The following is a 55679-nucleotide window of genomic DNA, read 5'->3' on the forward strand; positions in this document are numbered from 1 at the left end:
ATGACGGCGGCCGGCAGGGCGCCGGTCTCCAGGCCGTACAGCGGTGACAGGGCGCGCAGTACGGTGCCGTCGGGGCGGGTCTGGATCAGGTTCGCCCAGCCTCCCGGCTGTGCTCGCAGGGCGTTGAAGAAGCCGTTGTACCCGCCGGGCTTGAGCCGGCCGGTGCTCGCGGTGCTGCCGTCGGCCCGCTGCACTCCCACCGCGTAGGGGGCGGAGAACATGTCGACCTGTGTGCTGTTGATCCACAGGCCCGAGTCGTTGAGCGTGTACTCCGACCAGTTGAACAGGATGTTCCGGTTGGGGTCGGTCGGGTTCTGCACGGCGGGCTGGACCAGGCCGCCGGTGGTGAGCTTGAAGACCAGCTTCTGACCGTAGGAGAAGTACACGCGGCCGGAGAACTTCGGCATGCGGATCGTGGCCGACTGCCCTGCCGCCGGGCCCGGGATCGAGGCGTCCGGGGCGGGAGTCGGCGGGTTGCCGCCCGCCGGCCAGGGATGGAACGTGCCACTCGCGTCGGCCCAGCCCTGCCGTCCGGTCGAGAGTTCCGTGCCGAGGTTGTAGATGTACAACTGCTCGCCGCGGGCCGAATTGTTCGTGATCTTCAGTGGGATCGTCGTCGGCACGGCGGCGTGGGCCGGCGTACCCGTTCCGGTCGCCAGCAGTGAGCCGGCGAGGACCACGGTGAGGGCCGTGACGAGGGACAGCCCCGCGGCCGTGGCCCGGCGCCTGAGAGTTCGCAACACGCTCTTGCCTCCGTTCGACAGTTGGCCGAAATTCTGAGAGCGCTCTCAGAGTTGCGCCTTGGTCCGTACCTGTCAACAGAGCGGAAGGGTTCGGTCAGCTCGGGCGCCCGTCGCGCGGGGATCCGCGCAGGCAGGAGAGGACCACCACGAAGGGCCAGACCGACTGAAGGGTCGTCACCGCGCGCTCGGCCACACCGGCCGCGCCGTGGAGGTGCAGCTCGACCAGGAACCAGGCCGCGCCGATCGCCATGACCGCCGTGGCCGCCAGGGACGGGAACGGGCGCAGGGCCCACGGCACGGCGGTTCCGGCCCTGGCGGCCAGGACGGGCCATGCCGCGAGGACGGAGAAGCCCACGGCGGTCACGGAACCGTGGCTCAGTGAGCCACCGCTGCTCGGTGCCGGGACCACGGCCACGGCCCATGCCGATACACCTCCTGCCGCCAGCGCCATTCGCCCCGCGCTGGCGGCCGGGCGCAGGCCCCAGGCGGTCAGCAGATGGCAGAAGCCCAATGCGATGAACGCCGCCGTCATCACCCAGGACCCACTGTTTCCGGGGGCCGCCAGGACGCTGATCGTCTGGGCGGCGGGGTCGTAGGGGTGTCCCTGCAGCGATGCCGCCACCAGCCAGCCCATGATCAGGAAGACCGGCGCACACCCGGATGACACCAGCGCCCATGTAGGAACAGATCGCACCGGAACACCGTAAGACGGTGTATCTGCTCCTCCGGGTTCCTTCGGCCCCCCGCCCCGCGTGGCGTAGCCGCACGGCCCGATCCGCGCGTTGAGCGCACGATGGAACCGTGCGACCGCGCGTCGAAAGGTGATCAGGCATGGAGCTCGCCCTCGTGGTGCTGATCATCATCGTGGGGCTGACGTTCGACTTCACCAACGGCTTCCACGACGCGGCGAACGCGATCGCCACCTCGATCTCCACCAGGGCGCTGACACCGCGGGTGGCACTGGCCATGGCCGCGGTGATGAACTTCTGCGGCGCCTTCCTGGGGACCGGGGTCGCCCAGACCGTCGGCAGCGGCATCATCGAGGCGCCCGAGGCGACCTCGGGGCTGCTGCTCGTCCTGTGCGCGCTCCTCGGCGCGATCGGCTGGAACGTCTTCACCTGGTGGCGGGGGCTGCCCACCTCGTCCTCGCACGCCCTGATCGGCGGGCTGGTGGGTGCCGCGCTCGCCGCGTCCGCCACGGTGCAGTGGTCGGGCATCCTGGACAAGGTCGTCCTGCCGATGCTGCTGTCCCCGCTGGTCGGCGTGGTGCTCGGCTATCTGCTGCACACGGGCATCCTCTGGCTGTTCCGCCGTTCGACGCCCCGGCGCACCATGCGGCGGTTCCGCGTGGCGCAGACCGTCTCCGCCGCGGCCATGGGGCTGGGGCACGGGTTGCAGGACGCGCAGAAGACCATGGGGGTCATCGTGCTGGCGCTGGTCACGGCCGGCTGGCAGGACGGCTTCTCGGTGCCGGTGTGGGTGATCGCCGCCGTGGCCCTCGCCATGGCCGCCGGCACCTACACCGGCGGGCGTCGCATCATCACCACTCTGGGGCGGCGCATCGTGCACCTGGACCCGCCGCGCGGGTTCGCCGCCGAGACGGCTGCCGCGGCCGTCCTCTACACGACCGCGTTCCTGGTGAAGGCGCCGATCTCCACCACGCAGACGATCACCGCGGCCATTCTGGGTGCCGGTGCCACCCGGCGCTTCTCCGCCGTACGCTGGCAGGTGGCCCGTTCGATCGGTACCGCCTGGATCCTCACGTTCCCCGGCGCGGGAATCCCGGCGGCGGCGCTCTATCTGCTGCTGCACGCCATCACCGGTCTGTGATCACAGCCGGAGGTCGTCCATGACCGCTCTTCCCGGCCGCAGGGGGTCCGTCGAGACCCCCGCCGGAGTCCCGGACGGCCTTCCGGTGCCCGGGCGTTTCGCCCATCTGGACCCGGACGACGGTGCCTGCCTGATGGAGGCCGCCGCGGTGCTGTCCTCCGGCCGCTTCACCGACAGCCCTCCCGGGACGCATCCGGCGCTCGCGGCCCTGGCCCGGGTGGTCAACGACAGCGTCGACGACGACGCCCGGCATGCCTTGTGGCCGCTGGCCGCCGACCTCGCCGACGCCCGCCCCGCCGGCCGCGACTACGCGCCGCTGCTCGTCGGCGCGGTCGTGGACGCGGCACGTCTTGGGCGTCCCGCGTCCCGGCGGCTCGCGCGGCACGGCCGTGCGTGCCGCGCGAGGGCGGCGAGGCTCGCCCACGCGCCCGCGGCTGGTCCGGCGGCCCGGATCGCCGATCTGCTGTGGTGGCGCGGGCCGGGGCGCCGTCACCTCGAGCACGCGCTCGGCGTGGTGTGCGCCGCCCCGGACGCCGATCAGCGGCTGTCGGGGCTGTTGCGGCAGGCCGTGGCCCAGGCGCGGGAGTTCACCGGCGGCGGGGCTCCGAGCAGGGAGTTTCGCTGCAACCGTTGAGCCGACGGGCTCGTCCTACAGGGCACCATGATCCCTGCAAGCCCCACCGGCCCCCTGGCCACACCGGTCCGCCGGCTGCTCGCGTTCGCCTGGACGCAGACGCGGGCCTGCGCTTTCGCCATCGCCCTGCTGTCCGGCGTGGCCGTGTCCACGCTGCTGCCCGACCTGCCCGTGGCTCGTTACGACCTGCTGGTCGTCTACGGGGTGCTGCTCACGCTGGTGTTCTGGGCCCGCGGCTGGGAGAACGGGCGGGACGTGGCCGTCATCGCGGTCTGCCACGTCATCGGCCTGGCCTTCGAGCTGGTGAAGGTGTCGCTCGGTTCCTGGAGCTACCCGGAGCCGGCCGTGCTGAAGTTCGCCGGCGTCCCGTTGTACGGCGGGTTCCTGTACGCCGCCGTGGGCAGCTACGTCTGCCGGGCCTGGCACCTGTTCGATCTGGAGATCGTGCGCTATCGGCCGCGCGCGACCGCCTTGGCCGCCGCCGCCATATACGTCAACTTCTTCAGCCACCACTGGCTGCCCGATGCGCGCTGGGTGCTGGCCGGGCTGCTGGGGGCCGTCACGTTGGGGACGTCGGTGCGCTTCACGGTGCGAGGGGTGCGCCGGCGCATGCCGCTGGCGTTGTCGTTCGTGCTGATCGGGTTCTTCCTGTGGGTGGCGGAGAACCTGGCGACCCTGGTCGGTGCCTGGCGTTACCCGTATCAGGAGCACGGCTGGGAGCCGGTGGGCGTGGCGAAGTTCGGGGCCTGGGCGTTGCTGATCAGCGTGACGTTCGTGCTGGCGGCGGTGGGACGGCGCACCGATTCCGCGGCGGCGCGCGAGGGGGGCGAGAGCCCCCGGAGAGAGTGAAGTCGTCGCGGGGACGTTCGCCTGAGTATCATCCTATGGACGTAAATAGGGTGTTTTGACCTCTCGGGTCGCCACCCACCGTGGCCATCCTCGCCGGAGTGATCCATGTCCCGCACCGGCACGACGGACGACGGCGACGAGCTGCTGACCAGGCTCGGGGCCCTGACGGCTCAGGCGCGTGCGCAGGCCGAGATGCAGCGGTCCCGGGTCGAACTGGCGATCGCGCTGCAGCGCGGCATGCTCCCGCGGGACCTGCCCCTCGCCCGTCGACTGCACCTGGCCGTGCGGTACACACCCGCCTGCCACGGTCTCAACGTGGGCGGCGACTGGTACGACGCCTTCACGCTGGGCGACGGGCGAATCGGCCTGTCCATCGGCGACGTCCAGGGCCACAACATCGAGGCCGCCGCCTTCATGGGGCAGGTACGCGCCGGGATGCGGGCGCTGGCCTCGGTCACCAGCGAGCCGGGCGAGGTGCTGGCCCGGACCAACGACCTGTTGCTGTCGCTGGGCTCCGACCTGTTCGCCACCTGCACGTTCATGCGGCTCGACCCGTGTGCCGGCGTGCTGGAGAGCGCCCGGGCCGGGCATCTGCCCTGCGTCTGGGCCACGGCCGACGGGAAGTCCGCTCTCACCGAGGACGAGGGCGGGCCGCCCCTCGGCGTACAGGCGGGGATGCCCTACCCGGTCACCCGCTACGAGCTCACCACGGGCAGCATGTTCGTGCTGCTCACGGACGGTGTCGTGGAGGGGCCGTCGATGCGCCTGGAGGAGGGCCTCGACCAGGTGACGCGGCTCGCGGGCATCGCGGCGGTGGCGGGCATGGACGTCGACGCGCTCGCGGCCGCGGTGATCAAGGGGGCCGAGCGCGTCGGGCACGACGACGACGCGGCCGTCCTGGTGGTCGGCCTCGACGGACCGGACGCTCAGCCATAGGGCCGCACGAGGCCCGCTCCCGCCTCGCCGACGTGGCGGCCCCGGTGTCTCATGGCTGCTGTGGTGGGTAGCCAGGATCTGCGTACGCCGGCCGTCGTCGCTCTGCAGACGCTGGCCGTCGCCGCCTGCTACTACGGATCGGCGCAGCTGGGGCTGCTGCGGGAACTCGTCGTCGAGGGCGCCGTCGTCACCCCCATCTGGCCGCCGACCGGGGTCTCGGTCGCCAGCCTGCTGCTCTTAGGGCTGCGCTGCTGGCCCGGGATCGCCCTGGGCGCCTTCCTCGTCATCCTGTCCCTGACCACCCTGACGCCCTCGGCCCTGGTCGTGCTGGCGGGGAACACGGTCGCGCCCGTCGTCGGGTATCTGCTGCTGCGCCGGGCCGGTTTCCGCACCGACCTCGCGCGGCTGCGGGACGGTCTGGCCCTGGTGTTCCTGGGTGCGTTCACCGCCATGCTGATCAGCTCGACCACCGGCGCGGGAATCCTGATCGCCACGGACAGGATCGAATGGCCCGGCTTCTGGGCGGTGTGGCTCGCCTGGTGGGTCGGTGACGCGATGGGCGTGCTCATCGTCACGCCGGTGCTGCTCCTGCTGTCCCGCGTACGCCTGCCGCTGCGCATGTCGCGCTGGAAGGAGGCCGCGGGGCTCGCGGTCATCGCCTGCTGTCTGGTGCCGCTGGCCGCGCACAGCTCGATCAGTCTGCTGTTCCTCATCTACCCCCTGCTGATCTGGGCGGCCCTGCGGTTCCAGCTGGCCGGCAGCCTGACGTGCGCCCTGTTCGCCTCGGTCATGACCACGGTGGCGGCGACCGACCGGGTCGGGCCGTTCGAACGGCTCAGCCGCGTCGAGGTGATGATGAAGCTGCAGGCCTTCAACGGGGCGATGGCGCTCACCGCCCTGATCCTGTCCGCCGTGATCACCGAGCAGATCTACACGCGGCGGTCCGTGGAGCGTGCCTGCCAGGAACTGGTCGAGGTCCTGGAACACCTCACCGCGGGAGAGGCGGACGGCCGAGCCCCTGTGGAGGACGGCGGCTCGGGCGACGGCAGGAGGAGTGACGGCCGACCCCCGGCTACCGGGACGTAGGGTGGGCGTCATGACCGAGGTGGAGGTGCTGCAGCTGCTGGTGTCGCCCGCGCACCGGCTGGCCGGACGGCCGTCCGAGGGCCCCTCCCCCGGCCCGTCCGACGAGCGGGTCACCCGGGTGGAGGTACGGCGCGGGCTGGGACTGGTCGGCGACCGCTACTACGCCCGGCCGGCCCATCGGAACGCGGCGGTGACCATCATGGCCTCGGAGAACCTCCCGGCCGGCGCCGACCTGCGGCACACCCGCCGGAACATCCTGCTGCGAGGGGTCGACATCGATTCCCTCGTCGGGGCGACGATCTCGCTCGACTGCGGCGCCGGGCCGGTGGAGTTCGCCGTGAAGCGTCCCGCCCGGCCCTGCGCCTGGATGGACGTGACCATCGGCCCGGGTGCCCAGCGGGCCCTGCGCGGCCGGGGCGGTCTGCGGTGCACCCCGCTGAGCGACGGGGTGCTCACGCTCGGCCCGGCCACGTTCCAGGTCGTGACCGGGTCCGACGCCGCGTCGTGAGGCGCCCCGGGGCGGTCAGCCGCCCGACGGTGCCGTGCGGATGGCGGCGATGTCGAGCTGCAGCCGCACCTTCTCGCTCACCATCGCCCCGCCCTCGGCCAGCCTGCTGTTGTACGTCAGGCCCCAGTCCGAGCGGTTGATGGTGGTGGTGCCGTCGAAGCCGACCCGGTCATAGCCGAAGGGGTCGGTGACATATCCGATGTACGTCATGTCGAGCACCACGGGGCGGGAGACGCCTTTGATGGTCAGCTCGCCCGACATGCTGAACAGGTCGGCGCCCGTCTGCTGGACCGCCGTGCTGGTGAATCGCATACGCGGATAGGTGGCGGCGTCCAGGAAGTCGCGGCCCACCAAGTGCGCGTCGCGCTGTTCCACTCCGGTGTCGACGCTGGCGGTGAACAGAGTGATGTCGGCCCGTGACCGTGTGGGGTCGTACGCGTCGAAGTAGAGGCGGCTTTCGTACTCCAGGAAACAACCGCGCACGGTGGTCACCATGGCGTGCCGGACGGAGAAACCGATCCTGCTGTGCGCGGGGTCGACGACCCATTCACCGGACAGATCGGCCAGGTTGGGGTTCGGCAGCACGGCGGCGGAGGACGCCGGCGCGCCGGTGGGGCGCTGTGGGGGGAGCGGTGTCTGCCGGCGGGACGGCACCACGCGGTTGAACAGGTTCATGATTCATCTAGGTACTTGAGATTGGTTATGGCCGCAAGTCCCCTCCCGATTTGCGGCTGTTGAGAACGAGCCTGTGACCGCTTATGCCGTCGCTTTACACAAAATCCACACATCGCTGTCGGGGCGTACCACGAAACGACGATCCGAAACTCCCGGAATTTCATTTCGGGCATTTCGGGGAATCGGTCTTACGTCACCTCTATCGCGAGGTCGTTGTCGACGGTGTAGTAGGGGCGGAAAGCTGATCCGTCCGCCTCGATCGCCGGGTAGACGTGTACGTGCTTGCGGTCCGCCACGTCGTCGAGCAGCCGGGCGACCCTGATCGGCGGTGCGTCGGCGGCGGGCCGGACGAAGACGTCCCAGATCCGGCCCGCTCCCCCGCCGTCCGCCGTCAGATCCCCGGGGCCGGCCGTGAAGGAGAAGCCCTTGCCGTCGTCATCGGCCCGGGGACGGAGGGTTCGCACGGTGTCGGTGCCTCGCAGGCGCAGCCGCACGGTGGCGTCCTCGTGGAGCTCGGCTCCGTGCAGGCGGGCCGTGACCGTCAGGGCCCGGCCCTCGACACCGATGGCGCGGGCCTCGGCGTGGGCGGTGCGCCGCCATGCCCGCAGGGCGAGGAAACCGTCCTTGGTGACGTACGGGATCCTGACCGCGACCGGCGAGGGGCGGTCGCGCAGGTGGCCGTCGACGAGGGTGCGCAGGTCCCGCAGGCCGGGGCGCAGCCGACGGCGTTCGGCTCCGGGTTCCGGCAGCAGGTACACGTCCCAGCGGCCCTCGTCGAGGACCGGGTGCGGTTCCAGGACGGCGTGCCATCGGCCGTCTCCCCGGTCGGGGTCGGGCGCCAGGTCGAGGACGTGCAGGGTCGTCTCGGGACGGCCCTTCTGGGGGCGCAGCCGCAGGAGCAGCTGGGGGTGCGGGGTGGAGGCCGGCGGGAGGCGGAAGGTGATCCGGCCGTCCGGGTCGACCGCGCAGTGGGCGCGCGGGTGGATGTCGCGGGCGTCGTTCGGCGGGCTCGTCGCCGCGCCTTCCGGCACTCCGGCCGGGCTCTTGGGCGTCTCGGCGGCGTCTTCCGGTGCCCCGGCCGGGCTCTCCGGCCTTCCGGCGGCGCCTTCCGGTCCCCCGGCCGGGCTCTCCGGCCTTCCGGCGGCGTCTTCCGGTCCCCCGGCCGGGCTCTCCGGCCTTCCGGCGGCGCCTTCCGGTCCCCCGGCCGGGCTCTCCGGCGTTCCGGCCGCGCCTTCCGGTGCCCCGGCCGGGCCCTTCGGCCTTCCGGCCGCCGTGCGCTCGTGCGTGCTGGTCATCTCGTTCTCCGGCGTGCTCATCGGCGTCCCTTCCGTATCGATCGCAGTACGCCGGAGGCGGCGGCGTGGGCGGCGTCGCGGGCGGCGTGGACCCGGCCGGCCAGGGCGCTGCCGGTGCCGTGGCCCTGCGAGGTGGCGGCCCGGCGGGTGCCCCTGGCCCCGGCAGCCGTCTCCAGAAGGCGTTCGGCCTGGGCGACCACGGGCCCGGGGGCGAAGCGGCGCGCGTTGTCCAGGGCGGCCCGGCTCATGCGGCGGCGGCGCTCGTCGTCGCCGACGAGGTCCAGCAGGGCGGCGGCGAGTGCGTCACGGTCCCCGACCGGTACGAGCCGGCCGTCGGTCCCGTCCTGGATGATCTCGCCGGGGCCGTAGGGACAGTCGGTGCTGACGACGGGGAGCCCGCAGCGCATGGCCTCGACGATGGTCATGCCGAACGGTTCGAAGTTGGACGCGGCGGCACCGATCGAGCCCTTGGCCCACTCGGCCTCCATGGGGGTGGCGGCTCCCATCAGGAACACGTTGTTCCACAGCCCGAGCCGCTCGATGAGCTCGCGCAGCCTGGGCTGCTCCTCGCCCTTGCCGTAGATGCGCAGCTGCCAGTCCGGGTGCGCGGCGGCGACCGGCGCGAACGCCTCGATGAGGAGGTCGTAGCGCTTGACCGGGACCAGACGGCCCGCGGCGATCACCACCTTGGCGGTGCTGTCGGCGGGCGGCAGGGCGGGGTCGGGAACGCTGTTGGGGAGGGCCTCCACATGGACGCCGGGCAGCCACATCTTGCGCCGGTAGGCGGCGGCGTCCGCCTCCGTGACGGTGGTGATCACGTCGAGGCGGCGGTAGGCGCGGCGCAGGGCCGTGCGCAGCCGCGGCGAGTGGTTGTCGAGCGTGAGGTGCTCCTGGCCGACGCGCAGCACGTGCTGCGGGGCCTGGCGGGCGATGTGCACGTTGAGGCCCGGGCGGGTGCCGATGACGACGTCGGCGTCGAGCGCCGCGAGGCACTCTCCGATGCGCTGGTCGGTCAGCTCGCTGTACTGGTGGTGGCGGTACTCGGCGGGCGGGAACACCTTCGCCGGTCTCTGGTGAAGCGGATGATCCGCCTCTTTGCGCAGATCGACCAGGGCCCGCAGCCGCACCCGCGGATCGAGCACGAGATTGGGGTGCTCGCGGTGCCGTAAAGCGGAGACGACCTCCACGTCGTGCCGCTCGGCCAGGGCTCCGGCCAGGTTGAACGTGGTGGTGATCGTGCCTCCGATTCCGTAGGCGTTGTGAATCAGAAAAGAGATCTTCATGTTGGCCTAGACCGTGTCAACGCCCCCTTCGTTGTTCGCCGTTACCACTCTGTGGCCGGGTCGGGCGAGAGGCCCGGCTTTGCCGATTTCGGAATGATCTCGGGCATAAGTGGTCTGGGCCATATCGGTTTGCCCCCGATGTGTGGATAGCTGGATGTGTTTGCCCGCAGCAGCGTCGCGTCACGGGTGCACCCTCGATCGATCTTCAGGAGACCCATGCGCCCCCGTACAGCCTCCGTCCCGCGCATCACCTCCCTCCCGTCCCTCGCCCTGGCCGGCGGCGCGCTGGCCGTGGGGGTGGGCGGCCTGTATCTGGCCGGGCTGGTCCTCACGGGCGGCCACATCGACTCCGGCACCACCGTGCGCGGGGTGGAGATCGGGGGTCTGAGCCGCGCGGAAGCGGTGCGGAAGCTGGAACGCGAGCTCGGGGCGGCCGGCGCCCGGGAGCTGCCCGTGAAGGTCGGTGACCGCACCGGCAGCATCGCCCCGGAGCGCGCGGGCCTCTCCTACGACGTCCAGGAGACCGTCGACCGGGCGGCGCGCACCGGCGCAGATCCCCTCAGCGTGTTCGGCGGGCTCTTCCGCTCGGGCGGCGACATCGAGCCCGTCGTCGACCTCGATGAGGGCAAGGCCCGGGCGGCCCTGGGACAGCTGGCGAAGGGGCTCGACCAGAAGGTCGGGGACGGCGCCGTCTCGTTCGACGACGGGCACGTGAAGACCGTCGCACCGCGGACCGGGTACGCGCTGGACGTGAACGCCGCGGTCGGGTCCCTGCGCGACTCCTTCCTGCGCGGCCACACCGGGACCCCCACCCCCCTGCCCACCAGCGAGACCCGGCCGAAGGTCACCGCCGACGAGGTACGGCGGGCGGTGCGCGGCTTCGCGGAGCCGGCCATGTCGGGCCCCGTCACGCTCACCGCCGCGGGCAAGCGGTTCACGGTCGGCCAGGAGACACTGGGCGAGCATCTGACCATGCGGCCGGACAGCAGCGGCGCACTGAGACCGGAGCTCGACGCGAAGGGCCTGCGCACCGAAGCCGCCGTGGCCGGCCCTCTCGACGACATCACCAGGACCGCAGAGAACGCGAAGCTGCGGCCGGAGGGCGACAGGGCCGTGGTCACCGAGGACGCCACGGTGGGCCAGGCGGTCAGCGACAAGGCTCTCGGCAAGGCAGTACTGCCGCTGCTCACCAAGTCGGGCGCCGACCGCGGCGGCGAGGTGGAGGTGCTCCGGACCCAGCCGGAGGTGACCCGCGAGAACGCCGCGGAGCTGGGGCTGACGGAGAAGATGTCGTCCTTCACCGTCAACTTCGAGGCAGCCGAGTACCGCACGAAGAACATCGGCCGGGCGGTGGAACTCATCAACGGCTCCGTGGTCGATCCGGGCGAGACCTGGAGCTTCAACCGGACCGTCGGTGCGCGCACCGAGGCCAACGGCTTCATGGACGGCATCATCATCCTCGACGACAAGTTCCAGAAGGCGTCCGGCGGTGGCGTCTCGTCCGTGGCGACGACCCTGTACAACGCGCTGTTCTTCGCCGGGGTCAAGCCGGTGGAACACGGGGCGCACTCGTTCTACATCGAGCGCTACCCGGAGGGCCGCGAGGCGACGGTCGCCTGGGGCAGCCTGGACCTGCGGTTCACCAACGACTCCGGCAAGGCCATCTACATCCAGGCCGAGTCCACGGACACCTCCGTGACCGTCTCCTTCCTCGGCACCCGCACGTACGACGAGATCAAGTCGCTCACGGGTCCGCGCGAGAACGTGACGAAGCCGGAGAAGAAGGTGAGCGACGACAAGGAGTGCGTGCCGCAGACGCCGCTCGAAGGCTTCGACGTGACCGTGGAGCGGGTGTTCTACGACGACGGCCGGGAAGTGAAGCGGGAGTCGTACCGCACGCACTACACGCCGCGTGACGAGATCGTCTGCGAGTGACCCGGTCCCTGTCCGCCTCCCCCGGCAACTCTCCCTTCCGACCGAAGCGTTGACCCCGATCCGGAGCGCCAGCACAATGAGCGGCCACTGATTGAGAGCGCTCTCAAGGGAGATCCATGACTGGCAGACAAGGCCCGGCCCTCAGCCGGCGTTCGCTCATCGGTGCCGGACTCGGCATCAGTGCCGCGGGGCTCACCGCCGCGGGTACGGGCCAGGCCCTCGCGGCCGGCCCCGCCGGTGCGCGCCCCTCGTCGAGCCCCGCCCGGGGGCACGCCTTCATCGCCGCCGCCATGGACGCTTACCCCGACCACGGCCGCACCCGCCTGACCCAGAGCTACACCGACCAGGCGGGCCTGTTCAGCACCGCGTTCACCTACGACAACGCCCTCGCGATCCTCGCCCACCTCGCGTCCCGGACCCCGGCCGGCCTGACCAGGGCCAATACCCTGGGCGACGCCCTGCTCTACGCCCAGGACCACGACCCCGCTCACGAGGACGGCAGGCTCCGGCAGGCCTACAACACCGGGCCGTACACCTTCTACGACGGCTCGCTCCAGCCCGACGGCTTCGTACGGGCGGACGGCACGGCCAACGTCGGGACACAGTTCGGCTTCACCGGCACGGCCGTGGGCGACATGGCCTGGGCGGGCATCGCGCTGAGCGCCCTCGCCCGCCGCACCGGAGCGCGCCGCTTCCTCACAGGTGCCGTCCGGATCGGCGAGTGGATCGAGCGGACCGGCCGGACCGACGAGCCCCTGGGCGGCTACAAGTTCGGGGTCGACGGGGCGAACCAGAAGCTGCCGTTCACCTCGACCGAGCACAACACCGATCTGGTCTGCCTCTTCGGGCGGCTGGCCCTGCTCACCGGCGACCGGGTGTGGCGGGAGCGGCAGTCCCGGGCCGAGGCGTTCGTGCAGCGGATGTGGGAGCCGTCCGGGGGCTTCTTCTACACCGGCACGAACGACGGTGTGACGGTCAACAAGTCCCCGATCCCCGAGGACACGCAGACCTGGACGCATCTCGCGCTGGACTCACGCCGCCACTCCCGCTCCCTGGACTGGGCCGTGGCGGAGCTGGCCGTCCTGGATCACTCCGGTCGCACCAACAGCACGGTGCCCGCGGGGCAGTCGTACGAGGGCGTCACGTTCAGCTCGGCGAGCCTGCTCGCCAACGAGGGCGCACCGATCGCCGACGGCCAGCCCAAGCCCGACCGCAACGGCGTGTGGTTCGAGGGGACGGCGCATCTCGCGCTCGCCCTGCGCGACCGCGGGGCCCGTGGTGACGAGGCACGCGCACGGCGGCTGCTCGACTCGATCGAACAGGCCCAGGACCGTCTGGGCGGCACGCAGACCGTCGGGGGCAGAGCCCTGCCCGAGCGTGCCGGGGTGGTATCCGCGAGCAGTCCGCTGGACACGGGGTTCGGCTTTGGCTACTACCCGTACCGGCACACCGGGGCGACCGCCTGGTACCTGATGGCCGCGGCCCGCTTCAATCCGCTCCGGGTGTGACGGGGTGGCCCGGTCCGCCGCCGCGTGCGGCGGACCGGGCGGGCGTCTCAGGCGAGGCGGTTCACGGCCTGGGTCGTCAGTTCGTAGCGGGCGCCGACGATCGCCAGCCTGCCGGTGGCGATCCTGGCGGCGAGCTCGGGCTCGGCGGCCAGCCGGGAGCGTACGAGCCGGACGTTGGCGCTCACGGTCGCGTCGATCCTGGCGTCCCCCTCCTGACCGTGGTCTATGGCCGGGCGTATCTGGTCGGCCAAGTACTGCATGTGAGCCGGCAGGTGCTCCCCCGACTGCTCCGCCGCCACGGCGGCACGCACCGCGCCGCACGACTGGTGACCGAGGACGACGACCAGCGGTATGCCGAGTTCCAGGACGCCGAAGGCGACGCTGCCGAGCACGGCCTCGTCCAGCACCTCACCGGCGGTGCGCACGGTCATCAGGTCTCCCAGCCCTTGGTCGAAGACCAGCTCCGGGGGTACGCGCGAGTCGATGCAGCCGAGCACGACCGCGAAGGGGTGCTGGGAGGTGGTCAACGTCCGCCGGATGGCGGGGTTCTCGTGCGGGTGGCGTTCCCGGTAGGTGCGCCAGCGGCGGTTGCCCGCGGCCAGCTCCCTCAGGGCTTCGTCCGGGGTGCCGGGGCGCGGCGCTGACGTGCCGGGGTCGGCGGGGGCGGCGGTGGCCGCGCCGGTGGCACCGAGGCCCGTGCCGAGGGCCGCGGCCCCGGTCAGCGCGGTGCGCAGCAGGGTGCGGCGGGCGGTGCCGCCGGTGGTCGGCCGTGCACCGGCGAAGGGGTGCGGTTCGGGGCCGGTGCCTCTGTGGGAGGTGGCATGTGAGTTCACGGCCAGAACGTATGCCCGATCGCGCGGCCGGCCGGGATCCTTGCCGTTTCATGGTGAGAGTTGGGTGAGTGATGTTCTTGCCTTGAACGGCCTTTGACGGTCCCTCAGGAAAAGAACCCCTCAGGCAACGACGGAAACGCCCGGGCCGGCCGGCCCGGGCGTCCTGTGATGCGGGGGTGATCAGACCAGGTCGAACCGGTCCAGGTTCATGACCTTGACCCACGCCGCGACGAAGTCGTGGACGAACTTCTCCTTCGCGTCGTCGCTCGCGTAGACCTCGGCGAGGGCACGCAGCTCGGAGTTCGAGCCGAAGACCAGGTCGGCGCGGGAGCCGGCCCACTTGACCTCGCCCGTGGCGGCGTCGCGGCCCTCGAACGTGGTCTGGTCCTCGGACGTCGACTTCCACGTGATGCCCAGGTCGAGCAGGTTGACGAAGAAGTCGTTGGTCAGCGAGCCGGGCGTCTTGGTGAAGGCACCGAGCTGGGACTGCTGGTGGTTGGCGCCCAGCACGCGCAGGCCACCGACCAGGACGGTCAGCTCGGGGGCGCTCAGCGTCAGCAGGTTCGCGCGGTCCAGGAGCAGGAACTCGGCCGGCAGGCGGTTGCCCTTGCCGTGGTAGTTGCGGAACCCGTCGGCGGTCGGCTCGAGCGCCTCGAAGGACTCGGCGTCGGTGTGCTCCTCCGTCGCGTCCACGCGGCCCGCGGTGAAGGGGACCTGCACCTGGAAGCCGGCTTCCTTGGCGGCCTTCTCGACCGCGGCGGTGCCGCCGAGGACGATCAGGTCGGCCAGGGAGACCTTCTTGGCGCCGGAGCCGGAGTTGAACTCCTGCTGGATGCCCTCCAGCACCCGCAGGACCTGCGCCAGCTCGTCGGGCTCGTTGACCTCCCAGCCACGCTGCGGCTCGAGGCGGATACGGGCGCCGTTGGCGCCGCCGCGCTTGTCGCTGCCACGGAAGGTGGACGCCGAGGCCCACGCGGTGGACACCAGCTGCGAGACGGACAGACCCGACTCGAGGAGCTTGGTCTTGAGGGTCTCGATGTCACCGTCGTCGATGGGCTCGCCCTCGGCCTCGGGCAGCGGGTCCTGCCAGATCAGGGTCTCGGCCGGGACCTCCGGGCCGAGGTACAGCGACTTCGGGCCCATGTCACGGTGGGTCAGCTTGAACCAGGCGCGGGCGAAGGCGTCCGCGAACTCCTGGGGGTTCTCGTAGAACCGGCGGGAGATGGGCTCGTAGATCGGGTCGAAGCGAAGCGCCAGGTCCGTGGTGAGCATCTTCGGACGGTGCTTCTTCGAGGAGTCGTGCGCGTCCGGGACGATCTCCGGGGCGTCCTTGGCCACCCACTGGTTGGCGCCGGCCGGGCTCTGCTCGAGCTCGTACTCGAACTCGAAGAGGTTCTTGAAGAAGCCGTTGCTCCACTGGGTGGGCGTGCTGGTCCAGGTGACCTCGAGGCCGGAGGTGATGGCGTCGCCGCCCTTGCCCGTGCCGTAGGTGCTGCGCCAGCCCAGGCCCTGCTCCTCCATGGAGGCGGCCTCGGGGTCGGCGCCGACGTTGTCGGCCGGGCCCGCGCCGTGGGTCTTGCCGAAGGTGTGACCGCCGGCGATCAGGGCGACGGTCTCCTCGTCGTTCATCGCCATGCGGCGGAACGTCTCGCGGATGTCGCGGGCCGCGGCGATCGGGTCCGGGTTGCCGTTGGGGCCCTCGGGGTTGACGTAGATGAGGCCCATCTGGACGGCGCCGAGCGGGTTCTCCAGCTCGCGGTCACCCGTGTAACGCTTGTCGTCGAGCCAGGTGGTCTCGGGGCCCCAGTACACGTCCTCCTCGGGCTCCCAGACGTCCTCGCGACCGCCGGCGAAGCCGAAGGTCTCGAAGCCCATCTGCTCCAGGGCGACGTTGCCGGTGAGGATCATGAGGTCGGCCCAGGAGATGCTCTGGCCGTACTTCTTCTTCACGGGCCACAGCAGACGGCGGGCCTTGTCGAGGTTGCCGTTGTCCGGCCAGCTGTTGAGCGGGGCGAAGCGCTGCTGACCGGCGCCGGCGCCGCCGCGGCCGTCGCTGATGCGGTAGGTGCCCGCGCTGTGCCAGGCCATACGGACCATCAGCGGGCCGTAGTTGCCGAAGTCGGCCGGCCACCAGTCCTGCGAGGTGGTGAGCACCTCGGCGATGTCGCGTTTCACGGCCGCGAGGTCGAGGGCCTGGAACGCCGCGGCGTAGTCGAAGTCCCCGCCGAGGGGGTTGGCCACCTCGGGGTTCTTGGCGAGGATCTTCAGGTTGAGCCGCTCGGGCCACCACTGGCGGTTGCCGCCGCCCTGGGTCGGGTGCAGGGCGCGGCCGTGCGCCACGGGGCAACCGCCTCCCGCCTCCTCCGACTTGGAGTCGGTGACGATCGCGTCGTGGTTCTCAGTCATGGAAATCCTTCCGGACGGGGTGGATCACGGTGCTCGGGTGGATCACGTGCTCGGGAACGCTCGGGTGGATCAGAGGTGCTCGGGAACGCTCGGGTGGATCAGAGGTGCTCGGGAACGCTCGGGTGGATCAGAGGTGCTCCGGAACGCTCGGGGAGACCACGTGCTCAGTTGCTGCGGGCGGTGGAGCAGGCGGGGCACAGGCCCCAGTAGATGACCTCGGCCTCGTCGACGGCGAAACCGCGGTCGTCGGACGCCGTCAGGCAGGGGGCGTGACCGACCGCGCAGTCGACGTCGGCGACGGCTCCGCACGACCGGCACACGAGGTGGTGGTGGTTGTCGCCGACCCGCCCCTCGTAGAGGGCCGGGCTGCCGGGTGGGTCGAGGCGGCGTATGAGGCCCGCCGCGGTGAGTGCGTGCAGCCCCTCGTAGACGGCCTGGACGGAGATGTGGCCCACACGGCCGCGCACCTCGGAGGCGATCGCCTCGGCGCCGAGGTGGTCACCGTCCCGCACGGCCTCGAGCAGCGCGACGCGGGCGGCCGTCACTCTCAGGCCGGCACCACGCAGCTCCTCGGCTGTGGTCGGGTTCCCGGATGCGGTCATGCGTCCAACCTAGTCACACAAACACGAGTGGTTCAAGAAAACGAACGGTTCAATTTTGGTGTCGCGCGTGGAGCCTTTGCGGGGCGGCTTACTTGCAGCGTGTGAGCTCAGTCACAGTCGTCATGATGGCGCTCCGGCGGGCGCCGGGGGTCGCGCACCGCCGTGTCGGTCCGCCGGTCATGCGTCCGACGAGGGTGAGGTCAGGCGTTCGAGCCGGGCGGTGGCCGTCGCGGCCTTGCGGCCGGCCTCGCGGGCGCGGCGCTCGGCGGTGCGCGCCCGCTCCCGGGCCGCCCGTTCGGCGAAGCGGGCCTGCTGGTGTTCGCCCCTGACCCGTTCCAGTTCGCCGGTGAGCTCCTCGACGCGTCGCTGGAGGCCGTCCACCTGCTGTTTCGCGTCCGCCACCGCTTGGCCCGCGGTGTCCGCCTCGTCCTGGAGCTCCCGCAGCTCGCGTTCGGCGGCCGCGACCTCGTCCCGGGCCTGGGCGAGCTTGCGTCGGTGCTGCTCGCTCTTCTTCTTGCCGGGACGGGAGGGGGTCGGGGCGGGTGCGGGTGCGGGGCGCTGCGGCCGGGCGCCCTCGGCGGTGGCGGGGAAGCCGACGGTCGCGGCGAGCGGCTTGGCCAGGCGGCCGCCCGCCCAGGCCCGGGCGGCCTCGGGGTCGGCCAGGACGGCGTGCAGCGTGTTCTCGACCTCGCGCTGCACGCTCTCGCCGATCGGATGTCCGGCCTCCTTGGCGAGCTGCCGGGCCTGGAGGGACAGGGCGCGGACGAGCGCGTGCCGGCGGCGGCTCAGCTCGCGCAACTGCGTGCCGTCCAGGTCTTGGTGAGCCTGGCGCAGCCCCTCCCCCAGGCGCAGCAGCGGCTCGACCTCCCCGGGACTGCTGCGGACCAGGAGATTGCTGACCCAGGCGGCGAGGCTGGGCTTGCGCAACGTGCGGATCCGCTCGGCGAGTTCCCGGTCACCGGCGGTGCGGGCGGAGGCCATGGCGGAGGCCCGGGCGGCGGTGAACTCCTCCGGGCGCAGGGCGTACAGCTCATCGGCGACGGAGTCGTAGTCCATGGGCACCCCTTTCGCTCGGAAGATCCGCTTTCGATCGTCTCAAGCCCTGCCCTCAGGGGCGCGCGGAGCGCCCGCGGAACGGGGACCGGAGGCACCCCCTTCAAGATCGGGAAATCGACGGTTTAACATATGAGCGCCGCCTAGCTCGAAAGATGGACTCGTGACTGTCAACGACGACTCGTTCACCAACTGGAAGATCCGCGAGGAGATCGCGGAGTCGATGATCCCGATCATCGGGAAGCTGCACCGCGAGCAGGACGTGACCGTCCTGCTGCACAGCCGCTCCCTGGTGAACAAGTCGGTGGTGAGCATCCTCAAGACCCACCGTTTCGCCCGGCAGATCGCCGGCGTGGAGCTGTCGGTCACCGACACCCTGCCGTTCCTGCAGGCTCTCACCACGCTCGATCTCGGCCCCTCCCAGATCGACATCGGCCTGCTCGCCGAGGCCTACCAGGCCGACGACCGGGGCCTGTCGGTCGCCGAGTTCACCGCTGAGGCCGTCGCCGGTGCCACGGGCACCAACAAGATCGAGCGCCGTGAGGGCCGGGACGTCGTCCTCTACGGCTTCGGCCGCATCGGCCGGCTCGTGGCCCGTCTGCTCATCGAGAAGGCCGGCTCGGGCAACGGTCTGCGGCTGCGGGCCATCGTCGTGCGCGGAGGGGGCGAGCAGGACATCGTCAAGCGCGCCTCGCTGCTGCGCCGCGACTCGATCCACGGCCAGTTCCAGGGCACGATCACCGTCGACGAGGCGAACAGCACGATCGTCGCCAACGGCAACGCCATCAAGGTGATCTACGCCAACGACCCGTCCGAGGTCGACTACACGGCGTACGGCATCAAGGACGCCATCCTCATCGACAACACCGGCAAGTGGCGCGACCGCGAGGGCCTGTCCCAGCACCTGCGCCCCGGGATCGACAAGGTCGTGCTGACCGCGCCCGGCAAGGGTGACGTCCCCAACATCGTGCACGGCGTCAACCACGACACGATCAAGCCGGACGAGCAGATCCTGTCCTGCGCGTCCTGCACCACGAACGCGATCGTGCCGCCGCTGAAGGCGATGGACGACGAGTTCGGGGTCCAGCGCGGCCACGTCGAGACGGTTCACTCGTTCACCAACGACCAGAACCTGCTGGACAACTACCACAAGGCCGACCGTCGCGGCCGGTCCGCGCCGCTCAACATGGTCATCACCGAGACCGGTGCCGCCTCCGCCGTCGCCAAGGCGCTGCCCGACCTCAAGGCGCCGATCACCGGCAGCTCGATCCGCGTCCCGGTCCCGGACGTCTCGATCGCGATCCTCAGCCTGCGGCTCGGCCGCGAGACCACCCGCGAGGAGGTCCTCGACCACCTCCGCGACGTCTCCCTGACCTCGCCGCTCAAGCGCCAGATCGACTTCACCACGGCTCCCGACGCGGTCTCCAGCGACTTCATCGGCTCGCGCCACGCCTCGATCGTCGACGCCGGCGCCACCAAGGTCGACGGCGACAACGCGATCCTCTACCTGTGGTACGACAACGAGTTCGGCTACTCGTGCCAGGTCATCCGCGTCGTGCAGCACGTCTCCGGCGTGGAGTACCCGACGTACCCGGCCCCGGCGGTCTGACCCCGGGAAGACGAGAGCGCGGGGCGTGCGGGCCCCGCGCTTTCGTGTGTCACCGGCGGGTCGGCTCGATGCGGTACTCCCGCTCCTGTGAGCCGTCTTCGCTGGCCACGGAGACAATGTGGGCCTTGGTGCCGCCGGTCGCGTCCCGCCGCACCGTCACCTTCGTGTAGGGATCACGCGGTGTGGCGGGACGGCAATCAACACGTCAAGAGGTGGGGCGAGTTGGGAACCGGCAGCCGAAGCCGGTAGGCGTCGCGACTCCCCCGTGCCGCCAGGCGTGAGTACACGGGTCGCGGCCCTGCCGGGCGAGGCGGTATCCGTGTCTGAGGGTGGAGACGTGGAGCGGGAACTATCCGATCGACATGTCCATGTCCATGTCCATGCACATGTCCATGTGCTGCGCGATCAGCGCGCGGCCGGTCTGGGACTCACGGCGTGCGCGGAGCGGATCTCCCTCGAACCGTTGACCAGGACGGTGTGCCGCGTCCGTCACGGGGACGCGGCACCACCACGTGACCTCAGTGCTTGAAGACGTCCTTGGTCTTCTCCTTGGCCTGGCGAGCGTCGCCCTTCGACTGCTCGGCCCGGCCCTCGGCTGTCAGGCGCTCGTTGCCCACCGCACGCCCGATCGTCTCCTTGACCTTGCCCTTGGCCTGCTCGGCCTTGGCCTTGCCCTTCTGGTCTCCAGCCACGGTTCGTTCACTCCAAGTCGTGTCCGACTACGGGATCACCACACGAGTGACCCTGAAAGGGCAGCTCAAACGTGCCGGCGGACCACCACGGAGGCGGACGGCGGTCAGTGGCAGCACCCGTCGGCCTCCTGCGGGCCGGGTGTGGCGTCCAGGCGGCAGTAGCAGGACGCGTGGATCGGTACGTCGGCCAGCGCGGTCGCGAGCTTGAGCTGGTGGGCCACCAGGGCCGCCTCGCCGGTCTTGCCCGTCCGGAGCAGGCACTCGTGGAAGCCGTGCAGGGCCCATACGTTGTTCGGGTGCTGGAGCGGGCGGGGCAGGGTGTCGTCGAGGCCGAGGTCGGCACGGTAGACGGCTTCCGCCTCCGCCACGCGACCCTGTTCCAGCAGCAGCGCGCCGTAGGCGTGACGGGTCGGCTGCATCCAGCCCCAGGGCTCGTCGTAGGGCAGGTTGTCGTCCAGCTCGATGGAGCGCTCCAGGGCGGCGAAGGCGAGGTCGTGCCGACCCCCGCGGTACTCGAGTTCGCCGTCCAACATGGCGGAGGCGATGGCGAGGATGTCCTCGCAGGTGTTGTTGAACAGCATCCGCGTCGCGGGCACCCGGCCCACCGCCGCGCGGAACAGCTCGCGTTCGGCCTCCGCCCGGTCGACCTCGCCGGTCGCGGAGAGGGCGACGCCCCGGGCGTAGTGCCGCATGGCGACGGTCGTCGCGTAGAGCTCCGGGTCGGCGGGGGCGGGCAGTTCGAGGATCTCGGCCCAGCGGCCGAAGCGGATCAGGACGTGCACGCGCATGGCCAGGAAGGCCTCCAGCCAGTCGGCCATCGGGGGGCTCTGGACGCGAAGCAGGTCCTCGGGGATGGCGGCTTCCAGCCGAGCGGCGGTGTCGAGGGCAACCTGTGCCTGGCCGAGGAACATGGCGCCGTAGATCTTGAAGTGGTGGTTGTGCGCCCGGTACAGGGTGTAGAAGTTCATGGCGCCGGACCGCCGGTAGTACTTCTCGTCGGCGGCGATCGCGTCGCTGTTGGCGGAGACCACCTGGCGGTAGTCGCCGCACAGGACGTCCAGGTGCGAGGGCATGTGCAGCAGGTGCCCGGCATCGGGCACGAGGCGGCGCAGGCGGTCGGCGACGGTGAGGGCCTGCTCCGGGGTCGGGGACATCTCCATCAGGTGGACGTACAGGTGCAGGATCCCCGGGTGGCGCACGCCGGCCTCGGTGGCGAGGGCGCCTTCCAGCACGGTCCTGGCCTCGGTGGTCCGGGCACCCTCGGCCGGCTGCCCGGTCTTGAGGTTCCACAGCTGCCAGGGGGTGAGGTTCATCGCGGCGTCGGCGTGGAGGGTGGCGATGTCCGGGTCGCCGGGCGCCAGTTCGTAGACCACGCGCATCGCGTCCGCGTAGGGCTCGTTCCACACCGAGCAGTCCTCGACGGCCTGCGACTGCGGGTAGCGGGCCCGCAGTGCGCCGATGAGGGCCTTCTCGACCGGGGTGGAGCGGGCGGCCTTCTCATGGGCCTGTTCGACGGCGGCGTGCGTACGTTCGACGGTTTCCACCAGTTCCTCGCCGTCGAAGAATTCCCAGGGCTTGTTGTAGTTCGGACCGAGCGCGTAAGCGATGCCCCAATAGGCCATCGCGCACTCCGGATCGGCCACCGTCGCCTTTTCGAAGCAGGCGACCGCCTCCTCGTGATGGAAGGCGTACGTCCACATCAGGCCGCGATCGAACCAGAGTTGAGCCTCGGCGGAGGACGTGGTGACGGGACGGCTGTAGGTGCCGAGATCGTAGTAGTCGCCCATGAGTTTCTCCTGGGAAAAGCGGCCGGAGCCGTGAGAATAGTGGTTGCGGACACTCCCTCGAATTCCGATCGATTCTCGCATTTCCAGATTAGCGGTTCACGTAGCGGGCGCAGGGCGCCGGTGCCGCTCTCCGCGCGCCGCTCTCGATCGCCCCGGGCTATACCGTGGCTGCCTCTGGGCGTGGTTGAGGACATGACTGACTTCCCGAGTTTTCCGCCCGGCTTCGTGGCCGGCGCGGGTGGCGAACGGGGACACCGGTGACGTCATGGGCGACCGGGTACCGCGCTGGATCACCCTCAACGAGCCGTGGTGCAGTGCCTTCCCCGGCTACTCCGTCGGCCGGCACGCCCCCGGCGCCCGCGAGGGCCACGGGGCGCCGGCCGCCTCCCATCACCCGCTGGTCGGGCACGGCCTGGCCGTGCGGGCACTGAGGGCGGCCGGAGTGCGCGAGGTGGGCTGCGGTCGCTCCTGGATATTCCGAATGGGCGTTCGACTACGGCAAGCGCTTCGGCATCGTCCGCGTCGACTGCGCCACGCAGCAGCGGACACCCAAGGACAGCTACCACTGATACCGGTCCCTGATCTCCGCGCACCGACGGGGACCGTGAGGGCGACGACCCTGGCGACGGCGGCCGGGGCGAAGATGGCGGCCCCGGTCAGACACTGGCCAGGAGTTGCGGGGCCAGGATCTTGATCATCGTGTTGGTCCAGCGGAGCTGCCGCAGCGTCTGTGGATGACAGTCGCCGACGAGCACCAGGAGCCGCTCGTCCCGGACGGCCTGTGCCACCTGGGCGAGCATCTCCCAGTGCAGCGAGTTCCGTGCGGCCGCCAGGTGCAGGTCCCGCAGATCGTTCAGCAGGAGCAGTCCGGTCTCGGGGCGCCGGCCGAGGGCTTCCGAGGCCTTCTCCCGGAGTGCGGCCAGCCCCCCGGTCGACGGGTGGTCCCGGGGACCGGGCAGATCGAGGCCGTGGTCGCGCCCCGCGTCGGCGAGACGTGCGGCGTGTTCACGGGACCAGCGGGCGATGTCCAGGGCGACGGGGTGGAACTCGTGGTCGGCGCGGTGCCGTGCGGCGTTCGTGCCCGCCACGGGGGGGCCAGATGCACTTCGGCCCGCCGGGCGACGTGGGTGTAGCGCGGGTCCACGCACAGCAGGCGGGGCGGGTCGCCCCCCTCCAGGCGGTCCAGCAGGCGCATCCACAGCACCGTCTGCGTCTCCGCCATGTTGTGACCGAACAGGGCGACGGTGTCGGCGTGGTCGATGTCCTCGTAGGAGCCGGGCTGCCCGTCGCACCCGAAGGTCTCCTTCAGGGCCTCGGCGGCCGTCGCCGTGCAGAGCCGGGTGTTGCCGTCCAGGTGGTGGGTGCCGATGCCGGAGCGGGCGAGGACGGCCAGCATGTAGTACTCCTCCAGGAAAAGCTGCCCGGTGGTGTGGAAGCCGATCGAGCCCGGGCCCCTGTCGTCCAGCAGGTGCCGGGTCCTGGACGTGATCCGGTCCATGGCCGTGTCCCAGTCGCACTCCACCAGCCCGCCGTCCTCGCGGATCAGCGGCCTGGTGAGCCGGTCCGGGGAGGCGTTGGCCTGCCAGCCGTAGAGGTCCTTGGGGCCCAGGCGTCCGCGGTTCACCCGGTCCGCGGCCCGGCCCCGCACGCCCACGATGCGGCCCTCGCGCACCGCGATGTCCATCGCGTCGCCGTTGGAGTGCAGCAGCGAGGCGGCCTGCACCCACCGCTCCACGTCCTGCTCGCCGATCCCTTCCGCGAGGTGGGTGTCGGTCCGGGACGGCCAGGTGGTCCCGGGCTCGTACGGTGTGCGCGAGCCCCAGACGTCCGCGATCCGGTCAGCCGGAGTGCCCACGGTCCCACCTCCCACAGAGGACGACGCTGTCGTCTGCGGGTACCCGTCCGGATGCCGGTGACTCAAAGTTCGTATCCAGTCACATAAGGCACACGGGCGGCACGGTCGGCAATCATCTTGTCGTTCGATCGTTGGCACCTTCGCCAGTGGGCTGGCACCGCCCAACTCCCGCTCCCTAGGATGTACTTCCTGTCCAGCCAGTCCGTTGGCGCGGCACCTTGCAGGGGGAACGATGCACTCCGAGAAGCAGTTGTCCACCGAGATCGACGCGAACGTGCCGACGGCAGCGCGCATGTACGACCATTACCTGGGCGGCAAGGACAACTACGCGGCCGACCGCGCCGCGTGCGAGGAGCTCGACAAGGTCGTGCCCAGCACGCGCCGCCTGGCCCTGAACAACCGGCGCTTCCTCCAGCGGGTCGTGAAAACCCTCTCCGAGGAGTACGGCATCCGGCAGTACCTGGACCACGGATCCGGCCTGCCGACGCAGGACAACGTGCACCAGGTCGCCCAGCGCATCGACCCCACGACTCACGTGGTCTACGTGGACAACGACCCGATGGTGCTGGTCCACGGCCGTGCGCTCCTGGAGCAGGACGAGCGGACGACCGTCATTCACGCGGACATGCGCGAGACCGACCAGATCTTCGGGCACGCCGACACCAAGCGGCTCATCGACTTCTCCGAGCCGGTGTGCGTGCTCTTCAACTCGGTCTTCCACTGCATCCCGAACAGCGACACGGACGGGCCGCTGGCGGTGGCCCGCCGCGTGCGGGAACGACTGGCGCCCGGCAGCTTCATGGTGATGTGCCAGCTGGTCAGCGAGGACCCGGAGGTCCGCGCCTTCGTCACGGACTTCATGGACCAGGCGACCCACGGCAACTGGGGCCGCGTGCGCGAACCGAAGGACGTGGAGACGTACTTCGAGGGGCTGGAGATCCTGGAGCCGGGGCTCGTGGAGGTGTCCACCTGGCGACCGGACACCGAGGTCGCGCCCCGTCAGCTCACGCACGAGTGGATCGAGTTCGGCGGTGTCGGACGGATCCCGCTGGAGAAGTGACCAAGCGGATGCCTCGCGCGGGACGGCCTTCGTCCCGCGCGAGGCATCCGTGCGTCACGGGTAGCGCTGCTCCATCGTCTGCCGCAGCAGCTCCAGCGAGTCACGGGGCTTGAGCGCCTCGTCCGCGAGCCGGTCCAGCGCGATCCGGTACTCCTCGGTCTCGTCGCGGTCCTCAAGGAAGTTCGCGCTCTTGATGTGCTCCAGGTAGACCACGTCGGGGAGGTCGAGGCCGCCGAAGCGCAGATACGTGATCGGAATGGCCGGTGCCGAGGCGTTGGTGACGCTCAACGGCACGATCTGCAAGGTCACGTTGGAACGCTCAGCCATCTCGACCAGGTGCGCGAGCTGTTCCCGCATCACCTCGGTACTGCCGAGCACGCGCAGCAGCACGGACTCGTCGATGATCGCCCACAGCTGCGGGGCGTCGGGCCGCGACACCAACCGGGCGCGGTGCCTGCGCAGTTCGACGCGTCGCTCCACCTCGGCGGAGGGTGCGTTGGGCAGGCCGCGCTCCACCACAGCCCGGGTGTAGGCGGGTGTCTGCAGCAGGCCGGGCACGTACTGGATCTCGAAGGTACGGATGGTGGCGGCGGCCTCCTGCAGCCCGACCAGCCGGTCGAACCACTCGGGCATCAGCCTCTTGTCGTACCGCTGCCACCAGCCCGGCTCCCCCGCCCGCTGCAACAGCTTGAGCAGCACGGAGGCTTCGTAGTCGTCGGTGCCGTACAGCTCCAGCAGCGCGCGGACGTCGCTCTCCGTCGGCGGGCGGCGGCCCTTGCCCGACTCGATGCGGGACAACTTCGCGGCACTGAACCCGACAGCGCGCGCCGCCTGGTCCTGGGCGAGCCGGGCGTCCTCGCGGAAGCCGGCGAGCTGCACACCGACCAGCATCTTCAGCAGAGTCGGCGCGGGCTCGGGCCTGTCCAGATAGGGTTCCAGGCGGGAGATGCGATGCGACGCGGCGGACATCCTGACTCCCAGCAGACCGGCACAAGGGCGACTTACACTATCGCACTTCACCGGGCCTTCACGCATCCGCCCGCAGCACCCCCGCAGAAGTAGGGAGTTGGGCTCCGCTTCACCCCGAGGGCGTCGCGCCGCGGGCGGGTCGTCACCGCCCCCTCACAACAGGTGGTCGAACTCGCCGTCCTTGGCTCCGGCCAGGAAGGCCGCGATCTCCGCCGAGGTGTAGACGAGGGCGGGTCCGTCGGGGTCACGGGAGTTGCGCATCGCGATCCCGCCGTCGACGAGGGGAGCGACTTCGACGCAGTTGCCCTCGGCGTTGCTGTGCCGGCTCTTCACCCAGCAGGCTTCCAACGAGCTGGCCTGCACTCCGTTCCGCACTGGTGGCACCGCAGTCTCCTTGCTGTTCTCGTTCCCCGCCGCGCACGGTGTGCCGGCCGTTCGTCCGAGCGCGGCCGCGTCCCTTCGACCGCACTCGCCCCGGCTTGCGTACCCACAACGGCTGGATTCTCACGCAATTTCTCGTGCAATTGCACGCGAGCGCCTTCAGCGTGGATAATAGCTGCGGCGTCAACCCCCGGGCTGGCGTCGCGTCCTGACGTCGCATCGGGGAGATGCCGTGTCATCACCTGCGCAGCACGTGCTCCGGCCGCCGAGTGGGGCTGCGGCGCACGCGGGCGCTCCCGGGGCGGGCCAGTCCTCGCCGGCCGGCCCGTACACGGCCGCGTCGTACGGGAGCCCGTCCTCGGTGCCGGGGACACTGACCCGGTTCTCGGGGGCCCTGTCCGCCTCGACCGCCCTGCGTGTCGAGTGCAGCCGGGAGGGTTTCGCACGAGCCCGGTCCTTCACCCGCGACACCCTGCACAGCTGGTCCCTCGACCACCGCTGCGACGACGCGACGCTCGTCATCACCGAACTCACCGCCAATGCCGCGACGCACGCGGCGCGAAGATGCCCGGGTGTGCCGGAGATCCGGCTCGGATTCCTCCTGGATCCCACCCATCTGCTGGTCACGGTCGCCGACGCCGACGACCACCCGCCCGTGTACGCGCCGACCGGCACCTCGCTGGAGGAGCACGGCCGGGGGCTCCGCATCGTCGACGCCCTGTCCGAGGAGTGGGGCTGGGCCCCTACTCCGCCTGCGGGCAAGACGGTCTGGGCCCGGTTGTCGACCCGGCCGGCCACATCCTGTCCACCCATCTGACACGACTGCCGCGGAAAGGCCCCTCGCCATGCGCAGCGCTTCGACGGAACACCCGAGCAGCGAGCGCCCCCAGCGCCCCGACGCCCCGACCGGGGTGGCCCGGAAGACGCCGCTCACGGCACTGGACCGCGTGCCGTGGGGCGACATACAGGACTCCACCGGCTCGGCGGCGGCCATTCCCCACCTGCTCGACGGCATCGCCCGGGGCGATGCCGACACCGCCCGCTCCGCCCTCGACGACTTGCGGAAACGCATCTGCCAGTTCGGCTTCGTGGTCGAACAGGCGACCGCGGCCACGGTTCCGTTCCTGTGGGAGCTGGCGAAGCTGCCGCAGGTGACCTGCCGGGCCCAGATCATCGGGCTGCTCAAGAGCATCGCCGACGCCCGGCAGTGGGAGAGCACCGCGGCCGTCTATCCGAAGCTGCTCAACCACCGGGAGAATCCGGTGGTGTGGGAGCGTGCGGCGCGCCAGGCGGTGCGGGCCCGGCGCGACGAGCTCGGTCGGCTGATGGCGGACGAGGACCGCGAAATCGCCCGCGCCACGACCGAGCTGGCCCGTTCGCTGGGTGCCTGAGCCTGTTGCACCCTTCTGTCGTACCTTTTCGGTGGGCAGGGGGCCCGCGCACGCCCGCAGACGTGACGAAACGGTGAGGACCCCCTGCCACCACGGGTGATGCCCCTCGCCTCCCGGGGCCGGGCAGTGTAGACATGGCACATGGTCCGACTCTTGGGTCGATCCGGGACTCGATCGCCCCTGCGGCCCGGCGCTGCGCCGTCCACACGGCAGCGGCGGGAGGCGGGCTCGTCGCGGTGGCAACCGGCGGCGGGGCTGCGGTCGGTGCTGGGCGGACGCAGCGTCGCCGGACAGGTGTTCCTGCTCGTCGTGGTGATCGTGCTGCTGCTGGTCGTGGCGGCCGTGGTGGCCCTGGTGCTCCAGGTGCGGCACGACACGACGCAGGAGGCCCGCAACCGCTCGCTCGCCGTCGCGGAGACCTTCGCGAACGCGCCGGGCACCGTCGAGGCGCTGCAGAACCCCGACCCCACCGCCGTGCTCCAACCGCGCGCCGAGGCCGCCCGCGAGGCGTCGAAGGTCGACTTCGTCGTCGTGATGAACACCGACGGGATCCGCTACACCCACCCCAAACCGGACCGCATCGGCAAGAAGTTCGTCGGGACGATCGCCCCGGCGCTGGCCGGGAAGTCGGTCACCGAGGAGGTCGAGGGCACCATCGGCCCGCTCGTCCAGGCCGTGGTGCCGGTGAAGGACCCGGAGGGCCGGGTCGTGGGGCTGGTCTCGGCGGGGATCACGACCAAGAACGTCGGCGGCACCGCCGACCGTCAGCTGCCCCTCGTGCTCTCGGCCGCCGCCGTGGCGCTCGCCCTGGCGACGGCGGGTGCCGCGCTGGTGAGCCGGCGGCTGCTGCGCCAGACCCACGGTCTGGGGCCGCACGAGATGACCCGGATGTACGAACATCACGACGCCGTGCTGCACTCCGTCCGCGAGGGCGTGCTCATCGTCGACGACGGCGGCACCCTGCTGCTCGCCAACGACGAGGCACACCGCCTGCTCGGACTACCCGCCGACGCCGAGGGCCGGCACGTCCTCGACCTCGGTCTCGACCCGGGCATCGCCGACCTGCTGGCCTCCGGACGCGTCGCCACGGACGAGGTGCACCTGGTCGGGGACCGGCTCCTCGCCGTCAACCAGCGGACCACGGACCGTGCCGGCGTCCCGCCCGGCAGCGTCGCCACCCTGCGCGACTCCACGGAACTGCGGGCCCTGTCCGGGCGGGCCGAGACCGCGCGCGAGCGGCTCAACATGCTGTACGACGCCGGAGTGGGCATCGGGACCAGCCTGGACGTGACCCGCACGGCCGAGGAACTCACCGAGCTGGCCGTGCCCCGGTTCGCCGACTTCGTCACCGTGGACCTGTTCGACGCGGTGCTGGGCGGCGGGCAGCCGACCGCGGCGGCGGCGCTCAGCCGGACGGCGGTGAGCGGGATCCGCAAGGACGCGCCCCTCTACCCGGTCGGCGAGCGGATCAGGTTCGTCGAGTCCTCCCCGCAGGGCCGCAGCCTCGCCACGGGTGGCCCGGTGCTGGAGCCCCGGCTGGGAGAGGCCCCGGGCTGGCAGGCCCAGGACCTGGAGCGCTCCGCGCAGATCGTCGCGTACGGCATCCACTCGCTGATCACCGTGCCGCTGCGGGCCGGCGCCCTGGTGCTCGGCGTGGTCAGCTTCTGGCGCTGTGAGAAGCCGGAGCCCTTCGACACGGACGAACTGGCCCTGGCCGAGGAGCTGGTCGCGCGGGCCGCCGTCTCCATCGACAACGCCCGCCGCTACACGCGCGAACACAGCATGGCGGTGACCCTCCAGCGCAGCCTGCTTCCCCGCAACCTGCCCGAGCAGGGCGCCCTGGAGATCGCCTACCGCTACCTGCCCGCGCAGGCGGGGGTGGGCGGCGACTGGTTCGACGTGCTGCCGCTGTCGGGAGCCAGGGTCGCGCTCGTGGTCGGGGACGTCGTCGGCCACGGGCTGCACGCCGCGGCGACAATGGGCCGGCTGCGCACCGCCGTGCACAACTTCTCCGCGCTCGACCTGCCGCCCGACGAACTGATCGCCCTGCTGGACGAGTTGGTCGGCCGCATCGACCAGGACGAGACGGAGGACGAGGGCAGCGCCCCGGTCACCGGCGCGACCTGTCTGTACGCCGTCTACGACCCGGTCTCCCGGCGCTGCACCGTCGCGCGGGCCGGGCATCCCCCGCCGGCGCTGATCCACCCGGACGGCACGGTGGAGTTCCCCGACGTGCCCGCCGGTCCACCGCTGGGGCTCGGTGGTCTGCCGTTCGAGACGGCGGAGCTGGAGCTGGCGGAGGGCAGCCGGCTGGTCCTGTACACCGACGGGCTGGTCGAGGACCGGGAGCGGGACATCGACGTCGGCCTGGAGATGCTGCGCGAGGCGCTGGGCCGGGCCGACGAGTCGCCGGAGGACACCTGCCGGGTGGTGCTCGACTCGCAGCTCACGGCCCGTTCCAGCGACGACATCGCGCTGATCGTGGCGCGTACCCGGGCGCTGGCCGCCGACCAGGTCGCCGAGTGGCCGGTGCCGGCCGACCCCGCGGCAGTGGGCGAGGTGCGGGCGGCGGTCAGCCGGCATCTGGCCGAGTGGGGCCTGGAGGAGCTGACGTTCAGCACGGAGCTGATCCTGAGCGAGCTGGTCACCAACGCGCTGCGGTACGGCGGTGGCCCGATACGCGTGCGGGTGCTGCGCGACCGGAACCTGATCTGCGAGGTGTTCGACAGCAGCAGCACCTCACCACACCTGCGGTACGCGACCATGACGGACGAGGGCGGGCGGGGCCTGTTCCTCGTCGCGCAGCTCGCGGAACGCTGGGGGACGCGCTACCTGCCCGCGGGGAAGGTGATCTGGGCGGAGCAGCCCCTGCCCATAAGCACCTCTGGGGACTCCCCATAAAGTAGCCTTATGAGCTCATAGACTGGACCCTCGTACCGACTTAGGCATGCCTTAGTTTAGGCTTCCCGTCGAGATCGCTTGTCGCCGCTCGAAGGGAACCTGACCATGCCCCGCCCCCTGCGGGTAGCCATCGTCGGATCCGGCCCCGCCGGGATCTACGCCGCCGACGCCCTGCTCAAGTCCGAGGTGGCCGCCGAACCCGGTGTGTCCATCGACATCTTCGAGCGCATGCCGGCGCCGTTCGGACTGATCCGCTACGGCGTCGCCCCCGACCACCCGCGGATCAAGGGCATCATCACCGCCCTGCACCAGGTGCTCGACAAACCGCAGATCCGGCTCTTCGGCAACGTGGACTACGGCACCGACATCGGCCTGGACGACCTGCGCGCATTCTACGACGGTGTGATCTTCGCCACCGGCGCGACGGCCGACCGGGCGCTCTCCCTGCCGGGCATCGACCTCGACGGCTCGTACGGTGCCGCGGACTTCGTGTCCTGGTACGACGGCCACCCCGACGTGCCGCGCACCTGGCCGCTGGAGGCCGAGAAGGTCGCCGTGCTCGGAGTCGGCAACGTGGCGCTGGACGTCGCGCGCATCCTGGCCAAGACGGCGGACGAACTGCTGCCGACCGAGATCCCGGCGAACGTCCACGAGGGTCTGAAGGCCAACCGGGCCAAGGAGATCCACGTGTTCGGCCGCCGCGGCCCGGCGCAGGCGAAGTTCAGCCCGATGGAGCTGCGGGAGCTGGACCACTCCCCCAACATCGAGGTCATCGTCGACCCCGAGGACATCGACTACGACGAGGGCTCGATCACCACGCGGCGCGGCAACAAGCAGGCCGACATGGTGGCGAAGACCCTGGAGAACTGGGCGATCCGCGACATCGGCGACCGTCCCCACAAGCTCTTCCTGCACTTCTTCGAGTCCCCGGTCGAGCTCCTCGGCGAGGACGGCAAGGTCGTCGGCCTGCGCACCGAGCGCACGGAGCTGGACGGCACCGGCAACGTCAAGGGCACCGGCACGTTCCACACCTGGGACGTGGGCGCGGTGTACCGCGCGGTGGGCTACCTGTCCGACAAACTCCCCAAGCTCCCCTGGGACATCGACTCGGGCACCGTCCCGGACGAGGGCGGCCGGGTCATGCAGGAGTCGGGCGAGCACCTGCAGTCCACGTACGTCACCGGCTGGATCCGGCGCGGCCCCATCGGCCTCATCGGGCACACCAAGGGAGACGCCAACGAGACCGTGGCGAACCTGCTCGACGACTACCGCAACGACCGGCTGCAGACGCCCGCTACTCCCGCCCCGGAGGCCGTGGACGCGTTCCTCGCCGAGCGGGACATCCGCTTCACCACCTGGGACGGCTGGTACAAGCTGGACGCGGCGGAGAAGGCTCTGGGTGAGCCCGAGGGCCGCGAGCGCGTGAAGATCGTCGAGCGCGAGGACATGCTGCGGGCCAGCGGCGCCTGATGCTTCACGCCTGACGTCCTACACCCGCGGGGCGGGTTCGGTGGCAATGTCACCGGACCCGCCCTTCCGCGTACTTGAACCGTGTACGATCCGGATGCTTCACCGAACCATCACATCGCCTTCACTTGAAGGCCATGCAGGGGGGACGAACGTCCAATGCGTATACGCCTTGTCGCCACCACGGCCGTCGCCGCCGGGGTCCTGACCGCACTGTCCGCGGTTCCGGCCCAGGCCGCCGAGTACAACTCCGCGCTGAAGATCCGCGGTATCCAGTACGACGCTCCCGGGAGCGACTCCAACCGCTGCTCGGGCGGGAACACCGCCCAGGAGTACCTGACCATCAAGAACTACTCGCGCTCCACGACGGTGAACCTCAAGGGGTACGTCGTGAAGGACGCCACGGGGAACAAGTTCACCTTCACCGCGAGCCACACCCTTCAGCCGGGTGACTACGTGAAGCTGCGCGGCGGCAACGGGACCGACTCCGACACGAAGAACGTCGTCTACCGCGACAACTGCAACTTCATGTGGAACAACGACAAGGACACGATCTACGTGTACAAGCCGTCCGGCAGCCGTGCCGACGTGCACTCGTACACCAGGAGCGGCTCCGACGCGGACGGCAACGGGTACATCACGTACCACGGCTGATCCCTCACCGGACCGGCGCCGGCCCCCTGGCTCAGGGGGCCGGCAGCCAGTGGTCGAGGTAGGCGCGCAGGCCCGTGAGGTCGGTGCCGCGCGCCACGTAGCCCACGTAGCCGTCGGGTCGTACGAGGGCGTGCGTGATGCCCGGCCAAGGGCTCTGCGTGCCGATGCGGTGCACGCTCACCAGGTCGCGGCGTCCGCCCGGCGGCGGGTCTTCGGGCCAGGCGTCGCCGGGGCCGGTGAGCAGCAGGTGATAGCCGGGTCCGGCGACACGCCGTTGGAGTCCGGCCGGGGTGTCGGGCAGGCGATCTCCCGCGCGTGGCCCCTGTCTTGGGCGCTGCGGTCCGGTGGCGGTGGCGGGGCCGCGTCGGTAGTGGATGCCGAGTTCGGACACCGTACGGAACAGGCGTGCCCGGGCGGCGGTTGCTCGCAGGAGCAGCGGGGCCATGTGCGGGGCGAGACCCGTCCGTGCCAGCCGCAGGGCGGGGTTGCTGCTCGTCCCGACGGTGAACGCGCGGTCGGTGAGGCGGCGGACTCCGTGGCCGACCGGTGCGCGTTCCGCCTCGTACGTCTCCAGCAACTCCTCGGGTGCGGCGCCGCGGCACACGTGGGCGAGTTTCCAGCCCAGGTTGAGGGCGTCCTGGATGCCGGTGTTCATGCCCTGTCCCCCGGCCGGGCTGTGGATGTGCGCCGCGTCGCCGGCGAGGAAGAACGGGCCCTTGCGGTAGTGGGTGGCGCCGCGGTTGTGAATGCGGAAGCTCGTCATCCAGACCGGATCGCGCAGGGCCGGCTTGTCGGGTGTCCAGTCGTCGGCGATCCGCTGGAGGAGGTCCAGCGTCACCTCGCCGAGCGGTGTGCCCGGCGGGTGCATCGCGATCATCCGCCAGGTGGCCGGAGTGCCGAGCGGGAAGAAGAACAGCAGCCCGGCCGCGGTCATGTACGTGTGCGCGGCACCCGGCTCCAGGCCGTCGGCCTCCAGATCCGCCAGCAGGAACGTCTGCGGATAGGCGTACCCCTCGAAGGCGATGCCCGCCCGGGTGCGCACGGTGCTGTGTGCGCCGTCGCAGCCGACGACATAGCGGGCGCGTACGGTCTCCTCGGTGCCGTCCCGGTGACGCAGGCGGCAGGAGACGAGGTCGCCCTCCGGTTCGGCGGTCAGCAACTCCGTGCCCCGCTCGACCGTCACGTCCCGCGCGGCCAGATGAGCCGACAGCACTGCTTCCGTCTCCGACTGCGGGAGGAACAGCAGGTAGGGGTACGGCGTGTCGTCGCAGCCGACGTCGAACACCGGCACGCGCAGCACCCGTCGGGGCATGTGCAGGTGCAGTGCGACCGTCGTGTTGCCACGGTCGACGAGGTCGTCCGTGACGCCGAAGGGGGCCAGCATCTCCAGGGTGCGGGGCTGGATCGCCGGGGCGCGCGACTCACGGACCCGGTCCAGTGAGCGGTCCACGATCCGGAACCGGGTGGTGTAGGAGCGCAGTTGGGTCGCGAGTGCGAGTCCGGTGGGGCCCGCGCCCGCCACGAGCACATCCAGGGGTGCCGTCATGACACCCACCGTAGAGGCGGCCGGTCGCGCGCATGTCGTCGCCGTGCGGCATGCCGGGGCCCTCCGCGACGCGTGCGTGGCGGAGGGCTCCCGTCCGGTGTGCTGGTCTCAGACCTCCAGGTCGGCTTCGATCCGGCGCAGTTGGTGGCGTGCCATCGCGAGATTGGCCCGGCTTCCGTCGAGCACGAGGTAGAGGAAGAGTCCGCTGCCCCCGCGCCCCTTCAGCAGGCGGATGAGGTGGTACTGGGTGTTCAGGGTGATCAGGATGTCCTCGATCTCCTCCTTCAGTCCCAGGTGCTCCATGGTGCGCAATTTGGACCGCACGACGTCGGTGTTGCCCGCGGCGGCGACTTCGAGGTTGAAGTCCTTGGTGCCGCCGAGAGTGCCGAGGGCCATGCCGCTGGTGTAGTCGACGAGTGCGACCGCCGTCGCTCCGTCGATGGAGCTCAGGCATTCCTTCAGCGCGGTCTCCGTGTTGGCCATGCGCTCGGTTCCTTTCCTTCGGTCTTCTACTTCGGTGGGTCAGAAAGTTCGGGTGGCTCAGCTGCCGGTCTGCGGGCGCGACTGGTGCGTGGGCCGCTGCGGGGTGCGTACCGGGAGGGTGCCGATGGGCCGGTCCGGGGCCGGGGCCATCGTGGCGAGGTGTTCCTCGGGCGCCGGCCGGTCGGCGTGGCGGCCGGTGCCCGGGCCCACGCGCGTGGCCAGCAGGTCGGCGATCCGGGCTCCGCTGCGCCGGCCTTCGAGGTGGAGGCGGCCGACGTTGACGCGGTCCTCGGCAAGGAGGGTCAGGACGGCGGTCGTTCCTGCGGCGTAGGTCGCGACGTAGCCTCCGGTGCCCCGCACCAGCAGTTCGCGGAAGTCTCCACGGGAGGCGGCGTCGGTCATGCGGTAGGCGACGCCGAGGGCGGCGGCGGTGAGCGCCGCGAGTCCCTCGGGCTCGGTGTCCGGCACGTCGTGGGCGAGGACGAGTCCGTCGACGGTGGCCGCGAGGGAGCCAGTCAGCCGGGGTATGCGGGTGCGGAGCCGACGCAGTTCGTCCAGGACGTCGGTCTCGACGACCATGAGCAGTCTCCTTTCGGCACGCTGTCTTCGCGCGCGGATCACAGTGCCTCCAAGGCGTGCAGGAGCCGTCGCAGCAGTGCGGTTTCGGGCTCGTCCGATGCCAGGGGACGGGGGGCGGGCCCCGGCTCGGCGGACACGGTGGCGGGGGCGGACGCCGGGGCCGTGGACGGGGCTGGTGAGGGACCGGGTATCAGCGGGGCCACGGGGGCCACCAGCCCGGCGGCGGCCAGGCGGCGGAGTTCCACGAGGGTGTGGAAGGTGCGGCAGGCGAGGACCGTCGCGATCTGGGCGGCGGTGCGGACACCGTCGACCTGGGCGAGGGTCCGGCCGCGGCGGGCCGGCAGATCCGTGGCGTCCGGCCCGGGCACCCGGGCGAGCGGTGCCCGGTCGACGGCGGGTTCCGGCCATATGCGGTGCAGCAGTTCGCGGCGGCGTCTGGACTCACGCAGGACGGTGTCCACCGGCACGGACCGGACCGCGCCGAGCCAGTGCGCGGCTCCGGGGCGGAACCGGAGCGCCGGCCCGTCGTGGGCGAGGACGAAGTACGCCGCGTCGAAGAGGGCGCCCAGGTGGCACAGTTCCAGCGCGCCGGCGGCGAGGTGGCCGCTGTCCACCAGCTGCCGCCCGACACGGCAGCGGCGGCCTGCCTGGTCGATCGCCTCCCACCAGCCGTCCGGGGCGAGCGCACCGCTGTGGGTGAGCAGGTCTCCGAGATCGGGCGTGACGGCGGATTCCGCGTGGACGACGTGTCCCGCGGCGAGGTAGACGATGCCCGTCTCGGTGGACAGGGCACCGGTGGCGCCTTGTGCGGCGAGCGTGCCGAGCAGGACCGAGGCGGACTCGTCCGTGCGCAGCGTCGGGGTCGATATGCTCATCCGAGCACCAGCCGGTCCGCCATCTCGGCCAGCCGTATGCGGGCCAGGGCCAGGTTCCCTTCGCCGCGGTCGAGCCATAAGTGGACGAACACGGTGCTGTCGAAGGTCGTGGTGACGAACCTGAGCAGGTGGTACGAGTCGGCGTTCGTGATGATCAGGTCCTGTACGGGAGGCTCCTTGTCGGACGGCCCGCCGGGGCCGCCGCCGGTGGTCCCACCCGTGTCGTCACCGCCGCCGGTGAGGGCGAGGACGCCGCTCTCGGTGGCGAGCCGGGCGAGTTCGGCGGTTTCCGCCGCCGTCGCCTCCGCGTCACCACCGGGTGCGTCACCCACCGCGCCCAGCGCAAGACCACTGATCCAGTCGACCACCGACGCCCCCCGAGCACCTGGCAACCGCATGGCCTCGAGCAGACTCTCGTCGATTCCGGGCACGCCGAACCCCCTCCCCCTGCACGGCCGTTCCCGCGAACGTGAGCACGAGACTACGGTGGGTGCTCGGCGCAGGTGAACGCTTTGGCATTTTCCAAAGGAATGTGCAGTGGAGCGGGCAGGGGTGCGATGGGATCGATCCGAAGTGAGCAGGACCTGGCCCGTCAAGCTGCGGGACTCCCGACTGACGTCCCGATCAGCACCTTCGCCTTCGCCTCTTGGGACACGCGGCGGGCGCCAACTCGGCCCGAGACTCGGGCCGGAACACAAGCCGTTCGGTGCCTCAACCCAGCGACAACCCCGAGCCCGCCCTCATGGGCACCTCCGAAGTTGCCGCGATGCTCAGCATGTCCACCAGTGGGTGTACAGAAGGGCCTCAAAGCCAGGCATGCTGGGTTACAACGGTTCTCCTGCTTCCGTCGACGCTAGATCGGCTGGTGGGGGCCGGTATGTGACCGCCCTTGCCTACGCGCCGGTAGTCCCGTGCGGCGTCCACTTGCCGCCGGCCGCCCTGGATGGGTCCATGGAACTGTCGCCGGGGAAGAGGGCATCGGATGGGTATCGACGAGAGCGTGGAGCGGGTGATCCCGCTGCCGTGTGAGCAGGTGGCGGCGTACGCGATGGACTGGCGCCACGATGCCGAGTGGACCCAGGGCATCCGCACGGCACAGCTGACGCGGCAGGCGGATGCGGGCGGTTTCGGGGTCGGGGCAGAGGTGACGCGGACGGCGTACTTCCTGAGCAAACGGATCGACTACGTCCTGCGGGTCACCGCGTTCGAGCCCCCGAGGCTGCTGGACATGGTCTCGGTGGCCGGCCCGCTGCCGATGCACGTGACCTACACCTTCGACGCGCTCCCGGGAGGCGGCACGCTCGCGCGGATCCGGGTGCGCGGCGACGCCTCTGGCCTGTATCGGCTGGCAGGGCCGATGATGGGGCGCAAGGTGCGCTCGTCGCTGGTCAAGGACCTCCAGGATCTGGAGCGGCAGGTGAGCCGCCGAGCGGGAGGGTGAGGGCGGTCATGGCGTACGACGAAGGACTGGCGGAACGCATCCGGGCCCGGCTGGGTGCGGATTCCGGCTTCACGGAGAAGCGGATGTTCGGCGGGCTGGCGTTCTTGTACGAGGGCAACATGGCGGTCGGGGTGACCGGGGACGAGCTGATGGTTCGGGTCGGCCCCCACGCCACCGAGGCCGCCCTGGAGCGGCCCGGGACGCGGCCCTTCGACATCACCGGGCGCCCGATGCGCGGCTGGGTGGTCGTGGCCTCCTCCGCCCTGTCCGAGGACGAGGTCCTGGCCGCCTGGATCGACCAGGGGCACGACTTCGCGGCGAGCCTGCTGCCCAAGTGACGTGGAAGGGCGGCGCAGGCAGGAGTCGCCGCTGCCCTCGGCCGGCTCTAGCGTGGAAGGAGGGGTGTTTGTTTCGCAGGGCCGAGAGGAGTGTCGCCATGGCGGGCCGCACGCGCAGCGAGGTCGAGGCGGAGATCAAGGAGACCCTGGGCCTTGTGCCCCACTTCTTCTCCCGCATCCCCGATGACCTGCTGGATTACGAGTGGGAGATCTTCAAGAAGATCGAACTCGGCGAGACGCTGATCCCGAACAAGTACAAGGAGCTGATCGGGATCGCGTTGCACTCGGAGACGAAGTGCCGTTACTGCACGCTTTTCCACATCGAGGCCGCGAAGCTGTTCGGGGCCACGGACGAGGAGATCCAGGAAGCCGTCCATTACGCGAAGAACAGCCTCGGCTGGAGCGCCTACCTCAACGGCATTCGTGAGGACTACGACGACTTCGAGAAGGAGCTGGGGCAGATCAAGGACTACCTGGCATCGAAGGGCTGACCATGCACCTGGAGTGGGCCCGGCCCGGCATCCTGAGCGCGACCGCTCACCCCTTCGAGTTCGCGGCGCTCGTGGCCGCCGCCCGATTCGTGGCCGAGTCCTCTCCCTCCGACATCCCCGCCGAGTCGCTGGAGCAGCTCAGACACATCCTGCGCGACTACGACGCCCAGGCACGCCGTCTGCATGACACATCTGTCCCAGACGGGCCCTGAGGAGCCCCGCCCGCCCAGGGCGCGCGAGGAGCCCTTCGATCGGACGCCCCGCGAGTCCTTGTCAGCGATCGGCAAGGCGTACCCCAACACGTCGTCCTCCACCGCCGCGCGGGCCGTCTCCAGGACGGCGGGGGCCACGGTGAGATCGGCCTCGGCGAGACGGGCCGCTGCAGTGATCCGCAGTACGTTCCGCCGGGTCTCGATCTGGTCGATCATCCGCAGCATCGCCTGGTCGTGGCGTTCGGTACGCAGCGTGCGCAGGCCAGCCCCGGCCAGTCTTCGGGGTGCTCTCCAACGGACGTGCGTCGGCGATGCAGGCGATCCGGGCACCCGAGGCCGGTGAGCCCGGGCGGAAGCCGGGTCGGGTCGACGGTGACGTCGGTGATGCCGAGGCTGCCGCCGGGCCTCAGGACGCGGGCGAACTCGGCCGCGGCGCGCGTCCTGCCGGGGAAGGCGCACAGGGCGCACTCCCACACCGCGGCGTCGCAGACGCCATCGGGGTACGGCAGGTGTTCGGTGTCCCAGGACCATCACGAGCATGGTGAGGCAGTGCTCGACGAGGCTGCCGGTGTAGCCGCCATCGGCCAGACGAGGGCGCGGCGGGGGTGCTTGTTGTCACGCGCCCTCGGCCGCGTGACAACAAGCAACCCCGCCGTACCGCTCCGGCGGACGGGTGCCGGGCTGAAGCGCAGGGCATCAGGGATGAGGCCGCGGCGGTACCCGACCGGTGGCTTGCGGTAGTGCCAGTGCCCCCGTCAAGCCGGCCTTCCGCGCAGCAGCACGTGTGACGGCGCTGGGCTCGGTGAACACCACGTCGATGCCGGCCAGGGGCAGAGTCTGTCGAATACTCAGGAGGGTGTAGAGGCTCGCGACATCACAGAAGGTGACAGCTGACAGGTTCAGTATGAGCAAGCCGCCAGCCGAGCGGGCAGCCGTCACGGACAGGCTCTCACGCAACCCGGCGGATGTATCGGTGTCGAGTTCTCCTTCGAGGCGCAGTTCCAGCACGGGAGGGAAGCGCTCGCCGATCTCGGGCCGGACCGCAAGCCTCGACTTGCCGTGGTGCCCTGCTGGTTCATGCGGAGCGCGGTCGTCACGGGACGGCCCGCTGGTCGCGGTCTCGTCGTGCGGGGCGGGCTCGGGTGGTGGCATCGCCGGTCTCCGGGATGAGGCACGTCCTTGTTGGACGCCGACCAGACTTCCCGGCACACCAGGCAGGATGAGGCCCGCCACCAGCACATCCTTGCACAAGGCAAAGGACCCACGCCACCGAGGACCGTCTGCGCCGCAGCGGGGCCACTGCCCGAGTGCGACCAGAGCCATTCGATCAGAGCAAGGTCGCGCGCCCGTCACCCCAGGAGCCGAAACCAGACCAAGGCGCTCGGACGATACGGCCGCAGGTCTCGGCCGGAATGGCACCGGCCCCGGCCACGAATCGCACCCCATGCAAATTTTGCTCGATGCAATGAAGCTTCTCCGCCGGTCGTGCGTACCTCCTGGTGCACGAGTCGCTCTACATCTGGAGGCACCATGGGCATATCCCGCGTCAAGGCAGGCAGCATCTTCACATTCGGCGCTCTGGGACTGACGATCACCGCGCTGGCCTACCCCGCGATGCTCGGGGTGGAGAACACGGCCAACTCGCAGGACCGGATCATCGCCAACACCCCTTACGGGCCCCTCACCGAGGCCGACCGGGACTTCGTGGCCAAGGTGCGTGCGGCCGGACTCTGGGAACATCCCCTAGGTCTGCTGGCGATGAAGCGCGGCACGTCACCGGAGATGAAGGAAGCCGGTGAGCACCTGGTCGTCGGCCACGGCCGGCTCGACATCACCTGCCGAAGGATCGCCCCGGAGCTGAACATCACCCTGCCCAACCAGGCATCCCCCCAGCAACAGCAGTTCGTGGCAACCGTGGACGCCAGCACGGGCAAGGAGTTCGACTCCCTCGCGGTGAACATCATGCGCGTCACCCACGGCCAGATCTTCCCCGTCATCGCCAAGATCCGAGCCAACACCAGGAACACCCTGGTGCGCCAGCTCGCCGACCAGGCCAACGACACGGTGCTCGACCACATCACCGTCCTGGAGAAGACGGGGCTGGTCAATCACGAGCAGGTGAACCTGCAGCAGACCAGCCCGCCCAAGATGCCGAAGGAACAGACCACGCCGCCGCCGCCGCAACCCGGATCGCCGATCTTGACCCTGGACATCCCCAAGGGACTGGAGGACCTCCAGACGAACGCCCCGAGTGCACCCACTCCGCCCCCGGCATCGGGATGAGCGAGTGCCGCCGCCCGCTGGGTGGCGGCACGGCCTCCGGTGTTCCGTCTGTCAGAGCAGCCAGCGGTGCGCGTCGAAAAGTACGTCACGATGCCGTCGACGAAGCAGCAGCATCAGCGGCTGGGACTGCACGAATGACCGAAGGCGTGGGCATGGCGCGGGCGTCGACGACGAGGGTGGCCGTGAAAAATGCGGTGTCTAGGAGTCGGCGGATCGCACACCCAGTACGACCACTGCCGCGTGTGCGCGACAACGTGCCGTCGCTGCGAGGAGGCGCAGGTCGGGCACATGAAGGCTCGACATCTCTGGGCGGCCTGCTCCCGGCCGGTCGGAACCACAGGCACCTCCCCCTCCATGCGCCGATGGACCTCGGGCAAGGAGTCTGCTCTGCCACAGGGCCCGTGCCCAGCCTCGCGGGAGCGGCACGCCGCGAGAGACGACGGCTGTGACACGCCGTCAAGGACCTGATCAGGGACTGGGCGATGCGTCAGGCTCGGTGTGTGAGAGTCGGCAGGAGCGTACGACCGCGACCACGCACGCGGCGACGAGCGCGACGGCCCAGCCACCCAGCTCGCCGAAGAGAACCGGCCGGGAAACGCCGCCGTCCACCCCCCGCGGTGGTACCCGTCCCTTCGAGTCGTACACGACGGTGAGCGTGTCACCCGGCCTGGTGGTCTGCCCGCAGCCCCGCCAGATGCGGACCTCCAGCGGCACTCCGTCCCGGTCGGTCACCGAGCAGAGGTAGCGGCCACGACCGGAGGGGGCTCTCGGTCCTCCGTCGACGGATGTGACTACCACCGACTCCACGCGTCCCCGCTCCGCCAGCACCCAGCCCACGGCCGGCTGCGGCGCCTGAAACGCGAGGCAGACGCCGAGCACCGCGACGATGCCGATCAGTGCCCGCCCCGCCCGTACCGCGCGCAGGTAGAGCGCGAGGGCGGCAGCGCACACCAGACCACCCTCGCCGGTTGCCAGCCCGGGAATCCCGTACCAAGCACCGGCCACGACGGTGCCGGTGATCATCGTCACCGCCACACATCCCGCGAGGAGCCCTTCCACGGCCAGCCACCGCGGCGGCATGCCGACGAACTCGGCCGGGCCCCATACCGTGGACCGCAGATACTCCATCAGGCCCGGCTCCGGCGCGGCCACCGGGCGACGGCGTCGGCGCATAAGCGTCTCCCCTCCCGGAGTTCATCCCGCGTCAGTGGTCCTTGCGCCGCGGTAGCCGATCTTCCCTGCTTCGGTGGGGCGTCGACCCAGCGCGCCCGATCAGGGTGGGCAGGACCGCCTCCTCCCGCTCCCTTGCATTATGCAAAAGAGGATGGACAGAGAAAAGCGCGCCCGGGTGCACTGGCCTTCCCAGGGCTACGTGTCGTGGCCCAACGGGGCGTCCACCGCCCAGCCCAGTGGGTGCGGTTCCGTGTCGTCCAGCGTCGGGGCGGGAGGCTCTGCCCCAGCATCGTTGAAAGCGCCGAGAGCCTCGATCAGGGCGAGGCGCTGCGTGGGGGTGAGCCGCTCCACGATCGCGGCGATCTCGGCGCGGCGCCGCCCGGTGACGTCCTCGACCGTGCGCCGCCCCTCCTCGGTGAGCTGGAGCAAGGTCTCTCGCCGGTTGGCCGGGTTGGACTTCCGGTCGGCGAGCCCCGCGGCGATGAGGCGGTCGACCATCCGCATGGCGGTGGACGGCGCGACCTGGAGAAGTTCGGCGAGCGCGACCAGCTTGGTGGCTCCCCGGGAGGACAGCACCACCAGCATCCGGAACTGCGGCAGCGTCACCCGGTCCTCCACCTCGGCGAGTGAGCGGGCGGAGACCGCCACCAGCAACCGTGACGCGGTCAGCACCGCGCGGGTCACGGCGTCGACATCTTCCATGGCCCCCGCAGGGCTCTCACTCTCTGACATGAGTCCTTTCTACCGTGCCGCAGTCCCTGTTCACTCTTCTGCCAGGAACGGACTCTCCCCCCTCATGGCCGAGATAGCGGAGCAGCAACATCGCCGCGTCATCGTGCGGCGGTCCGACGGAGTGCTGGGCGAGATCCTCCCGCAAGGCCTCCAGCGCCTGGTGCGCGTCGGGGCCCTTCAGCAGGTGCGTCCGCTCACCGACGGGATAGAAGCGGCCGCCCTCGTCGCGGGCCTCGGTGACGCCGTCGGTGTACAGCAGAAGCTGCTCACCCGGGGCGAAGCCCACCCGATACGGTTTCGGGCCCTCGCCCCCGTGTCCCCCGAGACCCAACGGCAGCGCGAAGGAAGGCGGTTGCGGGAAGTCGACCGTGCCGTCCCGGCGCACGATCATTGGGGCCGGATGCCCGTAGTTGAGGAAGACCGCCTCGTGCCCCGTGCCGATCTCGGCGAGGATCGCGGTGACGAACTTCTCCCCCTCCAGCTCCCGGGCGACGCTGCGCTCCAAGCGCTCGCCGAGCCCCGACAGATCGGCCTCGTCGTACGCCGCCTCCCGGAAGGCACCCAGCACCACCGCCGCCGTCTCCACCGCGGCCAAGCCTTTGCCCTGAACGTCTCCCACGATGACCCGCACACCGTGCGGGGAGGCCACCACCTCGTACAGGTCCCCTCCGATCCTGGCCTCGGCGACCGCCGATGTGTACGACACCGCCGCCTGCAGCGGCCCCGCGGTCAACGGTACGGGCCGCAGAAGTACCCGCTGGGCGACCTCCGCGATCGACCGCATGCTGGCCAGCTCCGCCTCCCGGTGTGAGCGCATCACCGCGGCCGCGACACCCACACCCGTGACACCAGCCACCGAGGCCAGCGCGGTGTAGCCACGGCGCCCGTCGAACAGCCCGTCGTACAGCCCGAGCGCGACGCACAGCACGAGTGCCGCGAGCCCGAACCAGGCCGTACGGCGCCACCCTCCGACCAACCCGGCGAAGGCGGGCCCGAGAGAGACCAGCGGCAGGAACCCGACACCGGGCCCTGCCACGATGTCCGTCACCGCGACCACCGACATCACCAGGATCGGCGTACAGGACAGCAGCGTCCAGCTCGACGGCGGCTTCCGGTCGGTCATGCGGCACTCCTGCGATGTCGCGGCTGTCGAGAGCCGCCGGTCTCCCGCAGGCGCCCCTCCCCCTACCTTTAGACTATGCAAAAGTACCCTCCGCGACAGGCCCCCTCACCGGCCGCGACCGCATGACGGCCCTCGATGTCGTGTCGTACGACCGCGCGGAGCCCGGTTGGGCGGTTGCTTCCGGCTTCGGCCAGCGGGCCGTCTGGTATCTCAACTTGCGCGCCAGCCCAAGACCCTGATCCGGTTCGGGATCCGCTCGCACGCGGTCACCGCGCACTTCCTGTCCTCCGAGGAGGGTGCCGAGATGGCCGGCGACGCGCGCAGACACCCACGCGCCGCCCGTCGGCTGTGCGGGTTCGTGGGAGTCCCCGCTGACGGCGGTGAGGCGTCCTTCCGCGAGGCAGGACAGGCCATTCCCTTCGTGCGACTCGACGCCTCCGGTGAGGGCGGCCGGGACACGCACAGCCGCTCGTGATACCGAAACGTCACCCAAGAGCACTGGCGATCATATTTTGCTCTGTGCAAATATCGGGTATCAAGGGACGGTCGACGGCCGATCGGCACAGGACAACCTTCCGGCCGTCGGCCGGCCCCCTGCAGGACGCGGCGGTCGCCGTCCATGCTGCCCTTCCGAGGAGGAAAAGGGGACGTGACCACCCCAGAACCGGACAGACAAGGGACACCGGAAGACCCGGATGCCACTCCGTCCCGCGCCGGCGATGTCTGGCTGAAGTTCCTGGCGGACAACGAGCGCGCCATCCGCGCGTCCGCCCCCAAGGAGCCCTCCGCACAGGAACGGGCACCGGCCTGTCCATCTGGCCGATTCGCCGTCGGCCGACAGAACTCGCCTGGCCGGCATCCGGATCACGCACCGTCGGGGCACAGGGCAGATGCCGTGGGTGACCTGTGGCAGCCCGAAGGCCCCGGGCCGACTTGGCGAGAGCTCGACGGCCCCGCCAGACTCCGCCGTGCGGGCCGCGTGACCGCGACGGTCGCGGCCATCGGTCTGGCCCTCGGGGCTTGGTCACTGCTGTCCACCGTGGCGGGCACACCGAACGACGAGCCGGGTGGCGGAACGGTCCAAGAAGTGGAGGAGGCGCCGGAGGCCGTCCCCACGACCAGCCCCGGGTCCACCGCCGTCGAGCCGGCACCGACCGCGCCCATCGGGTGAAGGAGCCTCGTCCTTCCGGAACCCGGCAACCAACGGCGCGTCAGAGTGCCCGCCAAGAGCATGTCAATGCCGCGTCAAGGACGTGTAAGGTTCCCAGCGGTGTGCCGGGAAGTCTGGTCGGCGGTTGGAGGACAACTCTCTTCGCCGATCGGGGTTCTGCTCATGGTGCTCATCGTGGTCTTCGGGGTGGCGCTGCTCATAGCGGTGCTGTTGTCGGGGCTCGCCGCCCGGACCGTGCTGTCCACGTCTTTCCTCTTCCTCGTCGGCGGGGCCCTCGTCAGTGACGGGTTCCTTGGACTGATCCACATCACACCGGACAGCGGGATCGTGTCCGTCACGGCCGACCTGGCACTGTTCGCGGTGTTGCTCACCGACGGCATGCACGTCTCCTTCCCCAAGCTGCGGGAGAACTGGCGCAATCCGGCCCGTGCGCTCGGGCTCGGCATGCCGCTGGCGTTCGTCGGCATGGCACTGATCACCCACTTCCTGGTGGGGCTGGACTGGACGACGTCCTTCCTGGTCGGTGCCGTGCTCGCGCCCACCGACCCCGTGTTCGCCTCCGCCATCGTCGGCCGTAAGGAAGTTCCCTCGAAGCTGCGGCAGTTGCTCAATGTGGAGAGCGGCATCAACGACGGGCTGGCCCTGCCTGTGGTCCTCATCCTCATCGCCGCGGCCGGGCCGACCTCCGGGCACGCGGAGGCGTCGCTCGGGAAGATCGCGCTGGAGCTGGTGCTCGGCCTCGTCTTCGGCGTGGTCCTGCCCTTCGTGGTGATCGAGCTCGTACGGTTCAGGCTGCTGGGCGCCGAGCCCAAGCTGCAGCCGCTGCTGCCCCTGGCCATCGGCGTGATCCTGTACGCCCTGTGCCACCTCACGCATGCCAACCCCTACCTCGCCGCGTTCTCCGCGGGCGCGGTGCTCACCGCGCGGTCGCTGGAGGCGAAGGAGGCGTTCGAACCGCTCGGCGAGATGCTGGCCGAGCTGGCCAAGTTCGCCGCGCTGCTGGTGTTCGGGGCGCTCCTGACGCCGCAGTTGTTCGGCGACCTGTCCTTCGGCGGCTACGTCACCGTCGTGCTCGCGATCGTGCTCATCAGGCCGGCCTCGCTGCTGCTGTCCCTGGTCGGCACCCGCTTCACCCGGCAGGAGAAGCTGGTCGCCGCCTGGTTCGGGCCGAAGGGCTTCGCCTCCGTGGTGTACGGGCTGCTGGTGCTCCAGGCCGGGATCCCGCAGGGCCAGGAGGCGTTCACCCTCATCGCCGTGTGCATCGCCTTCTCGATCATCGCCCACAGCTCCACCGATGTGCCGATCGCCCGTCTCTTCAAGGTCGAGGACATCGCCGGCATTCCCGGCGACGAATCGGCTCCTGCCACCGCCCTCGACACCCACTGAGTCGTCAGCCCCGTCACTCGAATGGCGCGGCGCGGAGCGTGTCATCGGGCTCGAGGGCGTCGGGCAGGACATCGCCATGCTGCGGGTCCCGGACGGCCCCGGGCGGGTGGAGCCGGCGAAGTTCCACCGGCCGGCGGCCATCGCCCCCGAGCCGAAGGACGCTCCGGCGAACACGCTCGGTCTGCGTCGCGTCATGTTCGCCGTCGACGACATCGAGGACATCGTCGCCCGCCTGCGAGCCCATGGTGCCGAAGTGGTCGGCGAGATCGTGCAGTTCGAGAACATCTATCGGCTCTGCTACGTCCGCGGGCCCGAGGGGATCGTCGTGGGACTCGCCGAGCAGCTCGGCTGACTCGGGGTTTCCTCAGACATCGGGGAGTGTCTGCTCCGCCCAGATGACCTTGCCGTTCGTGGTGTGCCGGGCGCCCCAGCCCTGGCAGGTCTGGGCCACCAGGAGCAGCCCCCGGCCGCCCTCGTCGTAGGTGCGGGCCCGTCGCATGTGCGGGGCGGTGGTGCTGCCGTCCGAGACCTCGCAGATGAGGGTCCGGTCGTAGATCAGCCGCAGCTCGATGGGGGGCTCGGCGTGCCGGATGGCGTTGGTGACCAGCTCGCTGACCACCAGTTCGGTGACGAACACGCACGCGTCGAGGCCCCATTCGACCAGTTGCCGGCACGCGTTCTTGCGGGCCACGGCGACGGCGGCGGTGTCGGCCGGTACGTCCCAGGACGCCACGTGGGAGGTGTCGAGGGCGCGGGTGCGGGCCACGAGCAGGGCCACGTCGTCGGCCGGCCGTTCCGGAAGCATGGCCCGCAGGACCGCTTCGCACGTGCCCTCGAGTGAGGCGTCGGAGGTCCGCAGGATCCCGAGGAACGCGTCCATGCCGTCGTCGACGTCACGGGACCCGGCCTCGAGGAGACCGTCGGTGTAGAGCGCGAGCACGCTGCCCACGGGCAGCTCCCGTTCGAGGACCTCGAAGGGCAGACCGCCGAGCCCGAGGGGGAGCCCCGAGGGGACGTCGAGGAACTCCGCCTGGCCGTCCGGGGTCAGCAGCGCCGGGACGGGATGCCCGGCCCGTGCCAGGGAGCAGTGTCGGGAGACCGGGTCGTAGACGGCGTACAGGCAGGTGGCGCCGATGTCGCCGGTGCTGTCGGCGCCCGCGGCCAGGTGGCTGACGAGATCGTCCAGGTGGGTGAGCAGCTCGTCGGGAGGGAGGTCGACGTCGGCGAGGGTCCGCACGGCGGTCCGCAGCCGTCCCATGGTCGCCGAGGCCTGGATGCCGTGCCCGACGACATCGCCGACGACCAGCGCGACACGGGCCCCGGACAGCGGGATGACGTCGAACCAGTCCCCGCCCACTCCGGCTCGCGTGGTGGCGGGCAGGTAGCGGGAGGCGACGTCGAGGGCCGACTGTTCGGGCAGGCGTTGCGGCAGGAGGCTGCTCTGCAGGGTGAGCGAGGTGGCGCGCTCCCGGCTGTACCGGCGGGCGTTGTCGATGCAGAGGCCGGCTCTGTCGGTGATCTCCTGGCCGAGCAGCAGGTCGTCCTGATCGAAGGGTTCCGGGTTGCGGTGCCGGGAGAAGGTGGCCACTCCGAGGGTGAGGCCGCGCGCTCGCATCGGCACGGCCAGGACCGAGTGGAACCCGAACCGCCGCATCCGCTCCCCCCGCTCAGGGGTCTGGCGGAGCACATCCGCCATGGCCTCGCCGGTGATCCGCTGGATCAGCGGCCGGCCGGCGGCCAGGCACTCGGCCGCCGCCGACTTGTCCGGGTAGACGGCCACGGTGCCGTTCGGGACGACGGCCTCGGGACAGCCTTCGAGAACCGACTGGTGGGCGACGCGGCGCAGCCGCACGGGACCGTGCGGGGAGCCGGCGGGCGGGTCGTCGCCGTCGTCGATGGACGGCAGCAGGTCAACGGTGACGAAGTCGGCGAGGCGGGGTACGGCCACGTCGGCGAGTTCCTGCGCGGTGCGGACGAGATCGAGTGTGCTGCCGATGCGCAGGCTGGCCTCGTTCAGCAGGACCAGCCGCTGCCGGGCCACGTGCTGCTCGGTCATGTCGTGCGCCGAGAGCAGCACCCCCTGGGTATGGCCGTCGCCGGCCCGTACCGGGGCGAGGGACACGGTCCACACGCTGGGGCGTTCATGGCCCGCGAGCTGCAGCGAGACCTGGAGGTCCTGCCGCTCACCGGTGTCCAGGGCGCGTCGCATGGCCGCTTCGGTGTGGTCGGCCTGCGGGTGGTGCACGATCTCCGAGACCCGTAGTCCGCGCATCGCCTCCTCGGGCAGGCCGATCACCCGTTCCATGTCCGCGTTGGCCCTGACCAGCCGCAAACCGGTGTCGTACAGCGCCGTCGTGCAGGTGGACTGGGTGAAGCTCCGCCTGAGGAACGCGTCGTCCTCGGGGCTCACCCCGGAGTGGCCGACCGCTGTGAGCAGCAGCCACTCTCCGTGGCCGTCCCCGTCCTGCCGGAGGTGAGCCAGGAGGTTCACGGTGAGGACGTGTCCCTCGCGGTGCAGCAGCGTCGCCCGTCCACTCCACCTGGGGAGCGTGAGCAGGGAGCTCAGGGTTTCCGGCGGGGGTCCGTCGGCGAGCAGTGCCGAACCGGGCCGGCCGATCACCTCCGCTGCCCGGTAGCCGAGCAGCCGGCGTGCTCCCTCGCTCCATCCGGTGACGATGCCGTGCCCGTCCACCAGGGCCTTCGCGGTGGCGGCCTCGTCGACGAGGGCCTTGGGCGGTGCCCCGCTGCCTTCGCCCGGGACGGACGCAGATCTCGCCATGGAGCCTCAACCCGCCTCACCCGCTCGACATTCTTACTGCTTCAATCAGATATGTCCCAAGAATGACAGATAGCTCCGTCCCGGGTTGAATGGCCAGGAACGCTGAGGGGCCGCGTGGGAGCATCCGACGGCCGGGGCGGAGGTCGTGACCATGCCAGTCGACGGCGAACGGACCTGGCCGGACGCGACCGAGTGGACCGGGAAGATCTACAGCGAGGGCTGGCGGTCCGCCGAGGGCGGCACCAGCCCGGTGATCGAACCGGCCACCGGCGAGCCACTGGCGCAGGTGGGCGTGGCCTCTCCCGCCGATGTCGAGCGGGCCGGTGCCCGCGCGGCCCGGGCCGCGCCCCCATGGGCGGCTGCCGGGGCGTCCGGACGGGCCGACGTGCTGATGCGAGCCGGTCTCGCCCTGCGGGAGCACAGCGGGGTCGTCCGCGAATGGATCGTCCGGGAGTCGGGGGGCGTCCCCGCCAAGGCCGACTACGAGATCACGGCCGGCCTCGACCAGCTCCAGCACGCGATCGGGCTCGCGTCGCAGCCCCTGGGCGAGGTCCTCGCAGCGCGGGCGCCCGGTGGGACGAGTCTGGCGTGGCGGGTACCGCTGGGAGTCGTCGGGGTGATCACCCCGTGGAACGCGCCGCTGCTGTTCGCGATGCGGGCGCTGGCGCCGGCTCTGGCCCTCGGCAACGCGGTGCTGCTCAAGCCCGACCCCCTGACTCCGGTGTCCGGCGGTGTGCTGGTCGCGGAGCTGTTCCGGGAGGCCGGGCTGCCCGAGGGCGTGCTGCACGTCCTTCCCGGTGGCGCGGCGACCGGGCGTGCGGTCGCCGCCGACCGGCATGTCGCGATGGTGTCGTTCACCGGCTCCACGGCGGTGGGGCGTGAGGTGGCCCGGATCGCCGGCGAAGGGCTCAAGCGCGTGGCACTGGAGCTCGGCGGCAAGAACTCGATCGTCGTGCTGGAAGACGCGGACGTGGAGGCGGCCGCCGCGGCGGGTGCCATGAGTTCGTTCGGCTACCAGGGCCAGGCCTGCGTCGCCGCGGGACGCCATGTGGTCCATGCGGATGTCGTCGAGGCGTACACCGAGGCGCTCGTCCGGCGGGCGCAGGCGCTGCCGGTCGGCGACCCCCGCGTCGAGGGGATCGCGCTCGGTCCGGTGATCAGCGAGCGGCAGGTGGCTCGGATCGAACGGATCGTGGACGAGAGCGTGGCCGCCGGAGCACGCGCGCTGACCGGCGGCAGCCGCGAGGGGCTCTTCTACCCGCCCACCGTGCTGGACCGCGTCGACCGGTCCATGCCGGTCTTCCACGAGGAGGTTTTCGGACCTGTCGCTCCCGTCATCCCGTTCCGCGGCGAGGACGAGGCCGTGGAGATCGCCAATGACACGGAGTACGGCTTGACCGCCGCCGTTCACTCCCGGTCCGCACCCCGGGCGACCGCCCTCGCGCAGCGGTTGCGCACGGGCATGGTGCACATCAACGACGTCTCCGCGAAGGACGCCGCGAACGCGCCCTTCGGCGGCATGGGCCTCTCGGGCAACGCCTCCCGCATCGGCGGCACCGCCAGCCTGGAGCAGTTCACCCAGTGGCGCTGGATGACGGCGCCCGGGTCGTTGTGAGCGGCTCGGTCATCCGCCGGCGTGAGGCAGGACCTCGTCGCTCTCCAGGCGGTCGCTACGCGAGCCAGAGCGCGCCGCGCCGATGGCGGGTCGGCGGTATGTCCACCATCTCCGCGGCGTCGAGGGCGAGTTCACCGGCGGCGGTGTTCACCAGTGCGAGAAGCGTCCCCACTTGGGTTCGCAGCCGCTGCCGTGCGCGGCGTTCCTCGACTGCGGACCACTGGGCCACGGACGCGTCCCGCCGGTATCGGGCGAAGGAGTAGACGTCCACGGCGCGGCGGACCTTGTCGGGCCGTGGCCTTCTGGACTCCCGTGCGGCTTGGGCGATGCTGTGTGCGCTGTACCTGAGGTCGTGGAGGACGACGGAACGCCAGGGCTTGCCCGAGGAGTTGTCGTAGGCACGCCGGCTGTGCGGAGGGCGGATGTGGTGGGCGGTGCGGGTCACGGGGCTCCGTTCGCAGCCACCGCCAGGGATCTCCTGGCGGGCTACCTGAAGCCCGTCGGCGCAGTGGAGCGTGTGTTTTGCATGCGCATGACCCTATCGCGCCGCTTCCGTGTGCGGGTCTGTCACGGGCTTTCCCGACTCCCGGGCCCACGGCCGGAGTTTCTCCGGGTTGCGGACCGCCCAGATGCGGGTGACGCGACCGTCGTCGACCTCGAACGCGGCCACGGTCATGACGACGCCGGCACGCTGGGCCACCAGGCCCGGCATACCGTTGACGGACCGTTCCAGGAGTTCGAGCCCCGGGGCCTTGTCGGCCATGGCGACCATGTACTGGGCGATGCGCGCGCCGCCCTCGACCGGGCGCAGGACGGTACCGACGTTGCCGCCGCCGTCGGCGGTCATCACGGCGGCCGGGTTGAGGACGCGGACGAGGGCCGCGATGTCCTTGCTCTCCCACGCCTCCTTCACGTGCCGCACCACGTCGGCCTGGCCGGTCGCCGCAGCCCGGGGGTGCGCGCCGCCCACCCGCCGCCGGGCGGAGGCAGCGAGTTGCTTGCAGGCGGCGGGAGTTCGGCCGAGGATGTCCGCGATCTCGGCGAACGGGTAACGGAAGACGTCGTGCAGGACGAACGCCACCCGCTCGGCGGGCGTCATCGACTCCAGGACGTTGACCAGTTGGCGATGCTCGCCCGCTATGTCGTCCGCGCCGGCCCCGGCTGCCCCCATGCTCGCGGCGACCCCCTCGCCTTACCTGTTGCTGCCTCGCGTCGTCGGGCTGGTGAGACCTTATCGATCTACCGCCCGACGGCGGAAGAGAGGACTGGACATGGCCACTCAGGTGACGGCGACGGCGCAGCGCGGCTCCACGTTCCTTCATGTCGCGATCGTTCTGCAGACGTTGACCATCTTCCTCCAGGCTGTCTCCGCCGGCCTGCTGCTGACCTCGTCCTACGGAGAGGTGCTGCACAGTGTCGGAGCCCGGGTGATGTACGGGGCGTCGATGCTGTACCTGCTCGCCGCGGTGCTGGCGTGGAAGCCGGGCGGCGGCTCTCCCCGGCCTGTCCGGCACGCGTCGGGTTTCCTCGTACTCGCCTCGGTCCAGGTGATCCTGGGCATCGCACACGTCCCGTCGCTCCATCTCCCCCTGGGCGTCCTGATGTTCGGCCTGAGCGTGCTGGCGTTGGCGCGGCGTTGAGGTCCGGCACGCCTGCCGTCGGGACTCGGGCGTCGCGATAAGTTGCCCGCCATGGCTGATCTCGGAAGCGGCACCTGGCCACCTGCCCCGTCGAGGACCGAACGGCTCGTGCTTCGCGCGTCCGAGGCCCGGGACCGTGCCGCGTTCATCGAGCTGTTCGCATCACCGGAGGTGGGCACCTACGTCGGCGGCTCCCGGCCGCGTGCGGAGCTCGAGCGCGCGGTGCCCGAGGTGCCCGGGAGGCGCCCCGGCCTCTTCGTGGTCGAACGCGACGGAACCATGATCGGAATGGTCACGCTTGATCGGCGTGACGCCGAGCGCCCGGGTCACGTCCGGCCGGGTGGCGGGGAGGCCGAGCTGGGCTACATGTTCCTGCCGGAGGCGTGGGGGCGCGGCTATGCCGCCGAGGCGTGTGCCGCCGTGCTCGACTGGTTCGCCGACACGTCCCCCGGCGAGCCGGTGGTGCTGTGCACGCGGAGCGCCAACGTCCGTGGGATGCGCCTCGCGGTGACGTTGGGGTTCGCCGAGGTGGAGCGGTTCGAGGAGTACGGCGCCGAGCAGTGGTTCGGCGTGTGGTCCCCGGGCACCGCCTCAGGCTGAGTCCGGTGGCTCCGCCGAGCAGTGACGCGTTGTCAGTGGTGGGTGGCAGCATCGGACCCATGACGGACACCACGGCATTCGACTGGCGGTCGTTCCTGCTCAGATGGAGCGAGGAGTGGGCGGATTCCTTAGCGGCCGACGATGAGACGCGGAGCGAGGACGACGAGGCCGCGCGGCGGGCACGGTGGCTGGGTTTCCCACCCGCCTCGCAGGGGCGGATCGCTGCCATGGAGGCGCGCCTCGGCCGGCGGATGCCCCCGTCGTACCGGGAGTTCCTCGAGGTCAGTGACGGATGGCGGCACGCGGGCGGCTTCGTGTGGCTGCTGGCGGGGACCGAGGACGCGCGCTGGCACAACGACGAGTCGGGGCTCGGCGCCATGTACGAGGAGTACCTGGACGAGGACGCCGGGCCCGAGGAGCGGCGGGAGGCGGACGTCTGGCGGCGCGGGCTGCAGCTCGACGTCGAATCCGACGCCACCTACGTCCTCATGGATCCCGACGACATGGACGAGAACGGTGAATGGGCCGTCTACACATGGGCGAGCTGGCGCGCCGCGCCGCCCGAACGGCACGCGAACTTCCGTACGTTCATGAGGGACATGTACCGGGAGTTCCACTGCCTGCGGGCGAACCCGGGCGACGGGGAACCGGAGTTCGTCAACGACACGACGCGCCGGCTGGACGCCCAGGTGGAGGAGGCCCGGCTGGAGGCGCTGCGCGGCGGCTGGGAGCAGGCCGGGAAGGCGTTGGACGAGGCCAAGGAATACGGCAGGCCGCGGGCGGCCGGGCTGGGTGACCAGATACGGCGCCTGCTCGGAGAGACCTACCTGGTGTCCTTCGAGGGTGTGGCGGCGGATCCGCGGTACGCGGGCGAGCTGCTGCCTCTCCTGGTCGCCGAGCACGCGGCGCACTCGTACCGGGACGACTCCACCCTGACGTTCGATCTGCGCGGCGCTGACGACGAGCTGGTGTCCGTGGCCTCCGCGCTGCTGGATCGGATGAGGAACGGCACGTACCGGTACACGGCGGCCGGACCCTTCGGGGAGGCGGTCGACAGGGCCCGGGAACTGGCGCGGTGGGGCGACACCGACGCGGCTTGGCGGACACTGATCGATGCCGTGCCTCTCTGGGAGCCACTGGGGCCGGACCACCTGGCACCGCTGGGGTGGGTGGCCGATCCCGTGCTCGGGCCGCTGCTGACCCCGGAGCGGGGCCGCGAGCTGCTGTCCACGCCCAGGGGCGGGCAGACCGGCGAGGCACCGGTTCCGACGGCGGGGCTCGATCCGGGCGGCCTTTCGTGGCTCGCCGAACCCGACCCGGGCAACAACCGCACGTCCTACCGGTTCGTCCTGGTGGAGGGAGTCGGGCCGGAAGAGCTGCCGGGGCGTCTCACGGACGGGGACGCCACCGTGCTGAACCACCCGATGACCTCCTGGGACGCGCACCACAGCTCGCTGCGCGGCAAGAGGGAATTCTCGTCCTACGACGACAGGGCTCTCATGGCGGTCGGCCGGGCGGGCACCGGCTGGAGCTTCGCGTTCGACGGCCGTCCGGCGCCGTTCGCCCGGCGGCGGCTCGTCTCCCCCGCCGCGGGCGCGAGCGCGGGCACCCGCGCGGTGGTGGTGTGGAGCGACCTGAGAGCAGGGCACCGGGAACGGTGCTTCCATCTTTCGGTGGCGCGCGACGGTGTCGAGCAGTACGCGTTCACCTACGCGGACGGGGAGATCGAGCAGAGCGGGGAGATACCGCGGACGCTGCACCCGAGCCTGTTCTTCGGTGAGCGGGCGGACGGTTCCGAGGCGGAGCGGCCACTGCTGGAAGCGGTGGAGGGCGAGTTCGGTGTCCGTCTGCCGCGTCATGCGATCGTGAACGGGCGGCTGCACACGTTCGTGACCCGCTCCTGGACCCGGCCGCCCGGGGACGGGGAGGGATACATGGTGATCAGCTTCCACGACACGGCCCCGATGCCGACGGGCGGCGAACCGGCGCCGGAGGAAGGTCCGGAGAGCAGGTAGACAACGGCTGAGGGACACGCCCCGGTCTCGTCGAGCCGACCGGGACGCGCCCGTGGCGCCGCCCCGCAGGCCCGCCCCGGCCGTCCCGGGTGGAACAATCGGTCGTACGAGTCCGAGCCGAGGAAGTCGGTCATCACGCCGTGGAACGACCAGCCGTCCCCTTTCCTCCCTCTCCGTGGCGCCTCACCGGCGACATGGTCGTCTCGCTGTGGCGCGTCCCGGCGGACGACCTGCCGTCCTGGCCCCTGCCCACCG

At 70.9% G+C, this 55679-nt stretch carries 54 protein-coding genes and 4 pseudogenes (2 of these 58 cut by a window edge); 30 read left to right on the plus strand and 28 right to left on the minus strand.

Annotation, left to right across the window (positions count from 1 at the left end; translation table 11 throughout):
• On the minus strand, positions 1 to 743 hold the 5' portion of the coding sequence (locus K4G64_RS01425; RefSeq protein WP_221754178.1) for a glycoside hydrolase family 64 protein. It extends 475 nt beyond the left edge of the window; the window shows 743 of its 1218 coding nt (coding positions 1–743); it begins with the start codon at positions 741 to 743; its stop codon lies beyond the left edge, outside the window.
• A 94-nt stretch (positions 744 to 837) separates the two neighbouring features.
• The gene (locus K4G64_RS01430) at positions 838 to 1437 is read right to left on the minus strand and encodes a DUF998 domain-containing protein (protein ID WP_221754179.1); all 600 of its coding nucleotides are present in this window, start codon (positions 1435 to 1437) and stop codon (positions 838 to 840) included.
• Between the two features lie 137 nt (positions 1438 to 1574).
• On the opposite strand from K4G64_RS01430, the gene K4G64_RS01435 reads away from it, so the two are divergent.
• From K4G64_RS01435 to K4G64_RS01460, 6 genes are all read left to right on the plus strand, one after another.
• Positions 1575 to 2573 (plus strand): inorganic phosphate transporter, encoded by a 999-nt coding sequence (locus K4G64_RS01435; RefSeq protein ID WP_221754180.1) that lies wholly within the window; start codon positions 1575 to 1577, stop codon positions 2571 to 2573.
• Positions 2574 to 2592: 19 nt separating this feature from the next.
• On the plus strand, positions 2593 to 3207 hold the full coding sequence (locus K4G64_RS01440) for a hypothetical protein (RefSeq protein ID WP_221754181.1): 615 nt from the start codon (positions 2593 to 2595) through the stop codon (positions 3205 to 3207).
• Between the two features lie 27 nt (positions 3208 to 3234).
• Positions 3235 to 4056 (plus strand): DUF817 domain-containing protein, encoded by an 822-nt coding sequence (locus K4G64_RS01445; RefSeq protein ID WP_221754182.1) that lies wholly within the window; start codon positions 3235 to 3237, stop codon positions 4054 to 4056.
• Positions 4057 to 4161: 105 nt separating this feature from the next.
• Complete coding sequence (locus tag K4G64_RS01450; protein ID WP_221754183.1) at positions 4162 to 4992, plus strand: PP2C family protein-serine/threonine phosphatase; 831 nt, start codon at positions 4162 to 4164, stop codon at positions 4990 to 4992.
• A gap of 60 nt (positions 4993 to 5052) precedes the next feature.
• Positions 5053 to 6078 carry an MASE1 domain-containing protein gene (locus tag K4G64_RS01455; RefSeq protein WP_374206345.1) on the plus strand — a complete coding sequence of 342 codons (1026 nt, stop codon included), beginning with the start codon at positions 5053 to 5055 and terminating at the stop codon, positions 6076 to 6078.
• 10 nt (positions 6079 to 6088) lie between these two features.
• Entirely contained in the window at positions 6089 to 6586 is a 498-nt protein-coding gene (locus tag K4G64_RS01460; protein WP_221754185.1) for a molybdenum cofactor biosysynthesis protein, read from the plus strand.
• A 15-nt stretch (positions 6587 to 6601) separates the two neighbouring features.
• On the opposite strand, the gene K4G64_RS01465 is transcribed toward K4G64_RS01460, so the two are convergent.
• The 3 genes from K4G64_RS01465 to K4G64_RS01475 form a co-directional block, all read right to left on the minus strand.
• Positions 6602 to 7261, minus strand: a complete 660-nt coding sequence (locus tag K4G64_RS01465; protein ID WP_221754186.1) for a YceI family protein — start codon at positions 7259 to 7261, stop codon at positions 6602 to 6604.
• A gap of 188 nt (positions 7262 to 7449) precedes the next feature.
• Positions 7450 to 8577, minus strand: a complete 1128-nt coding sequence (locus K4G64_RS01470; protein WP_308122183.1) for a transferase — start codon at positions 8575 to 8577, stop codon at positions 7450 to 7452.
• A complete protein-coding gene (locus K4G64_RS01475; RefSeq protein WP_221754187.1) occupies positions 8574 to 9839 on the minus strand; it encodes a glycosyltransferase family 4 protein in 1266 nt (421 codons plus the stop codon). Before K4G64_RS01475 ends, K4G64_RS01470 begins: the two co-directional genes overlap by 4 nt.
• 216 nt (positions 9840 to 10055) lie before the next feature.
• Here K4G64_RS01475 and K4G64_RS01480 point away from each other — a divergent pair, with 216 nt between their 5' ends.
• Together K4G64_RS01480 and K4G64_RS01485 are read left to right on the plus strand one after the other, a co-directional pair.
• On the plus strand, positions 10056 to 11774 hold the full coding sequence (locus K4G64_RS01480; RefSeq protein ID WP_221754188.1) for a VanW family protein: 1719 nt from the start codon (positions 10056 to 10058) through the stop codon (positions 11772 to 11774).
• 116 nt (positions 11775 to 11890) lie between these two features.
• Positions 11891 to 13282, plus strand: a complete 1392-nt coding sequence (locus K4G64_RS01485) for a Tat pathway signal sequence domain protein (RefSeq protein WP_221754189.1) — start codon at positions 11891 to 11893, stop codon at positions 13280 to 13282.
• 47 nt (positions 13283 to 13329) lie between these two features.
• Here K4G64_RS01485 and K4G64_RS01490 read toward each other — a convergent pair whose 3' ends face one another.
• From K4G64_RS01490 to K4G64_RS01505, 4 genes are all read right to left on the minus strand, one after another.
• On the minus strand, positions 13330 to 14115 hold the full coding sequence (locus tag K4G64_RS01490; protein ID WP_221754190.1) for a carbonic anhydrase: 786 nt from the start codon (positions 14113 to 14115) through the stop codon (positions 13330 to 13332).
• Between the two features lie 180 nt (positions 14116 to 14295).
• Positions 14296 to 16521, minus strand: a complete 2226-nt coding sequence (gene katG, locus K4G64_RS01495) for a catalase/peroxidase HPI (RefSeq protein ID WP_221754191.1) — start codon at positions 16519 to 16521, stop codon at positions 14296 to 14298.
• Between the two features lie 164 nt (positions 16522 to 16685).
• Entirely contained in the window at positions 16686 to 17123 is a 438-nt protein-coding gene (locus K4G64_RS01500) for a Fur family transcriptional regulator (protein ID WP_031111199.1), read from the minus strand.
• A 177-nt stretch (positions 17124 to 17300) separates the two neighbouring features.
• Positions 17301 to 18179: a hypothetical protein gene (locus K4G64_RS01505; protein WP_221754192.1), complete on the minus strand. Its 879-nt coding sequence runs from the start codon at positions 18177 to 18179 to the stop codon at positions 17301 to 17303.
• 160 nt (positions 18180 to 18339) lie between these two features.
• Between K4G64_RS01505 and K4G64_RS01510 the strand changes: the two genes are divergently transcribed.
• Positions 18340 to 19785, plus strand: a complete 1446-nt coding sequence (locus K4G64_RS01510) for a glyceraldehyde-3-phosphate dehydrogenase (protein WP_221754193.1) — start codon at positions 18340 to 18342, stop codon at positions 19783 to 19785.
• Between the two features lie 518 nt (positions 19786 to 20303).
• Here K4G64_RS01510 and K4G64_RS01515 read toward each other — a convergent pair.
• Positions 20304 to 20477 carry a CsbD family protein gene (locus tag K4G64_RS01515; protein WP_221754194.1) on the minus strand — a complete coding sequence of 58 codons (174 nt, stop codon included), beginning with the start codon at positions 20475 to 20477 and terminating at the stop codon, positions 20304 to 20306.
• A 104-nt stretch (positions 20478 to 20581) separates the two neighbouring features.
• Positions 20582 to 22264 (minus strand): hypothetical protein, encoded by a 1683-nt coding sequence (locus K4G64_RS01520; protein WP_221754195.1) that lies wholly within the window; start codon positions 22262 to 22264, stop codon positions 20582 to 20584.
• A gap of 265 nt (positions 22265 to 22529) precedes the next feature.
• Here K4G64_RS01520 and K4G64_RS01525 point away from each other — a divergent pair.
• Positions 22530 to 22721 (plus strand): annotated as a pseudogene (locus K4G64_RS01525) (family 1 glycosylhydrolase); the annotation flags it as partial.
• A gap of 199 nt (positions 22722 to 22920) precedes the next feature.
• Here the strand turns inward: K4G64_RS01525 and K4G64_RS01530 are convergent.
• Both K4G64_RS01530 and K4G64_RS01535 read right to left on the minus strand, forming a co-directional pair.
• Positions 22921 to 23352, minus strand: coding sequence for a hypothetical protein (locus K4G64_RS01530; protein ID WP_221754196.1), 432 nt, complete (start codon positions 23350 to 23352; stop codon positions 22921 to 22923).
• Between the two features lie 2 nt (positions 23353 to 23354).
• Positions 23355 to 24119, minus strand: a pseudogene (locus tag K4G64_RS01535) (molybdopterin-dependent oxidoreductase); the annotation flags it as partial.
• Positions 24120 to 24351: 232 nt separating this feature from the next.
• On the opposite strand from K4G64_RS01535, the gene K4G64_RS01540 reads away from it, so the two are divergent.
• Entirely contained in the window at positions 24352 to 25179 is an 828-nt protein-coding gene (locus K4G64_RS01540) for an SAM-dependent methyltransferase (RefSeq protein WP_221754197.1), read from the plus strand.
• Between the two features lie 54 nt (positions 25180 to 25233).
• Here the strand turns inward: K4G64_RS01540 and K4G64_RS01545 are convergent, their stop codons facing one another.
• Together K4G64_RS01545 and K4G64_RS01550 are read right to left on the minus strand one after the other, a co-directional pair.
• Positions 25234 to 26148 carry a helix-turn-helix transcriptional regulator gene (locus K4G64_RS01545; protein WP_221754198.1) on the minus strand — a complete coding sequence of 305 codons (915 nt, stop codon included), beginning with the start codon at positions 26146 to 26148 and terminating at the stop codon, positions 25234 to 25236.
• Positions 26149 to 26301: 153 nt separating this feature from the next.
• Entirely contained in the window at positions 26302 to 26532 is a 231-nt protein-coding gene (locus K4G64_RS01550) for a DUF397 domain-containing protein (protein ID WP_221754199.1), read from the minus strand.
• A gap of 229 nt (positions 26533 to 26761) precedes the next feature.
• On the opposite strand from K4G64_RS01550, the gene K4G64_RS01555 reads away from it, so the two are divergent.
• The 5 genes from K4G64_RS01555 to K4G64_RS01575 all read left to right on the plus strand — a co-directional run bounded on the left by K4G64_RS01555 (position 26762) and on the right by K4G64_RS01575 (position 32942).
• Positions 26762 to 27346: an ATP-binding protein gene (locus K4G64_RS01555; protein WP_221754200.1), complete on the plus strand. Its 585-nt coding sequence runs from the start codon at positions 26762 to 26764 to the stop codon at positions 27344 to 27346.
• Between the two features lie 28 nt (positions 27347 to 27374).
• Positions 27375 to 27920: a hypothetical protein gene (locus tag K4G64_RS01560; protein WP_221754201.1), complete on the plus strand. Its 546-nt coding sequence runs from the start codon at positions 27375 to 27377 to the stop codon at positions 27918 to 27920.
• 141 nt (positions 27921 to 28061) lie between these two features.
• Positions 28062 to 30821 (plus strand): SpoIIE family protein phosphatase/ATP-binding protein, encoded by a 2760-nt coding sequence (locus tag K4G64_RS01565; protein WP_221754202.1) that lies wholly within the window; start codon positions 28062 to 28064, stop codon positions 30819 to 30821.
• A gap of 105 nt (positions 30822 to 30926) precedes the next feature.
• Positions 30927 to 32291, plus strand: a complete 1365-nt coding sequence (locus K4G64_RS01570; RefSeq protein WP_221754203.1) for an FAD-dependent oxidoreductase — start codon at positions 30927 to 30929, stop codon at positions 32289 to 32291.
• 156 nt (positions 32292 to 32447) lie between these two features.
• Complete coding sequence (locus K4G64_RS01575) at positions 32448 to 32942, plus strand: lamin tail domain-containing protein (protein ID WP_221754204.1); 495 nt, start codon at positions 32448 to 32450, stop codon at positions 32940 to 32942.
• 31 nt (positions 32943 to 32973) lie between these two features.
• Here the strand turns inward: K4G64_RS01575 and K4G64_RS01580 are convergent, their stop codons facing one another.
• From K4G64_RS01580 to K4G64_RS01600, 5 genes are all read right to left on the minus strand, one after another.
• Positions 32974 to 34488, minus strand: coding sequence for an FAD-dependent monooxygenase (locus K4G64_RS01580; protein WP_221754205.1), 1515 nt, complete (start codon positions 34486 to 34488; stop codon positions 32974 to 32976).
• A 108-nt stretch (positions 34489 to 34596) separates the two neighbouring features.
• Positions 34597 to 34971: a hypothetical protein gene (locus tag K4G64_RS01585; protein WP_104782382.1), complete on the minus strand. Its 375-nt coding sequence runs from the start codon at positions 34969 to 34971 to the stop codon at positions 34597 to 34599.
• Between the two features lie 57 nt (positions 34972 to 35028).
• Positions 35029 to 35550: a roadblock/LC7 domain-containing protein gene (locus tag K4G64_RS01590; RefSeq protein ID WP_221754206.1), complete on the minus strand. Its 522-nt coding sequence runs from the start codon at positions 35548 to 35550 to the stop codon at positions 35029 to 35031.
• Between the two features lie 38 nt (positions 35551 to 35588).
• Positions 35589 to 36425 carry a hypothetical protein gene (locus tag K4G64_RS01595; RefSeq protein WP_221754207.1) on the minus strand — a complete coding sequence of 279 codons (837 nt, stop codon included), beginning with the start codon at positions 36423 to 36425 and terminating at the stop codon, positions 35589 to 35591.
• The gene (locus K4G64_RS01600; protein WP_221754208.1) at positions 36422 to 36856 is read right to left on the minus strand and encodes a hypothetical protein; all 435 of its coding nucleotides are present in this window, start codon (positions 36854 to 36856) and stop codon (positions 36422 to 36424) included. The genes K4G64_RS01595 and K4G64_RS01600 overlap by 4 nt, the downstream gene beginning before the upstream one ends.
• A gap of 551 nt (positions 36857 to 37407) precedes the next feature.
• Between K4G64_RS01600 and K4G64_RS01605 the strand changes: the two genes are divergently transcribed.
• From K4G64_RS01605 to K4G64_RS39735, 4 genes are all read left to right on the plus strand, one after another.
• A complete protein-coding gene (locus K4G64_RS01605; RefSeq protein WP_221754209.1) occupies positions 37408 to 37866 on the plus strand; it encodes an SRPBCC family protein in 459 nt (152 codons plus the stop codon).
• Between the two features lie 8 nt (positions 37867 to 37874).
• Positions 37875 to 38204 (plus strand): TfoX/Sxy family protein, encoded by a 330-nt coding sequence (locus K4G64_RS01610; RefSeq protein WP_221754210.1) that lies wholly within the window; start codon positions 37875 to 37877, stop codon positions 38202 to 38204.
• A 98-nt stretch (positions 38205 to 38302) separates the two neighbouring features.
• Positions 38303 to 38695, plus strand: a complete 393-nt coding sequence (locus K4G64_RS01615) for a carboxymuconolactone decarboxylase family protein (RefSeq protein WP_221754211.1) — start codon at positions 38303 to 38305, stop codon at positions 38693 to 38695.
• Between the two features lie 2 nt (positions 38696 to 38697).
• Positions 38698 to 38907, plus strand: coding sequence for a hypothetical protein (locus K4G64_RS39735; RefSeq protein WP_260459831.1), 210 nt, complete (start codon positions 38698 to 38700; stop codon positions 38905 to 38907).
• A gap of 212 nt (positions 38908 to 39119) precedes the next feature.
• Here the strand turns inward: K4G64_RS39735 and K4G64_RS39740 are convergent, their stop codons facing one another.
• Both K4G64_RS39740 and K4G64_RS01625 read right to left on the minus strand, forming a co-directional pair.
• Positions 39120 to 39383, minus strand: coding sequence for a hypothetical protein (locus K4G64_RS39740; protein ID WP_308122184.1), 264 nt, complete (start codon positions 39381 to 39383; stop codon positions 39120 to 39122).
• A 220-nt stretch (positions 39384 to 39603) separates the two neighbouring features.
• Positions 39604 to 40059: an STAS domain-containing protein gene (locus K4G64_RS01625; RefSeq protein WP_221754212.1), complete on the minus strand. Its 456-nt coding sequence runs from the start codon at positions 40057 to 40059 to the stop codon at positions 39604 to 39606.
• A gap of 378 nt (positions 40060 to 40437) precedes the next feature.
• On the opposite strand from K4G64_RS01625, the gene K4G64_RS01630 reads away from it, so the two are divergent.
• The gene (locus K4G64_RS01630) at positions 40438 to 41190 is read left to right on the plus strand and encodes a DUF4142 domain-containing protein (RefSeq protein WP_221754214.1); all 753 of its coding nucleotides are present in this window, start codon (positions 40438 to 40440) and stop codon (positions 41188 to 41190) included.
• Positions 41191 to 41658: 468 nt separating this feature from the next.
• Here K4G64_RS01630 and K4G64_RS01635 read toward each other — a convergent pair whose 3' ends face one another.
• The 3 genes from K4G64_RS01635 to K4G64_RS01645 form a co-directional block, all read right to left on the minus strand.
• Positions 41659 to 42363 (minus strand): hypothetical protein, encoded by a 705-nt coding sequence (locus K4G64_RS01635; RefSeq protein ID WP_260459832.1) that lies wholly within the window; start codon positions 42361 to 42363, stop codon positions 41659 to 41661.
• Positions 42364 to 42558: 195 nt separating this feature from the next.
• Positions 42559 to 43095, minus strand: coding sequence for a MarR family winged helix-turn-helix transcriptional regulator (locus K4G64_RS01640; protein ID WP_221754215.1), 537 nt, complete (start codon positions 43093 to 43095; stop codon positions 42559 to 42561).
• Positions 43082 to 44218, minus strand: coding sequence for a PP2C family protein-serine/threonine phosphatase (locus K4G64_RS01645; RefSeq protein WP_221754216.1), 1137 nt, complete (start codon positions 44216 to 44218; stop codon positions 43082 to 43084). Before K4G64_RS01645 ends, K4G64_RS01640 begins: the two co-directional genes overlap by 14 nt.
• 304 nt (positions 44219 to 44522) lie before the next feature.
• On the opposite strand from K4G64_RS01645, the gene K4G64_RS39745 reads away from it, so the two are divergent.
• The 4 genes and pseudogenes from K4G64_RS39745 to K4G64_RS01665 form a co-directional block, all read left to right on the plus strand.
• Entirely contained in the window at positions 44523 to 44693 is a 171-nt protein-coding gene (locus tag K4G64_RS39745) for a hypothetical protein (protein ID WP_260459833.1), read from the plus strand.
• Between the two features lie 504 nt (positions 44694 to 45197).
• Positions 45198 to 45389 carry a hypothetical protein gene (locus K4G64_RS39750; protein ID WP_260459834.1) on the plus strand — a complete coding sequence of 64 codons (192 nt, stop codon included), beginning with the start codon at positions 45198 to 45200 and terminating at the stop codon, positions 45387 to 45389.
• 162 nt (positions 45390 to 45551) lie between these two features.
• The gene (locus K4G64_RS01660; protein ID WP_221754218.1) at positions 45552 to 46775 is read left to right on the plus strand and encodes a sodium:proton antiporter; all 1224 of its coding nucleotides are present in this window, start codon (positions 45552 to 45554) and stop codon (positions 46773 to 46775) included.
• Positions 46776 to 46806: 31 nt separating this feature from the next.
• A pseudogene (locus K4G64_RS01665) lies at positions 46807 to 47127 on the plus strand (VOC family protein); the annotation flags it as partial.
• Between the two features lie 12 nt (positions 47128 to 47139).
• On the opposite strand, the gene K4G64_RS01670 reads toward K4G64_RS01665, so the two are convergent.
• Entirely contained in the window at positions 47140 to 49554 is a 2415-nt protein-coding gene (locus tag K4G64_RS01670) for a SpoIIE family protein phosphatase (protein ID WP_221754220.1), read from the minus strand.
• A 151-nt stretch (positions 49555 to 49705) separates the two neighbouring features.
• On the opposite strand from K4G64_RS01670, the gene K4G64_RS01675 reads away from it, so the two are divergent.
• Positions 49706 to 51169: an aldehyde dehydrogenase family protein gene (locus K4G64_RS01675; RefSeq protein WP_221754221.1), complete on the plus strand. Its 1464-nt coding sequence runs from the start codon at positions 49706 to 49708 to the stop codon at positions 51167 to 51169.
• 55 nt (positions 51170 to 51224) lie between these two features.
• On the opposite strand, the gene K4G64_RS01680 is transcribed toward K4G64_RS01675, so the two are convergent.
• Both K4G64_RS01680 and K4G64_RS01685 read right to left on the minus strand, forming a co-directional pair.
• Entirely contained in the window at positions 51225 to 51614 is a 390-nt protein-coding gene (locus tag K4G64_RS01680) for a hypothetical protein (protein WP_260459835.1), read from the minus strand.
• Positions 51615 to 51707: 93 nt separating this feature from the next.
• Positions 51708 to 52283, minus strand: a pseudogene (locus tag K4G64_RS01685) (sigma factor-like helix-turn-helix DNA-binding protein); the annotation flags it as partial.
• A gap of 157 nt (positions 52284 to 52440) precedes the next feature.
• Between K4G64_RS01685 and K4G64_RS01690 the strand changes: the two are divergent.
• The 4 genes from K4G64_RS01690 to K4G64_RS01705 all read left to right on the plus strand — a co-directional run.
• On the plus strand, positions 52441 to 52809 hold the full coding sequence (locus tag K4G64_RS01690) for a hypothetical protein (protein WP_221754222.1): 369 nt from the start codon (positions 52441 to 52443) through the stop codon (positions 52807 to 52809).
• A gap of 51 nt (positions 52810 to 52860) precedes the next feature.
• Entirely contained in the window at positions 52861 to 53409 is a 549-nt protein-coding gene (locus K4G64_RS01695; protein WP_221754223.1) for a GNAT family N-acetyltransferase, read from the plus strand.
• A 59-nt stretch (positions 53410 to 53468) separates the two neighbouring features.
• Positions 53469 to 55424, plus strand: a complete 1956-nt coding sequence (locus K4G64_RS01700; protein ID WP_260459836.1) for an SMI1/KNR4 family protein — start codon at positions 53469 to 53471, stop codon at positions 55422 to 55424.
• A gap of 140 nt (positions 55425 to 55564) precedes the next feature.
• A protein-coding gene (locus K4G64_RS01705) for an acetoacetate decarboxylase family protein (RefSeq protein WP_221754224.1) crosses the window boundary here: on the plus strand, positions 55565 to 55679 show its start. 521 nt of this gene lie beyond the right edge of the window; 115 of the gene's 636 nt are visible here — the first part of the coding sequence; the start codon lies at positions 55565 to 55567; its stop codon lies beyond the right edge, outside the window.

The sequence above is a fragment of the Streptomyces sp. WAC04114 genome, assembly GCF_019733245.1.
In the GTDB taxonomy this organism is placed as follows: domain Bacteria; phylum Actinomycetota; class Actinomycetes; order Streptomycetales; family Streptomycetaceae; genus Streptomyces; species Streptomyces massasporeus_A.

Coding starts and splice junctions, on each gene's coding strand:
- K4G64_RS01435 (WP_221754180.1), top strand. CDS start 1,575: ATGGAGCTCGCCCTCGTGGTGCTGATCATCATCGTGGGGCTGACGTTC.
- K4G64_RS01440 (WP_221754181.1), top strand. CDS start 2,593: ATGACCGCTCTTCCCGGCCGCAGGGGGTCCGTCGAGACCCCCGCCGGA.
- K4G64_RS01445 (WP_221754182.1), top strand. CDS start 3,235: ATGATCCCTGCAAGCCCCACCGGCCCCCTGGCCACACCGGTCCGCCGG.
- K4G64_RS01450 (WP_221754183.1), top strand. CDS start 4,162: ATGTCCCGCACCGGCACGACGGACGACGGCGACGAGCTGCTGACCAGG.
- K4G64_RS01460 (WP_221754185.1), top strand. CDS start 6,089: ATGACCGAGGTGGAGGTGCTGCAGCTGCTGGTGTCGCCCGCGCACCGG.
- K4G64_RS01465 (WP_221754186.1), bottom strand. CDS start 7,261: ATGAACCTGTTCAACCGCGTGGTGCCGTCCCGCCGGCAGACACCGCTC.
- K4G64_RS01470 (WP_308122183.1), bottom strand. CDS start 8,577: ATGAGCACGCCGGAGAACGAGATGACCAGCACGCACGAGCGCACGGCG.
- K4G64_RS01475 (WP_221754187.1), bottom strand. CDS start 9,839: ATGAAGATCTCTTTTCTGATTCACAACGCCTACGGAATCGGAGGCACG.
- K4G64_RS01480 (WP_221754188.1), top strand. CDS start 10,056: ATGCGCCCCCGTACAGCCTCCGTCCCGCGCATCACCTCCCTCCCGTCC.
- K4G64_RS01485 (WP_221754189.1), top strand. CDS start 11,891: ATGACTGGCAGACAAGGCCCGGCCCTCAGCCGGCGTTCGCTCATCGGT.
- katG (WP_221754191.1), bottom strand. CDS start 16,521: ATGACTGAGAACCACGACGCGATCGTCACCGACTCCAAGTCGGAGGAG.
- K4G64_RS01500 (WP_031111199.1), bottom strand. CDS start 17,123: ATGACCGCATCCGGGAACCCGACCACAGCCGAGGAGCTGCGTGGTGCC.
- K4G64_RS01505 (WP_221754192.1), bottom strand. CDS start 18,179: ATGGACTACGACTCCGTCGCCGATGAGCTGTACGCCCTGCGCCCGGAG.
- K4G64_RS01520 (WP_221754195.1), bottom strand. CDS start 22,264: ATGGGCGACTACTACGATCTCGGCACCTACAGCCGTCCCGTCACCACG.
- K4G64_RS01540 (WP_221754197.1), top strand. CDS start 24,352: ATGCACTCCGAGAAGCAGTTGTCCACCGAGATCGACGCGAACGTGCCG.
- K4G64_RS01545 (WP_221754198.1), bottom strand. CDS start 26,148: ATGTCCGCCGCGTCGCATCGCATCTCCCGCCTGGAACCCTATCTGGAC.
- K4G64_RS01560 (WP_221754201.1), top strand. CDS start 27,375: ATGCGCAGCGCTTCGACGGAACACCCGAGCAGCGAGCGCCCCCAGCGC.
- K4G64_RS01565 (WP_221754202.1), top strand. CDS start 28,062: ATGGTCCGACTCTTGGGTCGATCCGGGACTCGATCGCCCCTGCGGCCC.
- K4G64_RS01570 (WP_221754203.1), top strand. CDS start 30,927: ATGCCCCGCCCCCTGCGGGTAGCCATCGTCGGATCCGGCCCCGCCGGG.
- K4G64_RS01575 (WP_221754204.1), top strand. CDS start 32,448: ATGCGTATACGCCTTGTCGCCACCACGGCCGTCGCCGCCGGGGTCCTG.
- K4G64_RS01580 (WP_221754205.1), bottom strand. CDS start 34,488: ATGACGGCACCCCTGGATGTGCTCGTGGCGGGCGCGGGCCCCACCGGA.
- K4G64_RS01585 (WP_104782382.1), bottom strand. CDS start 34,971: ATGGCCAACACGGAGACCGCGCTGAAGGAATGCCTGAGCTCCATCGAC.
- K4G64_RS01590 (WP_221754206.1), bottom strand. CDS start 35,550: ATGGTCGTCGAGACCGACGTCCTGGACGAACTGCGTCGGCTCCGCACC.
- K4G64_RS01595 (WP_221754207.1), bottom strand. CDS start 36,425: ATGAGCATATCGACCCCGACGCTGCGCACGGACGAGTCCGCCTCGGTC.
- K4G64_RS01605 (WP_221754209.1), top strand. CDS start 37,408: ATGGGTATCGACGAGAGCGTGGAGCGGGTGATCCCGCTGCCGTGTGAG.
- K4G64_RS01610 (WP_221754210.1), top strand. CDS start 37,875: ATGGCGTACGACGAAGGACTGGCGGAACGCATCCGGGCCCGGCTGGGT.
- K4G64_RS01615 (WP_221754211.1), top strand. CDS start 38,303: ATGGCGGGCCGCACGCGCAGCGAGGTCGAGGCGGAGATCAAGGAGACC.
- K4G64_RS39735 (WP_260459831.1), top strand. CDS start 38,698: ATGCACCTGGAGTGGGCCCGGCCCGGCATCCTGAGCGCGACCGCTCAC.
- K4G64_RS01625 (WP_221754212.1), bottom strand. CDS start 40,059: ATGCCACCACCCGAGCCCGCCCCGCACGACGAGACCGCGACCAGCGGG.
- K4G64_RS01630 (WP_221754214.1), top strand. CDS start 40,438: ATGGGCATATCCCGCGTCAAGGCAGGCAGCATCTTCACATTCGGCGCT.
- K4G64_RS01635 (WP_260459832.1), bottom strand. CDS start 42,363: ATGCGCCGACGCCGTCGCCCGGTGGCCGCGCCGGAGCCGGGCCTGATG.
- K4G64_RS01640 (WP_221754215.1), bottom strand. CDS start 43,095: ATGTCAGAGAGTGAGAGCCCTGCGGGGGCCATGGAAGATGTCGACGCC.
- K4G64_RS01645 (WP_221754216.1), bottom strand. CDS start 44,218: ATGACCGACCGGAAGCCGCCGTCGAGCTGGACGCTGCTGTCCTGTACG.
- K4G64_RS39745 (WP_260459833.1), top strand. CDS start 44,523: ATGGCCGGCGACGCGCGCAGACACCCACGCGCCGCCCGTCGGCTGTGC.
- K4G64_RS01660 (WP_221754218.1), top strand. CDS start 45,552: ATGGTGCTCATCGTGGTCTTCGGGGTGGCGCTGCTCATAGCGGTGCTG.
- K4G64_RS01670 (WP_221754220.1), bottom strand. CDS start 49,554: ATGGCGAGATCTGCGTCCGTCCCGGGCGAAGGCAGCGGGGCACCGCCC.
- K4G64_RS01675 (WP_221754221.1), top strand. CDS start 49,706: ATGCCAGTCGACGGCGAACGGACCTGGCCGGACGCGACCGAGTGGACC.
- K4G64_RS01690 (WP_221754222.1), top strand. CDS start 52,441: ATGGCCACTCAGGTGACGGCGACGGCGCAGCGCGGCTCCACGTTCCTT.
- K4G64_RS01695 (WP_221754223.1), top strand. CDS start 52,861: ATGGCTGATCTCGGAAGCGGCACCTGGCCACCTGCCCCGTCGAGGACC.
- K4G64_RS01700 (WP_260459836.1), top strand. CDS start 53,469: ATGACGGACACCACGGCATTCGACTGGCGGTCGTTCCTGCTCAGATGG.